The 56,885-nt window shown below is 66.1% G+C and carries 51 protein-coding genes and 2 tRNA genes (2 of these 53 running past the window's edge); 30 read left to right on the top strand and 23 right to left on the bottom strand.

Features of this window, described 5'->3' with window-relative positions:
* From LQF09_RS06500 to LQF09_RS06465, 8 genes are all read left to right on the top strand, one after another.
* A protein-coding gene (locus LQF09_RS06500) for a phage major capsid protein (protein WP_270069490.1) crosses the window boundary here: on the top strand, positions 1-1,060 show its 3' portion. It extends 176 nt beyond the left edge of the window; only the last 1,060 of its 1,236 coding nucleotides appear in the window; its start codon lies off the left edge, out of view; its stop codon occupies positions 1,058-1,060.
* A gap of 2 nt (positions 1,061-1,062) precedes the next feature.
* A complete protein-coding gene (locus tag LQF09_RS06495) occupies positions 1,063-1,614 on the top strand; it encodes an HK97 family phage prohead protease (protein ID WP_270069489.1) in 552 nt (183 codons plus the stop codon).
* Positions 1,611-2,768 (top strand): phage portal protein, encoded by a 1,158-nt coding sequence (locus LQF09_RS06490; RefSeq protein WP_270069488.1) that lies wholly within the window; start codon positions 1,611-1,613, stop codon positions 2,766-2,768. Before LQF09_RS06495 ends, LQF09_RS06490 begins: the two co-directional genes overlap by 4 nt.
* Positions 2,765-3,058: a head-tail connector protein gene (locus tag LQF09_RS06485; RefSeq protein ID WP_270069487.1), complete on the top strand. Its 294-nt coding sequence runs from the start codon at positions 2,765-2,767 to the stop codon at positions 3,056-3,058. The genes LQF09_RS06490 and LQF09_RS06485 overlap by 4 nt, the downstream gene beginning before the upstream one ends.
* Positions 3,058-3,378 (top strand): phage head closure protein, encoded by a 321-nt coding sequence (locus tag LQF09_RS06480; RefSeq protein WP_270069486.1) that lies wholly within the window; start codon positions 3,058-3,060, stop codon positions 3,376-3,378. Before LQF09_RS06485 ends, LQF09_RS06480 begins: the two co-directional genes overlap by 1 nt.
* Entirely contained in the window at positions 3,375-3,698 is a 324-nt protein-coding gene (locus tag LQF09_RS06475; RefSeq protein WP_270069485.1) for an HNH endonuclease signature motif containing protein, read from the top strand. Before LQF09_RS06480 ends, LQF09_RS06475 begins: the two co-directional genes overlap by 4 nt.
* A gap of 259 nt (positions 3,699-3,957) precedes the next feature.
* A complete protein-coding gene (locus tag LQF09_RS06470) occupies positions 3,958-4,425 on the top strand; it encodes a hypothetical protein (protein ID WP_270069484.1) in 468 nt (155 codons plus the stop codon).
* The gene (locus tag LQF09_RS06465; protein WP_270069483.1) at positions 4,422-5,921 is read left to right on the top strand and encodes a terminase large subunit; all 1,500 of its coding nucleotides are present in this window, start codon (positions 4,422-4,424) and stop codon (positions 5,919-5,921) included. The genes LQF09_RS06470 and LQF09_RS06465 overlap by 4 nt, the downstream gene beginning before the upstream one ends.
* 245 nt (positions 5,922-6,166) lie before the next feature.
* Here LQF09_RS06465 and LQF09_RS06460 read toward each other — a convergent pair.
* From LQF09_RS06460 to LQF09_RS06450, 3 genes are all read right to left on the bottom strand, one after another.
* Positions 6,167-6,243: transfer RNA gene (locus LQF09_RS06460), tRNA-Pro, on the bottom strand.
* Between the two features lie 38 nt (positions 6,244-6,281).
* Positions 6,282-7,250 carry an octaprenyl diphosphate synthase gene (gene ispB / locus LQF09_RS06455; RefSeq protein WP_270069482.1) on the bottom strand — a complete coding sequence of 323 codons (969 nt, stop codon included), beginning with the start codon at positions 7,248-7,250 and terminating at the stop codon, positions 6,282-6,284.
* A gap of 131 nt (positions 7,251-7,381) precedes the next feature.
* A complete protein-coding gene (locus tag LQF09_RS06450) occupies positions 7,382-8,641 on the bottom strand; it encodes an extracellular solute-binding protein (RefSeq protein ID WP_270069481.1) in 1,260 nt (419 codons plus the stop codon).
* Between the two features lie 188 nt (positions 8,642-8,829).
* On the opposite strand from LQF09_RS06450, the gene LQF09_RS06445 reads away from it, so the two are divergent.
* Positions 8,830-9,246: a hypothetical protein gene (locus tag LQF09_RS06445; protein ID WP_002927549.1), complete on the top strand. Its 417-nt coding sequence runs from the start codon at positions 8,830-8,832 to the stop codon at positions 9,244-9,246.
* Between the two features lie 38 nt (positions 9,247-9,284).
* Here the strand turns inward: LQF09_RS06445 and LQF09_RS06440 are convergent, their stop codons facing one another.
* Positions 9,285-10,322 (bottom strand): aldo/keto reductase, encoded by a 1,038-nt coding sequence (locus tag LQF09_RS06440; RefSeq protein WP_002927550.1) that lies wholly within the window; start codon positions 10,320-10,322, stop codon positions 9,285-9,287.
* Positions 10,323-10,500: 178 nt separating this feature from the next.
* Between LQF09_RS06440 and rlmM the strand changes: the two genes are divergently transcribed.
* From rlmM to LQF09_RS06425, 3 genes are all read left to right on the top strand, one after another.
* Positions 10,501-11,595: a 23S rRNA (cytidine(2498)-2'-O)-methyltransferase RlmM gene (rlmM, locus tag LQF09_RS06435; protein WP_002945598.1), complete on the top strand. Its 1,095-nt coding sequence runs from the start codon at positions 10,501-10,503 to the stop codon at positions 11,593-11,595.
* A gap of 217 nt (positions 11,596-11,812) precedes the next feature.
* Positions 11,813-13,306: a DEAD/DEAH box helicase gene (locus tag LQF09_RS06430; RefSeq protein WP_270069480.1), complete on the top strand. Its 1,494-nt coding sequence runs from the start codon at positions 11,813-11,815 to the stop codon at positions 13,304-13,306.
* Between the two features lie 100 nt (positions 13,307-13,406).
* A complete protein-coding gene (locus LQF09_RS06425; protein ID WP_270069479.1) occupies positions 13,407-15,215 on the top strand; it encodes a putative bifunctional diguanylate cyclase/phosphodiesterase in 1,809 nt (602 codons plus the stop codon).
* On the opposite strand, the gene LQF09_RS06420 is transcribed toward LQF09_RS06425, so the two are convergent.
* The 9 genes from LQF09_RS06420 to LQF09_RS06380 all read right to left on the bottom strand — a co-directional run bounded on the left by LQF09_RS06420 (position 15,209) and on the right by LQF09_RS06380 (position 24,539).
* Positions 15,209-15,571 (bottom strand): hypothetical protein, encoded by a 363-nt coding sequence (locus tag LQF09_RS06420; RefSeq protein ID WP_270069478.1) that lies wholly within the window; start codon positions 15,569-15,571, stop codon positions 15,209-15,211. The genes LQF09_RS06425 and LQF09_RS06420 overlap by 7 nt on opposite strands.
* Positions 15,572-15,664: 93 nt before the next feature.
* Positions 15,665-17,044: an NAD(P)(+) transhydrogenase (Re/Si-specific) subunit beta gene (locus LQF09_RS06415; protein ID WP_270069477.1), complete on the bottom strand. Its 1,380-nt coding sequence runs from the start codon at positions 17,042-17,044 to the stop codon at positions 15,665-15,667.
* Positions 17,041-17,343, bottom strand: coding sequence for an NAD(P) transhydrogenase subunit alpha (locus LQF09_RS06410; RefSeq protein ID WP_002927570.1), 303 nt, complete (start codon positions 17,341-17,343; stop codon positions 17,041-17,043). Before LQF09_RS06410 ends, LQF09_RS06415 begins: the two co-directional genes overlap by 4 nt.
* 12 nt (positions 17,344-17,355) lie before the next feature.
* The gene (locus LQF09_RS06405) at positions 17,356-18,480 is read right to left on the bottom strand and encodes an NAD(P) transhydrogenase subunit alpha (RefSeq protein ID WP_270069476.1); all 1,125 of its coding nucleotides are present in this window, start codon (positions 18,478-18,480) and stop codon (positions 17,356-17,358) included.
* A 210-nt stretch (positions 18,481-18,690) separates the two neighbouring features.
* Entirely contained in the window at positions 18,691-19,467 is a 777-nt protein-coding gene (locus LQF09_RS06400) for a PP2C family protein-serine/threonine phosphatase (protein WP_002927575.1), read from the bottom strand.
* 122 nt (positions 19,468-19,589) lie between these two features.
* Positions 19,590-20,846, bottom strand: a complete 1,257-nt coding sequence (gene glcF / locus LQF09_RS06395) for a glycolate oxidase subunit GlcF (protein WP_002927578.1) — start codon at positions 20,844-20,846, stop codon at positions 19,590-19,592.
* A 3-nt stretch (positions 20,847-20,849) separates the two neighbouring features.
* The gene (gene glcE / locus LQF09_RS06390; protein ID WP_002927581.1) at positions 20,850-21,920 is read right to left on the bottom strand and encodes a glycolate oxidase subunit GlcE; all 1,071 of its coding nucleotides are present in this window, start codon (positions 21,918-21,920) and stop codon (positions 20,850-20,852) included.
* A 65-nt stretch (positions 21,921-21,985) separates the two neighbouring features.
* The gene (locus tag LQF09_RS06385; protein ID WP_270069859.1) at positions 21,986-23,497 is read right to left on the bottom strand and encodes an FAD-linked oxidase C-terminal domain-containing protein; all 1,512 of its coding nucleotides are present in this window, start codon (positions 23,495-23,497) and stop codon (positions 21,986-21,988) included.
* 160 nt (positions 23,498-23,657) lie between these two features.
* Positions 23,658-24,539 carry a LysR substrate-binding domain-containing protein gene (locus LQF09_RS06380; RefSeq protein WP_270069475.1) on the bottom strand — a complete coding sequence of 294 codons (882 nt, stop codon included), beginning with the start codon at positions 24,537-24,539 and terminating at the stop codon, positions 23,658-23,660.
* Positions 24,540-24,711: 172 nt separating this feature from the next.
* On the opposite strand from LQF09_RS06380, the gene LQF09_RS06375 reads away from it, so the two are divergent.
* From LQF09_RS06375 to LQF09_RS06335, 9 genes are all read left to right on the top strand, one after another.
* Complete coding sequence (locus tag LQF09_RS06375; RefSeq protein WP_270069474.1) at positions 24,712-26,403, top strand: SulP family inorganic anion transporter; 1,692 nt, start codon at positions 24,712-24,714, stop codon at positions 26,401-26,403.
* A gap of 95 nt (positions 26,404-26,498) precedes the next feature.
* Positions 26,499-26,810 carry a 50S ribosomal protein L21 gene (rplU, locus tag LQF09_RS06370; RefSeq protein WP_270069473.1) on the top strand — a complete coding sequence of 104 codons (312 nt, stop codon included), beginning with the start codon at positions 26,499-26,501 and terminating at the stop codon, positions 26,808-26,810.
* Between the two features lie 20 nt (positions 26,811-26,830).
* Positions 26,831-27,094: a 50S ribosomal protein L27 gene (gene rpmA, locus LQF09_RS06365; protein WP_002927597.1), complete on the top strand. Its 264-nt coding sequence runs from the start codon at positions 26,831-26,833 to the stop codon at positions 27,092-27,094.
* A 108-nt stretch (positions 27,095-27,202) separates the two neighbouring features.
* Positions 27,203-28,399, top strand: coding sequence for an Obg family GTPase CgtA (cgtA, locus tag LQF09_RS06360; RefSeq protein WP_270069472.1), 1,197 nt, complete (start codon positions 27,203-27,205; stop codon positions 28,397-28,399).
* Positions 28,400-28,436: 37 nt separating this feature from the next.
* Entirely contained in the window at positions 28,437-29,546 is a 1,110-nt protein-coding gene (gene proB, locus LQF09_RS06355) for a glutamate 5-kinase (RefSeq protein WP_002927602.1), read from the top strand.
* Between the two features lie 83 nt (positions 29,547-29,629).
* On the top strand, positions 29,630-30,856 hold the full coding sequence (locus LQF09_RS06350) for a glycosyltransferase (RefSeq protein WP_270069471.1): 1,227 nt from the start codon (positions 29,630-29,632) through the stop codon (positions 30,854-30,856).
* Positions 30,857-31,021: 165 nt separating this feature from the next.
* A complete protein-coding gene (gene prsT, locus LQF09_RS06345) occupies positions 31,022-33,796 on the top strand; it encodes an XrtA/PEP-CTERM system TPR-repeat protein PrsT (RefSeq protein ID WP_270069470.1) in 2,775 nt (924 codons plus the stop codon).
* A gap of 182 nt (positions 33,797-33,978) precedes the next feature.
* Positions 33,979-35,109: a sulfotransferase family protein gene (locus tag LQF09_RS06340; protein WP_270069469.1), complete on the top strand. Its 1,131-nt coding sequence runs from the start codon at positions 33,979-33,981 to the stop codon at positions 35,107-35,109.
* Between the two features lie 11 nt (positions 35,110-35,120).
* Complete coding sequence (locus LQF09_RS06335) at positions 35,121-35,714, top strand: hypothetical protein (protein ID WP_270069468.1); 594 nt, start codon at positions 35,121-35,123, stop codon at positions 35,712-35,714.
* A gap of 156 nt (positions 35,715-35,870) precedes the next feature.
* Here LQF09_RS06335 and LQF09_RS06330 read toward each other — a convergent pair whose 3' ends face one another.
* From LQF09_RS06330 to LQF09_RS06320, 3 genes are all read right to left on the bottom strand, one after another.
* On the bottom strand, positions 35,871-36,875 hold the full coding sequence (locus LQF09_RS06330) for an EDSAP-1 family PEP-CTERM protein (protein WP_270069467.1): 1,005 nt from the start codon (positions 36,873-36,875) through the stop codon (positions 35,871-35,873).
* 231 nt (positions 36,876-37,106) lie between these two features.
* The gene (locus LQF09_RS06325) at positions 37,107-38,198 is read right to left on the bottom strand and encodes a nitroreductase family protein (protein WP_002927625.1); all 1,092 of its coding nucleotides are present in this window, start codon (positions 38,196-38,198) and stop codon (positions 37,107-37,109) included.
* Positions 38,185-39,078 carry a ThiF family adenylyltransferase gene (locus LQF09_RS06320; protein ID WP_002943685.1) on the bottom strand — a complete coding sequence of 298 codons (894 nt, stop codon included), beginning with the start codon at positions 39,076-39,078 and terminating at the stop codon, positions 38,185-38,187. The genes LQF09_RS06325 and LQF09_RS06320 overlap by 14 nt, the downstream gene beginning before the upstream one ends.
* A gap of 68 nt (positions 39,079-39,146) precedes the next feature.
* Here LQF09_RS06320 and LQF09_RS06315 point away from each other — a divergent pair, with 68 nt between their 5' ends.
* Genes LQF09_RS06315 through LQF09_RS06305 form a run of 3 tightly spaced genes read left to right on the top strand, consistent with a single transcriptional unit; the run spans position 39,147 to position 42,385 of the window.
* Positions 39,147-40,388 (top strand): ABC transporter permease, encoded by a 1,242-nt coding sequence (locus tag LQF09_RS06315; protein WP_270069466.1) that lies wholly within the window; start codon positions 39,147-39,149, stop codon positions 40,386-40,388.
* Positions 40,389-40,394: 6 nt separating this feature from the next.
* The gene (locus tag LQF09_RS06310; protein WP_002927630.1) at positions 40,395-41,609 is read left to right on the top strand and encodes an ABC transporter permease; all 1,215 of its coding nucleotides are present in this window, start codon (positions 40,395-40,397) and stop codon (positions 41,607-41,609) included.
* Between the two features lie 2 nt (positions 41,610-41,611).
* Positions 41,612-42,385, top strand: a complete 774-nt coding sequence (locus tag LQF09_RS06305) for a PEP-CTERM/exosortase system-associated acyltransferase (RefSeq protein WP_002943692.1) — start codon at positions 41,612-41,614, stop codon at positions 42,383-42,385.
* A 62-nt stretch (positions 42,386-42,447) separates the two neighbouring features.
* Here LQF09_RS06305 and LQF09_RS06300 read toward each other — a convergent pair whose 3' ends face one another.
* The 3 genes from LQF09_RS06300 to LQF09_RS06290 all read right to left on the bottom strand — a co-directional run bounded on the left by LQF09_RS06300 (position 42,448) and on the right by LQF09_RS06290 (position 46,659).
* The gene (locus tag LQF09_RS06300) at positions 42,448-44,340 is read right to left on the bottom strand and encodes a propionate--CoA ligase (protein WP_270069465.1); all 1,893 of its coding nucleotides are present in this window, start codon (positions 44,338-44,340) and stop codon (positions 42,448-42,450) included.
* A 97-nt stretch (positions 44,341-44,437) separates the two neighbouring features.
* Positions 44,438-45,637 carry a GGDEF domain-containing response regulator gene (locus tag LQF09_RS06295; RefSeq protein WP_270069464.1) on the bottom strand — a complete coding sequence of 400 codons (1,200 nt, stop codon included), beginning with the start codon at positions 45,635-45,637 and terminating at the stop codon, positions 44,438-44,440.
* Between the two features lie 26 nt (positions 45,638-45,663).
* Positions 45,664-46,659 carry an oxidoreductase gene (locus tag LQF09_RS06290; protein WP_270069463.1) on the bottom strand — a complete coding sequence of 332 codons (996 nt, stop codon included), beginning with the start codon at positions 46,657-46,659 and terminating at the stop codon, positions 45,664-45,666.
* A gap of 173 nt (positions 46,660-46,832) precedes the next feature.
* Between LQF09_RS06290 and LQF09_RS06285 the strand changes: the two genes are divergently transcribed.
* The 3 genes from LQF09_RS06285 (at position 46,833) to LQF09_RS06275 (ending at position 49,351) form a co-directional block, all read left to right on the top strand.
* Positions 46,833-47,702 carry an HDOD domain-containing protein gene (locus LQF09_RS06285; protein WP_270069462.1) on the top strand — a complete coding sequence of 290 codons (870 nt, stop codon included), beginning with the start codon at positions 46,833-46,835 and terminating at the stop codon, positions 47,700-47,702.
* Between the two features lie 106 nt (positions 47,703-47,808).
* Positions 47,809-48,384, top strand: a complete 576-nt coding sequence (locus tag LQF09_RS06280; protein ID WP_002927652.1) for a LemA family protein — start codon at positions 47,809-47,811, stop codon at positions 48,382-48,384.
* Between the two features lie 64 nt (positions 48,385-48,448).
* Positions 48,449-49,351, top strand: coding sequence for a hypothetical protein (locus LQF09_RS06275; protein WP_002927655.1), 903 nt, complete (start codon positions 48,449-48,451; stop codon positions 49,349-49,351).
* 42 nt (positions 49,352-49,393) lie between these two features.
* Here LQF09_RS06275 and LQF09_RS06270 read toward each other — a convergent pair whose 3' ends face one another.
* Positions 49,394-51,319, bottom strand: coding sequence for an ATP-binding cassette domain-containing protein (locus LQF09_RS06270; protein WP_270069461.1), 1,926 nt, complete (start codon positions 51,317-51,319; stop codon positions 49,394-49,396).
* Between the two features lie 187 nt (positions 51,320-51,506).
* On the opposite strand from LQF09_RS06270, the gene LQF09_RS06265 reads away from it, so the two are divergent.
* The 3 genes from LQF09_RS06265 to LQF09_RS06255 all read left to right on the top strand — a co-directional run bounded on the left by LQF09_RS06265 (position 51,507) and on the right by LQF09_RS06255 (position 54,358).
* Positions 51,507-53,534 carry a site-specific recombinase gene (locus tag LQF09_RS06265; protein WP_270069460.1) on the top strand — a complete coding sequence of 676 codons (2,028 nt, stop codon included), beginning with the start codon at positions 51,507-51,509 and terminating at the stop codon, positions 53,532-53,534.
* A 17-nt stretch (positions 53,535-53,551) separates the two neighbouring features.
* Positions 53,552-53,626 (top strand) — tRNA-Arg (locus LQF09_RS06260).
* 72 nt (positions 53,627-53,698) lie between these two features.
* Positions 53,699-54,358 (top strand): HAD family hydrolase, encoded by a 660-nt coding sequence (locus LQF09_RS06255; protein ID WP_002927664.1) that lies wholly within the window; start codon positions 53,699-53,701, stop codon positions 54,356-54,358.
* A gap of 16 nt (positions 54,359-54,374) precedes the next feature.
* Here LQF09_RS06255 and LQF09_RS06250 read toward each other — a convergent pair whose 3' ends face one another.
* The 3 genes from LQF09_RS06250 to prsT (LQF09_RS06240) all read right to left on the bottom strand — a co-directional run.
* Complete coding sequence (locus tag LQF09_RS06250) at positions 54,375-55,184, bottom strand: S1 family peptidase (protein WP_270069459.1); 810 nt, start codon at positions 55,182-55,184, stop codon at positions 54,375-54,377.
* A complete protein-coding gene (locus LQF09_RS06245) occupies positions 55,181-56,083 on the bottom strand; it encodes a transglycosylase SLT domain-containing protein (protein WP_270069458.1) in 903 nt (300 codons plus the stop codon). Before LQF09_RS06245 ends, LQF09_RS06250 begins: the two co-directional genes overlap by 4 nt.
* A gap of 176 nt (positions 56,084-56,259) precedes the next feature.
* Positions 56,260-56,885, bottom strand: partial view of an XrtA/PEP-CTERM system TPR-repeat protein PrsT gene (gene prsT, locus LQF09_RS06240; protein WP_270069457.1) — the 3' portion only. It continues 2,179 nt past the right edge of the window; only the last 626 of its 2,805 coding nucleotides appear in the window; its start codon lies beyond the right edge, outside the window — the gene reads right to left on this strand; its stop codon occupies positions 56,260-56,262.

Raw genomic sequence — 56,885 nt, 5'->3', positions numbered from 1 at the left:
GGAAGAACAGGAACGTCGCAGCGTGGGCGCATCGCACAGCGCAGAGCACCGCAGCGCCGCCGACCTGGAAGGCCGCGTGTCGATCCTGAACATTCTGCAAGCCGGCCTCGAAGGTCGCGCGCTCTCCGGCGCTGAAGCCGAATACGCAGCCGAGACCGAGCGCCGCACCGGCCGCAAGGCACAAGGCATCTTCGTGCCCATGTCCGCATTCGAGCGCCGGGTGAACACCACCACCACCGGCAATGACCTCGTGCCGACCGATCACCGCGGCGACCAGTACATCAACCCCTTGCGCAACGCACTGATGGCGCGTCGCCTGGGTGTGCGCGTGCTCTCGGGCCTGCGCGGCAACGTCACCATGCCCAAGCACGGTACCGGCCTGTCGGTGGGCTGGGTAGCCGAGAACGGCAACCTGGGCGACTCCGACATGGGCTTCGATCCTGTGACCCTCGCGCCGAAGCACGCCGGCGGCATCACCGAGATGTCCCGCCAACTGATTCAGCAGAGTTCCCCGGACATCGAGCAACTGATTCGTGATGACCTCGCCTTCGCGCTGGCCAAGGCAATCGACTCGGCGCTGATCCTGGGCGGTGGCGCGAATGAGCCGGTCGGCGTGCTCTCGACGGTCGGCATCCAGACCGCGAACCTCGCAACGCTCTCGTGGGCGAACATCAACGTGATGTTGCAGAAGGCCGAACTGGAAAACGCGCCTGTGGCCTCGTGGCTGACGCACCCGAAGGCCAAGACCAAGTTGGCCACCACCCTGAAATCGGCCGGCATCGCGGGCTATCTGCTGGAAGGTGGCCGGATGGCTGACCTCCCGCTCTACAGCACGAACCAAGTTCCCGAGAAAGCCGGCGCACCGGCAACGGGCCGCGTGATCCTGGGCGACTGGTCGCAGGTGATGCTGGGTATCTGGTCGGAAGTCGACATCCTCGTGAATCCGTTCGATTCGACGGCCTACGCACGCGGGGGCGTCAAGGTCCGCGCGATGGCCACGGTGGACACGGCGGTGCGGCATCCGAAAGCCTTCGTCGTCGCTGACGATCTGGCGCTGTAACCATGAAGGCCGGTATCGAAGTTCGAGCCGGCCTGAGCCTGCGAGCCGCTGCTAGTGGGCGGCTCGTGGGGCTTGCGGCCGTGTTCGACAAACCGAGTCAAGACCTGGGCGGCTTCGTGGAAGTCATCAAGCCTGGGGCTTTCCGTCATGCGCTGCAAAACGCCGAACACGTCCGCGCGCTCTACAACCACAACGACGACCACGTTCTAGGCCGCGTCGGTAGCGGCACCCTGCGATTGCAGGAAACCAGCGAAGGACTTTCATTCGAGCTGGATCTCCCGCCGACCTCCTACGCGCAAGACCTCGCAGCCCTCGTGCAACGTGGTGATGTATCGGGCTGTTCCTTCGCCTTCCGCGTGCGCGACGGTGGCGAGAAATGGACGGTGGGCAATCCGACGATTCGAGAGCTTACCGACCTGGATATGACCGAAATCACGATCACGGCCAACCCTGCCTATCGTGATACGTCGGTGGCACTTCGGAGCATGGAAGAGGCGACGAAGCGCAGTTTCTGGGATGACCCGCAATTCCTTTTCCTGGAGACATGCCGATGAAGCTGATCGAACGCGCCATGTCGGCGCTCGGCTATGAACGCCGCGCCGACACCTATGACCAGTATTGGGCGAACTTTGAAGCCCTGCGCACTGGCACCGTGAGCCCTGCGACCGCAGAGGGCATCAGTGCCGTGTATGCGTGCGTATCGGCCATTTCCGAGACGATTGGAAGCCTACCCCTTGCCGTCTATCGCAAGACGGACACAGGCCGGGAAAAAGCCCCTGACCACGCGCTCTATCGTGTTCTCCACGACCAGCCCAACGAACGGCAATCCGCTCTCGAATTCCGGGAGCAGATGACGGCACACATGCTGCTGCGCGGCAACGCTTACGCGCGGATCGTGCGCGGTGGCGACGGCCAAGTTCGACAACTGATCCCGCTGCATCCTGATCGTGTCCGCGTGCTCGAACTGGAGAACGGGCGCATCGGCTTTGAAGTGACGGACAGCGCCGGCAAGGTGCAACGCCTGACGATGGACGAAATGTTCCATTTACGGCACCGCGCTGATGATGGCGTGGTCGGCGTGTCTCCGATTGCCAGGGCAAAGGGCGTGCTCGAACTCGCAGATGCAGAAGCACGGCATGGCGTACAGACGTTCGAGAACGGCTCTCGATTGCTGGGCGTGCTGCAAAGTCCGGGCCGGCTGAACTCAGCACAGCGCCAAGCTGTTGCAGAGGCATGGCGAGCGCATAAGGCCGGCGGCACTGCGGTGCTCGATGACGGCATGAGCTTCTCGCCACTCTCGATGACCCTCGAAGATGCCGAATGGATCGAAGCGCGCAAGTTCTCCGTAATCGAAGTCGCGCGGCTGTTCCGAGTCCCGCCCGTCATCATTCAAAGCATGGAGAGCGCGAACTACAGCAACAGCGTAGAGCTGGCGCGGCAATTCGTGACCCTGTGCCTGCGTCGTCACCTCGTGGCCTGGGAGCAAGCGATTCATCGGCAGCTACTCACTGAGGCCGGACGCCGCACCTACTTCGTTGAGCATGGCGTGGAAGGTTTGTTGCGTGGCGACTCGACCACCCGCGCGAGCTTCTACCAGTCCGCAATTCAGAACGGATGGATGGAAGTCAATGAAGTCCGCCGCCTGGAGAACCTGCCGCCGCTGGAGCGCAAGTACCAGCCGATGCAAGCACCGAAGGGGGCCGCATGACGACGCCGACACTTACCGATCTGAAAGCCTTCCTGCGCCTGACGCACGACGACGACGACGCGCTGCTGACTCGCCTTCTCGGTTCCGCCACCCGCGAAGCCCTCGCATGGATGGATGACGAACGGCTCCCCGATGTGCCAGGGCCTGCGGTGGAAATGGACATTCCCGAGGACGCATTGCAAGGCATCTTCCTGCTGGTGCAAGCGGACTATGACGGCGATCCCGTCAAGCGCGAGAGCTACCGCAAGGCCGCTACCGCACTGCTGCGCCCTTACTCGCGGGTGATGTGATGTACGCGGCTCAACTGGATACGCGGATCACGATCCAACGCCCCGAGACCACCCGCGATGCCTGGGGCGGTGTGGTTGAAGGCTGGGGCCTCGTGACCTCGACCTGGGCCAGCGTGGAGCCGCTACAAGGCCGGGAGTTCATCGCTGCCATGTCGGTACAGGCCGAGGCAACCATTCGCGTGCGTGTGCGCTACCTCGCTGGTGTGGATGTGTCCTGCCGTGTCCTGCTCGACGACGGGCGCGTGCTCAACATCGTTGCGGTGATTGATGAGCGCAACCAGCACAGGTTCATGCAACTGATGTGCAAGGCCGCAGCATGAAGACGTTGAAGCAGCGCCAAGCCGAGACTGGCCGAACCCTGAGCCTGAACGGTGCTGCGTGGCGTCGTCTCCGTGCTGCTGTCCTGGAACGCGAGCCGCTATGCCGAGACTGCTGGAAGCGTGGCCGCCTGACGGTGGCGACGGACCTCGACCACCACGACAACGACCCGCGCAACAACGACCCGGACAACTTGGTTCCCCTGTGTCACGAATGCCACTCGCGCAAGACTCAGGCGGACATGGGCAAGAAGGTGAGCGCCGGCTGTGACGCCAACGGCCAGCCCCTAGACCCGGACCACCCTTGGAACCGAGCGCGGTGAAGGAGTAACTTATGTGCGCTGCAACATGCCGAGTGGAAGCACAAGCAAGAATCGTGGCCTTGCCTATGCCGCGTAGTGTTCAAGTGAGTGGCACGCGTCCTGCTTGTGCGCTACTTGCGCCGCAGCGCAGCACGAAGACGCCGGCATTCGAGTGGCATTCGACGCTCGAAGCGTGGATGAACGCTTGCGAAAAATCACGAGGAACCGAGCGCCACGAACCGCCCGGTAAGTCGTCTGTTTCTGCTAACCGAGAGAAACCATGAAGCTGAACCCGAAGCGACACCGCACCGACACCGTGAAAGGTGCTGTCACGGCCTTCCAGAACGCCGCACAAGGGCCGATTGAGCCGCCTGCCCATATCACCCTGCGCGAGCAGGATCGCGCCTTCTGGGTGGCGATTGTGCAAGCCCGAGCGCGTGACACCTGGACTGACTCCGATCTGGTGATGGCGGCGCAACTTGCTCGTGCGCAAGCGGACATCGAACGATTGCAGGCCGAGGTGGACAGCGAAGGTGATGTGATCGGTGACAAGCTGAACCCAAAGCATCGCCTGATCGAAACCCTGTCCCGGCGTGCCGTGTCGCTGGCCAGGGTGATCCATGTCCATGCCGAAGCGACGGTCGGCAAGTCCGAAGACGCAGCGAAGGCGCTGGCCGCTGAGAAGTCCGCACGCACCGACGCCGCCGCCGACGATGATTTGATTCCGGGCCTGACGCTAATCAAATGACGCGCGCCGAGCGGATCATCAGGTTCATCGAAACCTACCTGCGCACGCCTGAAGGCGCGCATGTGGGCGAGCCTATCCGCTTGGCACCGTTTCAGCAGGACTTCATCCGGGCTGTGTATGACAACCCAGCCGGCACCCGCCGCGCCATCCTCAGCATGGGCCGCAAGGGGGGCAAGACATCGCTTATCGCCTGCCTGCTGCTGGCGCACCTCGTGGGGCCTGAAGCGCGCCTGAATGCGCAACTGGTGAGCGGTGCCATGTCCCGCGATCAAAGCGCCCTCGTGTTCCGGCTCGCCTGCCAGATGATCCAGCAAAGCCCGAGGCTATCCGGGCTGGTGCGGATCGTGCCGAGCGGCAAGCGGCTCGTGGGCTTGCCATTGAGCACCGAATACCGCGCCCTCGCTGCCGACGGCAAGACCGCTATGGGCATTTCGCCCGTCCTGATTATCGGTGATGAGTGGGGGCAGGTACGCGGGCCGCAGTCGGACTTCATTGATTCGCTGACGACCGCACAGGGCGCACATGCTGACCCGCTGCAAATCATCATCAGCACGCAAGCTGCAACCGATGCCGATTGGCTGAGTGTGCAGATTGACGACGCCATGCGCTCGAACGATCCCCGGATCGTCTGCCACGTCTTCACCGCGCCTGAAGGATGCGACCTACTCGACGTGGAAGCCTGGAAGGCGGCAAACCCCGCTCTCGGGCTGTTCCGCTCTGAAGACGACTTGCGCGAGCAGATGGTCCAAGCCAAGCGGATGCCGAGCATGGAAAACTCAGCGCGTAATCTGCTGCTGAACCAGCGGGTGAGCACTGACGCGCCCTTCGTATCGCCTGACGTGTGGAAGTCCTGCGCCGGGCCTGTGCTGCCGTTTGACGGGCCTGTGTTCGGTGGCCTCGACCTGTCCATGCGGACGGACCTAACCGCCTTCGTGCTGATCGGCCGCGTCAATGGCGTGTGGCACGTACAGCCGACGTTCTGGACGCCTGAGAAGGGCCTTCTCGACCGCGAACGCAAGGACCGCAGCCCCTACACCCTATGGGAGCGCCAGGGCTTCCTGAAGACGACACCGGGCCGAACGGTCGATTACGCCTTCGTCGCGGCCGACATCGCCAGGATATGCGCCGGCCTGGAGGTGCAAGGCATCGCCTATGACCGATGGCGGATTGATCTGCTGCGGCAGGAGTTCGAGAAGATCGGCGCCGACCTTCCCCTGGTCGAATGGGGCCAGGGCTTCAAGGACATGGCACCGGCTCTAGACGCCCTGGAAGCCGAGCTGCTGAACGGGCGCATTGCCCACGGTGGACATCCTGTCCTGAGTATGTGCGCGGCGAACGCGACCACCGTGAAAGACCCGACAGGCGCGAGGAAGCTGGACAAGTCGCGCGCTACCGGCCGCATCGACGGATTGCAGGCGATGGCGCAAGCCTTCGGACTCGCTGCCAGGATAGGCGAAGTGACCGAGCGCGAGGACAGCGCCGTGTTCTTCGTGTGAATCCTCCCCGAGCCGGACGGGCCGCGTTAGCGGAAACGCCGGACAGGATCAGTCGTGAGTGCCTGTTAAGAAAAACCGCGACCGCCGACGGCGCCCCGACTCCTTTAGATGCACCTGGGGCGCGTGGTCGGTACGAAGCCCTCGCCTGCGTGATGCTTGCGGGGGCTTCGTTTTGCTGTTTCCGTACGGATTCCGTACATAGCAAAAAGGCCACCCGCTGAGGTGGCCTAAGTGCTTGATTCTATTGGTCGGGGAAAGAGGATTCGAACCTCCGGCCCCTGCGTCCCGAACGCAGTGCTCTACCAGGCTGAGCTATTCCCCGACACTTTCACTCGCTGCCTTGCGAAGCCCACTAATATATCAGTGATTTCGCCTAACTGCAAAGTCCGATAATTGTAGCAGCGCATCCTTGAAAATGGAAGGGGGAAGTGTCGATATTGCGTCTATGGCCAATTGCGCCTCTGCCGCAGCGTAACGGCGCGTCTCTTCCAGCGCACAGGTGTCCTGGATTGCCGCCAGCACGGCAGCAAAGTCATCGCGACCGCCATTCTCGATCGCGCTGCGGACCAGCGCGGCCTGCTCGGGACTGCCCTTCTGCATGACGTGAATGAGCGGCAGGGTCGGCTTGCCCTCGGCGAGATCGTCGCCCAGATGCTTGCCGGTGTCGACTTCGTCGGCCGAGTAGTCGAGCACATCGTCGATGAGCTGGAAAGCCGTTCCCAGATGCATGCCAAAGGCGGCAAGACGTTCCTCGAGGGCGCTGTCGGCGCCCCCCAGGATGCCGCCGAGGCGCGCAGCCGCTTCGAACAGCTTGGCGGTCTTGTAGCGGATCACGCGCAGATAATCGTCGATGACGACATCTGCGTTGTTACAGTTCAGGAGTTGCAACACCTCGCCTTCGGCAATCACGTTGGTCGCATCGGCCAGCACGCGCATCACGCGCATGTTGTCCACCCCAACCATCATCTGAAAGGCGCGCGAGTAGAGGAAGTCGCCCACAAGCACCGAGGCCGCATTGCCGAACATCGCATTGGCCGTCTTGTTGCCACGCCGCAGGTCGGACTCGTCGACCACGTCATCGTGCAGTAAGGTCGCGGTATGAATGAACTCAACCACCGCAGCAAGCTCATGGTGCTGCGTGCCCTTGTAACCCATGGCGCCCGCGGTGAACAGGACCAGTGCCGGACGCAAGCGCTTGCCGCCGCTGTGGATGATGTACTCCGCCACCTGACGGATCAGGACGACATCGGAGTAGAGACGATCGCGAATGACGGCGTCGACTGCCTGCATGTCGGCGGCGATCGGCGCGAATAGCTGCTTGACGGACAAGGCGGACACGCTCGCGAAAAAAGCGGGATGTTAGGCGCCGCGCGCGCGCGGCGTCAAGCCGACCAGCCGGGAGCGAAACCTGCTTCCGGCTGGTCGCAAGTGCCCGTACCCGCAGGCAATATCCACAAGCGCTACTGGCCGCCCTGCGCCCGCATGACGGCGTTATCGAGCGCCTCCTTGGCGGCCTTCTCATCCGCCCATACACCGGCCAGTTCCTCGTCGAGGATACGACGCACCTTACTGCGCTCGACCGCAGGCTGAGCGGAAGACTGCGGCGTTGCCGGCTTGTTGGTGAGCTGCTCGACCGCAACGCGGACGTTGTCGAGGTCATCACCGAGCAGTTCGCTCGTCGACGCCAGCAAGCCGGCACGATTGAGCGGCAGATAGCCCGTCTCGCGCTGCCACGCGACCTGGTTCTCAGGCTGCAGCCAGAAGGCTACGAACCGTGCGACCGCCTTGTATTCGGTCGGCTTCTTGCCCGCCGAGACCCACAGTGCAGGGCCGTCGGCAACGGTGTTCTGCGGCGCACCGGGGAAGTCGTCGTAATACGGCAGACGGACGACACCGACATCGACCTGACCACTGCGCCGGAAGTCCACCCAGCTTGCCGAGGGGGCTGCAATCACCGCGCAGTCGCCACTGGCAAAGCGGCGCTCGGACTCTGCCTGCTGATCGAACACATGCAGATAGCGGGCACGCGTCCAGCTCGCCATCATCGCCACATGCTTGACCTGGAACATGCCGTTGAAACTGGGCACGACGCGCTTGTCACGCATTGCGGCCACGGGCTCGTTGTGCCACGCACTGAGATTCTCCACCATCACCCGGCCCGGCTCCGACACGGTGTAGGGGCAGGTATGGCCGGCATCGGCCAGGCGCCCCAGTGTCTCCTGAAGGTCGAACCAGGTGGAGATGGCCGTCGTCTCGGGGTTCATGCCGGCGCGCCGCAAGGCATCGCGGTTGAGGAAGAGCACCGGCGTGGACAGTCCGATCGGCAAGGCCAGCAGACGCCCCTGGGCATCGACAGGCGTACGCGTCATCATCGCCGGCGGGCGCACGGCCTGCAGCGCCACGCCGCTCTCGCGCATGAGCGCATGCAAGGGCTTGAAGCGCGGCTTGCCGGAGACGAACTCCTCCTCGTCATCGCCTTCGAGAATCATCATGTGCGGATTGCCGGCACGCCAATCGACGTCGCTGAGCACGACCCGCACGTCCTTGGACTGGGCATTGAAGCGCTCGACCAGGTCGGCCAGCGCGCCGACCCGGCTCTCGGGCAGGCGATGATGAAGCTCCACTTGCAGAGGGGCCGCGGCCTGCGCCGGAAGCGCGCACGCGAAGGTGACGAAAAGGCTGGCGGCCAGAGGGCCGAATGAACCACGAAAACGCTTCATATACATATACTTGACACACAGGACGAGAAGCCCGGACCGACGGCCCGCAAGCACGCGGATTATAGTGTTGCCAGCGCGTCAAGCGGGCACCCCCGGATGTAACATGCGGGGCCGGCATCAAGTTTCCGACGCGCCTGCCGATAAGCACTCAACGCCCTACCCTGCAGCCCACTCCGATCGCCCCGACCATGCACCGTCGCACCCTGCCCAAGCTCCTGCCCACCCTTGCGCTGCTCGCGTTGCTGCCGCTTGCGACGGGATGCGATCAGATCGCCGAACTGCTCGAACTGCCCAACCCCGAGCGCGATGCGGCACGGATGGAAGCGGAAGGACGCGCCATTGGCAGTGGCTGCCGACATTCCGGCCGCTCACTGGAGGACTGCTACACACTCAACCCGTCGGCCGACAAGGCCGCGGTGTTTGCCGGCTGGCGCGACATGAACGACTACATGCTGGAACGCAAGCTCGAGGTCGTGCCGGCCCAACTCACCCAGCTCCCGACCCTGCCAGGCACGCCCGCGGCAACCGATCCGTCCGCAGCCACGGCATCCCCGGCGGCAGGCAGCCCCGCTCAGCCCCCCGCACAGGCACCGGCCACGCGCTGAGGCCGCTGGACGCAGGCACGCGTCACGCGGCTCGGCACTCAGGGCGCAGGACTGCCATGCACCGCATGCAGTGTCTCGACCTTGGCCAGCACCTCCGGCGGCAGGGCGAGATCCCAGGCGGCGACGTTCTCCTGCAGCTGTGACAGGGTAGTGGCGCCGATGATGGTGCTGGTGACGCACCAGCGCGTGTAGACGAAGGCGAGAGCAAGCTGGGTCAGGCTCAAGCCGTATTCGCCCGCCAGGCGGGCATAGGCCTGCACGGCGCCGCCCACGCCGGGCTTTGCATAACGTGCGCCGAAGCTCTCGAACAGGGTCAAGCGTCCGCGTGCCGCCGGATCCTGGAGGTACTTGCCGGACAAGTGACCGAACGCCAGCGGCGAGTATGCGAGCAAGCCCACCCGTTCCCGGAAGCCAATCTCGCTGAGCCCGAACTCATACGTGCGATTGAGCAGACTGTAGGCGTTCTGCAAGCTCACCACGCGCGGCAGATCGAACTCACGCGCATGGCGCAGGAACTCCATTACCCCCCACGGCGACTCGTTCGACAGGCCAACCTGGCGCACCTTGCCCTCCGCGACCAGCTCGGCGAGCACCTCGAGCTGGCTGCGGATGGGCGTGCTCTCACGCTCGCGCGCCGGATCGAACAAGCCCTGCCCGAACAGAGGCTGATTGCGCGCTGGCCAATGCAGCTGATAGAGGTCGATATAGTCCGTGCGCAGGCGACGCAGACTCCCCTCCACCGCTGCGCGGATGTTCGCGCGATCAAGTGCGAGCGGGCCGCCGCGGATCCAGTCCACGCTGCGCGCCGGCCCAGCCACCTTGGTCGCGATCACCAGCTTTTCGCGCGCCTGGCGTGCCAGCCAGCTGCCGACGATCGATTCGCTCGCACCGCTGGTTTCGGCGCGCGCCGGCACCGGATACATCTCGGCCACATCGATGAAGTTGATCCCGTGCGCCACGGCATAGTCGAGCTGCTCATGCGCCTCGGCCTCGCTGTTCTGCTCGCCGAAGGTCATCGTACCCAGGCAGATCGCCGACACCCGCGTTCCATTGTCGCCCAAGGGCCGGTAAACCATCTCGCGCATCTTCATGTTCTCCTGTCGTTTCCAAACCCGTTGCTACACGACCAAAGGCGGCGGGCTCGCCACCGAGGCCGCGGCGGCTTATCATCGGGATCTCGGCCCATGCTGCGCCCCGCCCCGGCATGCAAGCTTCGGGCCCCATCATACTTCAGCGCCTGCGCGCCCTCGCCCAATGAACCAGCACACCCCCGCCGCCGGCCTGCTCTGCGCCGGCCTCATCGGCTATTGCCGCGCCGGCTTCGAAAAGGAGCTGGCAGCCGAGCTCGACGACCTCGCCGCCGAGGCCGGACTCATCGGCTACGTGCGCGCCGAGCCCAATTCCGGTTTCGTCGTATACGAAACCTTCGAGCCAACGCCGCTCGGCAACTTCGGTAACGCTACCGACTGGCAACGCGCCACCTTCGCCCGTCAGCTGCTGCCCTGGTTTGCACGCGTCGAAGGCCTGCCCGAGCGCGACCGCGCCACCCCGATCGTCGATGCGGTCAAGGCCTCGGGCCAGCGTTTCTCCGGCGTCATGCTGGAAACCCCGGACACCGACGAGGCCAAGCAGCGCTCCGGCTTCTGCAAGCGCTTTACCGAACCGCTCGCCAAGGCCCTCGAGAAAGCCGGCTGCCTGCGCACCAGCCGCGCCGGCCTGCCGGTGCTCCATGTGCTGTTTTCGGACGCCACCACCGCCTGGCTCGGTGCCGGCCAGCCCGGCCAGTGCTCGACCTGGCCGATGGGCATCCCGCGCCTGCGCATGCCCTCGAGCGCCCCCAGCCGCTCGACCATGAAGCTGGCCGAAGCATTCATGGTGCTGCTCGACGACCACGAGCGCGACAACATGCTGCGCGCCGGCCAGCGCGCGGTAGACCTGGGCGCCGCCCCTGGGGGCTGGACCTGGCAGCTCGTACAGCGCGGGCTGCGCGTCACCGCCATCGACAACGGGCCGCTGCGCGACACCGTGATGGCAACCGAGATGGTCGAGCACCTGCGCGCCGACGGCTTTACCTGGCGCCCGCACCGACCTGTGGACTGGCTGGTGTGCGACATGGTCGAGCAGCCCAGCCGCATCGCCTCACTGATGGCGGAGTGGGTCGCCACCGGCCGCTGCCGCTACGCCGTCTTCAACCTCAAGCTGCCGATGAAGCGCCGCGTCGAGGCCGTCGAACAGTGCCGCGAGCTCATCCGCAAGCGGCTCAACAGCGTCGGCCCGTTCGATCTGCGCATCAAGCACCTCTACCACGACCGCGAGGAAGTCACCGCCTTCCTGATGCTGAAGAAATAGGCGGCGGCAGGCCCGGGATGAAGCAAGGCTCAGGGCTTGCGCCGCGCCTGCTGCGGGGGATGCGCGCAGCGGGTCGTCGCTGGCGATCATTCAATAACCCTCGGCGCGAAGCCCCTGTGCGGTAAACGATTTTTCGCGCCGTGTATAATCCGGCCTTTACCAATCCGGCAGTCGCGCGCACCTTTGCAGCGGGGCTGCACTCTCCGCAAAGGCGCCCATGAGTTTCGCCGATCTCGGCCTCATTCCCGAACTGCTGCAAGCCGTCACCGACGCCGGCTACAACGAACCCACGCCCATCCAGCGCCAGGCCATCCCGATCGTGATCGCTGGCCACGACGTCATGGGCGGCGCCCAGACGGGAACCGGCAAGACGGCCGGCTTCACCCTGCCGCTGCTGCACCGCATCGCCCGCCACGCCAACACCAGCACATCGCCTGCCCGCCACCAGACGCGCGCGCTCATCCTCGCCCCGACCCGCGAGCTGGCGATGCAGGTCTACGAATCGGTCAAGACCTACAGCAAGCATCTGCCGCTGCGCTCGGTGTGCGTCTATGGCGGCGTCGACATCCGCCCTCAGCAGGCCGAGCTGCGCCGTGGCATCGAGGTCGTCATCGCCACCCCGGGGCGACTCCTCGACCATATCGAACAGAAGTCGATCAACCTCTCGCAGGTCGAGGTGCTGGTGCTCGACGAAGCCGACCGCATGCTGGACATGGGCTTCATCCCCGACATCAAGCGCATCCTCTCCCTGCTGCCCGCGCAACGGCAGAGCCTGCTGTTCTCGGCCACCTTCTCGGACGAGATCAAGAAGCTCGCCGACCAGATGCTGAAGAACCCGCAGCTGATCGAGGTCGCGCGCCGCAACATGGTTTCCGAGACCATCACCCACGTGGTGCACCCGGTGTCCTCGGGCATGAAGCGCAACCTGCTCGCCCACCTTCTGCGCCACAAGCCCGACACCCAGGCGTTGGTCTTCGTCGACACCAAGCTGGTGTGCGGCCGCCTGGCCCACTATCTCGAGCGCGCCGGCATCTCGGCCGACGCCATCCACGGCGACAAGGGCCAGCAGCAGCGTACCGAGACCCTGGAAGCCTTCAAGTCGGGCAAGCTGCGCGTGCTGGTCGCCACCGACGTCGCCGCACGTGGCATCGACATCGACGAGTTGCCCTTCGTCATCAACTTCGAGCTCCCGCATACCGCCGAGGACTACGTGCACCGCATCGGCCGCACCGGCCGCGCTGGCCACCACGGCTATGCAATCTCTCTGGTGAGCTCGGAAGAGAAGCACTGGCTGGCCGAGATCGAGAAGCTGATCAAGTTCCAGATCCCGCAGGAGATCGTACCCGGCTTCGATCCCGACCCGGACTTCCATGAGGCGGGCTCACGCGGCCAACGCGGCCGACGCAGCGCGGCGGGCATGCGCCCCGACGACGAAGCTGCGCGCACACCTGCCAGCTCGCGCACGCCGGACAAGCGCCGGGATGGCGACCGCGAACGCGGGCGCGACGACACGCGCCAACAGGCTCGACGCGGACGCTCGACGGTCGACGCCGACGGCTTCGACTTCAGCAAGCCTTACGAACCCGCCAGCGGCGTCAACACCGCCGTCAGCGACGCGGCGCCCGCACTCACGCCGTCGCCCCAAACCGACCCGCTGCGTCGGCCGAAACGGCCGATCGCGGTGCTCCTGGGCGGCTTGGGCAAAAAATAGCCCCCACAGCGCGGCCTTTTCCGGTCACGGCTCGGACACAGCATCAAGTATCCTGCAGGTCGTGCCGTAAAGGCAGGAAACCTCAACGCTGAAGCCGCCCGTGAATCCATCTGGACGCCCCCCGGGCACGCCCCCCAAACCGGGCCTGCCCACTACGACTGAAGCTTTCGTTCCCGACCTCTCGGAGGGCGCCGAGACCGGCGTCTACCTTGCCCTGCTCGAGTTGCTCGACGAAGGCCTCGTCATTACCGGCGATGAGGTCGTGCTCGATGCCAACAGCGCCGCCTGCACCCTGCTGGGGCGAGACTATCGCCAGGTTGCAGGCCGCCCGCTCGCCGAACTTTTTCCCAGTGAAGAGGCCTTCCTGGCCGCACGCGCACGCGTGCTCATCCAGGGCGAAAAGCGCGGCACACTCGCCTTCGCGCTGCCCGGCGGTGGCGAGCGCGTTCTCGAGTTCATCGCGGCCCCCCGGCTGCGACCGGGCATCCACGCCATCATCCTGAGCGCGCCCGCGCAGCCCGGCGCAGCCGTGGAATCCAGGAGCCGCAAGGCGATACAGCCAACACGCAGTGCCTCTGCGGCAAGCGAAGGCAGCGCCGACTTCCGGGCCATGTACCTGGCCTGCCACGACCTGCTCACCGGCCTGCCCAATCGACGCCTGCTCGAAGCGCGCTTCGACGACAGCGCCGCCCGCGTGCGGGCCCAGCACGGCACCATGGCGCTGGTGCGCATCGACATCGATGGCTTCAAGGCCGTCAACCGTGCACACGGCGACCATATCGGCGATGCCGCCCTGCAGCATCTCGCACATCGCCTGAAGGAAGCGGCAGGACAGACGGCGATCGTCGCACGCGAGCGCAGCGACAGCTTCCTGGTACTGCTCCCCGAGATCGACCTGCCGAGCCAGGCAGCGCGCGCTGCCAGCGCACTGGTCGCCAGCGTCGCACAGCCCCTGCTCGTTGGCGTCTGCAGTCTCGCGCTCACCGCCAGCGCCGGGGTCGCGCTCTTCCCGCAGGACGGGCGCGACCTCGACACCCTGCTCCGCCACTCCAGGCTTGCCCTGCAGCAAGCACGCCGACTGGGCGGCAACAACCATCAGCATTACGACGTCCTCGCCGACGACCCAGGATTCGATGACGCCTACCTGGAGAGCGGACTGCGCGACGCGCTCGAGCAGCATCAGTTGCTGCTGCACTTCCAGCCCCTGGTTGATGCACGTACCGGCATCGTCCAGGCAGGCGAAGCCCTGCTGCGCTGGCAGCACCCCGAACTCGGCCTGCTGCCCTTCCGACGCTTCATCGGCGCGATCGGCGACCCGGTCCTGCTCGCTCGCCTGGGCGACTGGGTCCTGCGTACGGCTTGCCGACTGGCCCATGACTGGCCAGCGGTCGCGGGGGGCAGGCCGCCGCGCCTCACGGTGAACGTCGGTCTCGAGCAATTGATCCACGGCGACTTCGCCGAACGCGTTGCGGTGACCTTGCGCGCAACCGGCCTGTCCGCCGATCGGCTCGAACTCGATCTCGACGAAAAGATCCTGGAAGAACAGGGCTCCGAACTGAGCGCAACCCTGGACCGCCTGAGCGAGATCGGTATCCGCCTTGCAGTTGATGACTTCGGGCGCGGCCTGTCTTCGATACCCCGTTTGCGCCGCTACCCGGTGAAGGCCCTGAAACTGGACCCCGCCCTCGTCCGCGGCGTAGGCAAGGACGAAGATAGCGAGGCCGTCGTCGAGGCCGTGGGCAGCCTGGCGACCACGCTCGGGCTCGAGATCTACGCCCGCGGCGTCGAAGACCCTGGGCAGCAAGCCTTCCTCTGCGCCCTCGGCTGCCAACTGCAGCAGGGCCCGCTGTTCGGCCGCCCGCTCCGCGCAGAAGAGTTCGCCGCTTTCCTGGCCAGCGCCGCTCAGTAGTCGAGCAGCGTGGTGCAGGTTTCCTCGCGCCCGGTGAGCTGACTGAAGCGCTGCAAGCGAGCACGCACGAATTCGTCTGGCACGCGGCGATCGGCGCAGTAATCCCGCAGCCGCATGGCGTGCGCCACGTTCTGCATGCGCGCCACCGTGTCGGCCAGCGCCGGGAATGGGTAGCCCGCGGTGCTGCGCCACTCGGGCGGCTCGCGCCCGTCGGCGCCTTGATTCGCTGTTTCTGCCCCCTCCGGAGTCCCATCGACGGCAGCGTCATCGATGCCGGCAGCACCGTCGGCCTGGGCATGTACCTGCCCAGCGGCAAGCATCAGAATCATCGACATCAACAGAGGCAAGAAACGCATCGGGCCGCTCCCGGGAACACATGGTTCCGGTAACGGCCCGATGCCAGTCAGACTTGAGCACCCCGCCGCAAACTGGCGGCGGGGCAGAACGCGTCAGACCTCCAGCGCCTTCACGTGCTGGATCACTTCACCGATGGCTTCCTGCGCGCTGCCGTAGAGCATGCGGCAGTTGTCCTTGTAGAACAGCGCATTCTCGATACCCGAGTAGCCGGCACCCTTGCCGCGCTTGACCACGATGACGTTCTGCGCCATGTCGGCATTCAGGATCGGCATGCCGTAGATCGGGCTCGACTTGTCGGTGCGCGCCACCGGGTTCACCACGTCGTTGGCGCCGATCACCAGCGCCACGTCCGCCTGCGCGAAGTCGGCGTTGATCTCGTCGAGGTCGAAGATCTTGTCGTAGGGCACGCCGGCCTCGGCCAGCAGCACGTTCATGTGGCCCGGCATGCGGCCCGCGACCGGATGGATCGCGAACACCACCTCGACGCCGCCCTCCTCGAGCAGTTGCGCCATCTCCCACACCTTGTGCTGGGCGCCGGCCACCGCCATGCCGTAGCCCGGCACGATGATGACCTTCTGGCCGTAGCGCATCAGTGCTGCCGCGTCCATCGACGACAGTTCGCGCATTGTGCCCTCGACCGCCTCGCCGCCTTCGGCCGCCGCACCGGTGAGCGGGGTGAAGATGATGTTCTTGATCGGGCGGTTCATCGCCTTGGCCATGAGCTGGGTGAGCAGCATGCCCGAGGCGCCGACCACGATACCGGCCACGATCAGCGCCGGGTTGCCGATCACGAAGCCCTTGAAGCCCACCGCCAGGCCGGTGAAGGCGTTCAGCAGCGAAATCACCACCGGCATGTCGGCGCCGCCGATCGGCATCACCAGCACCACGCCGAGCGCCAGCGCGAGCACGAAGAACAGGAAGATCTCGAAACCGCCGGGCGAATCGGAGTAGGCCACGGTCAGGCCCACGCCGAAGGTCAGCAAGGTCAGGAAGAAGTTCACGTTGTTCTGCTGCGGCAGGCGGATCGCCTTGTTCATCAGGCCCTGCAGCTTGGCAAAGGCCACGCACGAGCCGGAGAAGGCGACCGCACCGATGATCGCGCCCAGGGCGAGCAGCGTCGAGGTGATGGCGTCATGCTGCACGCCACGCACCAGCTCGATCGCGGCGATGCCCGCCGCCGCGCCGCCGCCCATGCCGTTGTAGATGGCGACCATCTGCGGCATGTCGGTCATCTTGACGATCTTGCCGCTGTACCAGGCGGCACCGCCGCCAAGCACGATCGCCAGCACCATCAGGCCGACGTTGTGGAGGCCGGGCATGAAGAAGGTCACCACGGTCGCGCCGACCATGGCGAAGCCCGCCCACACGATGCCCTTGCGCGCCGTCACCGGCGAGGCCATGGCCTTGAGGCCGAGGATGAAGACCACGGCGACGATGAAGTACGCCATGCTCACGAACCAGTTCGACGTCATTGCTCACCCCCCTTGCGGCCGCCGGCCTTGAACATGCCCAGCATGCGTTCGGTGACGATGTAGCCACCGGCGGCATTGGCCGCACCGAGGAACACGGCGAAGAAGCCGATCACTAGTTGCACCGGGTCTTCCGGGTCGGCGTGACCGAGCGCGACCATGGCGCCGATCAGCACGACACCGTGCACGAAGTTGGACCCCGACATCAGCGGGGTATGCAGGATCACCGGCACGCGCGAAATCACCTCGTATCCGGTGAACGCGGCCAGCGCGAAGATGTACAGCGCGGTAAAGCCATCCATGGCGTGTCCTCCTTACAGGCCGAGCGCGGCCTTGACGCCGGCGTGGCGAAGCTCGCCCGCATGCGTCAGGCAGCTGCCTGAGAGCACCTCGTCCTGCCAGTCGAGCGCGAGTGCGCCGTCCTTGACGAAGGGCGAAATGAAATTGAACAGATTCTTGGCGATCATCTCGGACGCATGCACCGGCATGCGGCTGGCGATGTTGGTCGGACCGATCACGAGCACGTCGTTGATCCACACCTTCTCGCCGGCGACCGTGCCCTCAACGTTGCCGCCGGTCTCGGCCGCCATGTCGACGACCACGGCGCCCGGCTTCATGCGCGCGATCATGTCGGCGGTGATGATCTTGGGTGCTTTCTTGCCCGGGATCGCCGCGGTGGTGATGAGTGCGTCGCACTGCGCCACGGCCTTGGCCAGGCGTTCGGCCTGCTTGGCCTTTTCCTCGTCGGTGAGCTCGCGGGCATAACCGCCCGTACCCGCAGCCGACACGCCGGTGTCGACGAACTTGGCGCCGAGCGACTCGATCTGTTCGCGCGTCTCGGGACGCACGTCATAGGCCTCGACCATGGCGCCGATGCGGCGCGCAGTGGCGATCGCCTGCAGACCGGCCACGCCAGCGCCGATCACCAGTACCTTGGCCGGGCGGATGGAGCCGGCGGCGTAGGTCAGCATGGGGAAGAACTTGGGCGAGTGGTCAGCGGCGATCAGCGCACACTCGTAGCCGGCGACCGCCCCCTGGCTCGACAGGATGTCCATGCTCTGCGCGCGCGAGATGCGCGGCAGCAGCTCGAGCGCGAACGCGCTGATCTGGCCGTCGATGAGCTGTTGCACACGCTCGGCGCTCGCCCACGGCTGCAGCATGCCGCACAGCACGCTGCCCGGCTTCATGGCGCCGATGATGGCGGCCGGCGGGGCCTGCACGCACAGCACCACGTCGGCCGCGGCAGCAACCGCTTCTGCGCTATCGACGAAGCTCACATCGGCAAAATCGGTATCGCGGAAGTGCGCGGCCTTGCCCGCCTCCTTCTGCATCACCACCTGGGCGCCAAGGCCCTGATACTTCTTGACCACATCCGGCACGACGGACAGGCGTCGCTCGCCGGGATGGGTCTCCGCTAGCACTCCGATGACCAGAGGCATGGGCGTAGTCCTCCCTGTAGAACAGTATGAAATTGCAATCGAAAGACGCGTCGGCCGCCCTATTGTTGATCTCTCCCTGCCCCGCGCTCAAGGCGCATGGGGCCGACACGAAAGCCATATTAACGGCATTCGCGGCCTATGCAATCATCCAAATGCACCAGAAGGGGGAGCGGGCCCCGCGCTCGCAGCGCGGCATGGCCCTGCAATGGGTCAGCGCAGCGGCGGCAGCGCGCTCTTGGGCGCGGCAGGAACGAGCTTGATGATGGCAAGCGAGATGTTGTCGCCGCTGCCGCAGGCGCGCTGGCGCGCAAGCGCGATCAGGCGCTCCGCCGCCGCCCGCGGCGCCAGCTCCTGCAGTGTCGAAGCGAGCTCGGTATCGCTGAAGTAGGCCCACAGACCATCGGAGCACAACAGGAAACAGTCGCCGGCAACGGGTGCCTCTTCGCTGCCGTACTCAATGCGCGGTTCGCGCTCGCTGCCAAGGCAGGCGAGCAGCACGTTGCGCTGAGGATGGTTGAGGGCGCCGGCTTCGTCCAGGCGCCCCTTGCGCTGCAGCTCGCCCACCAGCGAGTGGTCTGCGCTGCGCGACACCGTGCGTACGCCGCGGAAATGGTAGATGCGCGAGTCACCGCAGTGCGCCCAGTACGCCTTGCCTTGCTGGAGCATGAAGACAACGGCTGTGCTGTGCGGATCCTGCTCGCTGGTGAAGCGGGTGAGCTTGATGACCGTGTGCGCCTCGTCGATCACGCTGCCGAGCAGGTGCTGGGGGGTTTCGTGCAGGGGTGCGTAGGCCTCGAAGTTCTGCCGTGCGCGCAACAGCACCTGCTCGGCGGCCATGGCACCACCGCTGTGCCCCCCCATGCCGTCGGCGAGCACGGCCATCATCATGCCGGGCCTGGTCGGATGCCCGAAAAGGCCCACGCGGTCCTGTTGTTCCTTGCGGTCGCCCGTGTGCATGGCGACGCAGGTCTCGGCGGTGAATGACATCGAAGAAGAAGCAGCCCAAGGCTTGGTGACGAAGCATCATAGCAAGGGCGCCGGCAGGGCGGCAGAGGCGGCACGCGGTGAACCAGACCGGGCGACCTGCGGCGGCGTGATTTATTTCACGCTCAGCCGCCAACGCCTGGCTCACGCCCGGCCAGGCAATCGTCGACAAGCTCGACCCAGTGCCGCACCGGCGTCCCGGTCCCGCCCTGAAGGTGGGATATGCAGCCGATGTTGGCCGAAGCGATCAGCCCCGCACCGCCTGCCTGCAGGGCATCGAGCTTGTCGTCGCGCAAACGCGTCGACAGCTCGGGCTGAAGCAGGGAATAGGTGCCCGCCGAACCGCAGCACAGGTGAGCGTCACGCACGGGAGTCAGCTCGAAACCGGCCGACGCCAGCAAGCGCTCCACGGTGCCACGGATGCGCTGCCCATGCTGCAGCGTGCAGGGCGCATGCCAGGCCAAGCGACGCCGCGGCAGCGCGCGCGCGCCGAGCGCAGCAACAAGCGCATCGGCCTCGGCGGCCACGACCTCGGCGATGTCGCGCGTCAGCTCGCTCACCCGCGCGGCCTTGTCGGCATATGCGGGATCGTGCTGCAGCAGATGCCCATAGTCGCGCACCTGGACCCCGCAGCCGGAAGCGGTCATCACGATGGCTTCGATCGCGCCGGACTCGATGGCAGGCCACCAGGCGTCGATGTTGCGTCGCGCATCGTCGCGCGCGCCCTCCTGGTCATGGAGGTGGAAGCGCACCGCGCCGCAGCAGCCGGCGCCTGGCGCCTCGGACATCGATACCCCCACGGCGTCGAGCACGCGCGCCGCCGCCGCGTTGATGGAAGGCGCCATCGAGGGCTGCGCACACCCCGCCAGCGCGAGCACCCGCCGAGCGTGGCGGGCCGCCGGCCATGCCCCCGCCGGGCGCGGCACCATGACCTTGGCCTTGAGCGTGGCCGGCAGCAGTCCGCGCATCGCCTGGCCAAGCTTCATCGCCGCGCCGAACAGACGCGGACGCGGCACGAACTCGCGCAGCACCCAGCGCGTCATCGCCGCGCCGCCGCGCTGCGGCACGCGCTCGTTGACCATGTGGCGGCCGATGTCGAGCAAGCGGCTGTAATGCACGCCCGACGGACAGGTGGACTCACAGGATCGGCAGGTGAGGCAGCGGTCGAGGTGCAGGCGGGTCTTCTCCGTGACCTCAGCCCCTTCGAGCATCTGCTTGATCAGGTAGATGCGCCCGCGCGGTCCGTCGAGCTCGTCGCCGAGCAATTGATAGGTCGGACAGGTCGCGGTGCAGAAACCGCAATGCACACACTTGCGCAGGATCTCCTCGGCCTCGGCACCCTCGGGGGTGCCGCGCACGAAATCGGCGAGTTGGGTCTGCATGCTTCAGAACTCCGCGTAAAGACGGCCGGGGTTGAGGATGCCGGCAGGATCGAAGGCCTTCTTGAGGCGATGGTGCAAGGTCGCGACGGACGCGGCGAGCGGATGAAACACCGCGCCGCGGCGATCGCCACCGCGGAAACAGGTGGCATGGCCACCCACGGCCGCAGCACGGGCGCGCACGACTGCGGCATCGGCCGGCCCTGCCAGCCAGCGCAGACCGCCACCCCACTCCATCACCTGACGCCCGGGCAGGCCGAGCGCGGGCGCCGTGGTCGGCACGGCCAGGCGCCACAAGGACTCGCCCGGCGCCAACGCGAACGCTTCGTGGGCGTGCTCGCGCACCGACTGCCACAGCACGGCGGCCGTTGCATCGTCGATGCGCTCGCCACCCAGGCGCGCACAGGCAGCGCGCACGGCGGCATCCGCCCCCGACAGGCGCAGGTGCAGCACACCGGCCTGCCAGAGCGTGGCCGACACCGGCAGGGGCTGTCCGCCCCACGCATTCATGCGCTCGATCGCCCCAGCCTCGTCCATCTCGAAACGCAGCGTCGCCTCGGCTACCGGCCGCGGCAGCACCTTCAGCGAGACTTCGAGCACGATGCCGAGGGTGCCGAGGCTGCCGGCAACGAGCCGCGACACGTCATAGCCGGCGACGTTCTTCATGACCTGGCCGCCAAAGGAAAGCAGTTCGCCACGACCATCGAGCATCTTCACGCCGAGGACGAAATCGCGCACTGCGCCCTGGCTCATGCGCCGCGGCCCCGCCAGCCCCGCCGCCACACAGCCGGCGACCGTCGCGGCTGGACCGAAGTGGGGCGGCTCGAAGGCGAGGAACTGGTTCTGCGCCGCGAGCAGCGCCTCGAGCTCGGCCAGCGGCGTACCGCCGCGCACGGTCACCACCAGTTCGGTCGGCTCGTAGGCCACCACGCCGGTGTTGGCGCGCAGCTCGAATACGTCGCCGCCTGCCTCGCGTCCGTAGAAATCCTTGCTGCCGCCGCCACGCAGGCACAGCGGCGTGCCCGCCGCAGCCGCCGCCCGCACGCGCTCGCGCCACAGCGCTTCGATTGCCGTCATTGCCATCTTGTCCTGCCGCCCCCTCGTTGATTGTCGCCCTGCGTCCACCACACCCCTGCTCCGGCTCAGAACCGCGGCAGATCCGGGTAGGGCACGTGATCACGGCTCACCCGCATGCGGCCGTACTCGGCACAGCGGTTGAGGGTCGGGATCGCCTTGCCGGGGTTGAGCAGGCCGGGTGGGTCGAACGCGGCCTTGACGCGAAAGAACTGGCGCACCTCGGCGGTGGTGAACTGCGAGCACATCTGGTTGATCTTCTCCAGCCCGACGCCATGCTCGCCGGTGATGGTGCCGCCCAGCGCCACCGACAGCTCGAGGATCTCGGCGCCGAAGGCTTCCGCGCGCTCGAATTCGTCCGCCTGGTTGGCATCGAACAGAATCAGCGGGTGGAGGTTGCCGTCGCCGGCATGGAACACGTTCATGCAGCGCAGGCCATAGCGCCCCTCCATCGCCTGGATCGCGGTCAGCATCTCGCCCAGGCGCTTTCTCGGAATGGTGCCGTCCATGCAGTAGTAGTCGGGCGAGAGTCGCCCCGCCGCCGGAAAAGCCGCCTTGCGCCCGGCCCAGAAGCGCAGGCGCTCGGCCTCGTCACGCGACACGCGGATCTCGGTGGCACCACTGCCCTCGAGCACCGCGCGCACGCGCTCGATCTCTTCTGCGACTTCCTCAGGCGTGCCGTCGGCCTCGCACAGCAGGATCGCCTTGGCTTCGAGCGGATAACCCGCACGCACGAATTCCTCGACCGCGGCGGTCGCGGGCTGGTCCATCATCTCGAGGCCTGCCGGGATGATGCCGGCAGCGATGATGCGCGCGACCGCCTCGCCCGCGCGCACGACATCGTCGAAGGCCGCGAGCACGCACTGGGCAAGCTGAGGCTTGGGCACCAGCTTGACGGTGACCTCGGTCACCACCACCAGCATGCCCTCGGAGCCCGTCGCCAGGGCGAGCAGGTCGTAACCCGCAGAATCCGGCGCATGGCTGCCGATCTCGACGATCTCGCCCTCGATGGTCACGCCGCGCACACGCAGCAGGTTATGCACCGTGAGGCCATACTTGAGGCAGTGCACTCCGCCCGCATTCTCGGCGACATTGCCGCCGATGGTGCACGCGATCTGCGACGACGGGTCGGGCGCGTAATACAGCCCGTACGGCGCAGCCGCCTCGGAGATGGCAAGGTTGCGCACCCCCGGCTGAACGACGGCAGTGCGTGCCAGCGGGTCGAGAGCGAGGATACGGTTGAAGCGCGCCAGCGACAGCAGCACGCCCCGGGTATGCGGCAGCGCACCGCCCGACAGTCCGGTGCCTGCGCCACGCGCTACCACCGGCACGTCCAGTTCATGGCAGATGCGCAGCACCTCGACCACCTGCGCTTCGGTCGTCGGCAGCGCGACCACCAGCGGCAGCGCGCGATACGCGGCCAGGCCGTCGCATTCGTAAGGACGCAAGTCCTCGGTCTCGTACATCAGCGTGTTCGGAGGCAATACGCGGCTCAGCGCTTCCACGACGCGTGCCTTGTCGACGCTTGAGAAATCGCGTTCGGCTTCTCCGAACGGCAGCACATCGGCTTCTGGGTTCATCATCGAGAGTCCTCGCGACAAGCGTCCGCCAGGGCCCGCCCCTGCCGCCGCAGGCTCGAAGTATAGGCGGCGCTCGGCGCAACCGGCTTGAAGCAATTTCGCCACACCCTTGAAAAAACTTCACGCCGGCAAGCCGGGCTTGCACCCTGCCCCCCTCCGCTCAGGGCAGCACGCTTTGCAGCCAGTCTGCAAACGCAGCGCACTCCCAGCGCTCGAGCGCGCCTGGCGTCCAGCAGATGTAATGCCCGAAGGGCGAGTTCATCGGTCGCGCCGACAGGCTGAGCAGGCGGCCGCTGTCGAACCACGCGGCACCGAGCTTGTGGCGCACCAGCGCCACGCCGAACCCGCTCGCCGCTGCATCGTAGACCAAGCCGAGGTCGTTGAACTGCGCGCCGCTGGCCGGTTCTGCGAGCGTGAGTCCGCAATGCGCGTACCAATGCGCCCAGGGCTCGAGCGGGCTGCGAACCAGGCGCACGCGCGTACATTCGGCCTCGTGCTCAAAACCATCGAAGGGGCCGAACTCGTCCAGGAAGGCCGGGCTGCACGCCGGCGTCACCACGTCACTCAGGATCAGCCTGTGCTCGACATCGGCGTAGCCGCCCAGGCCGTAGCGCACCTCCAGGTCGGCCGCCTCGGCGGTCACGTCGCGCAGCGGGATCGATACCTGCAGCGTGAGCTCAATGTCGGGATAGCTGCGCCGGAACAGCTCGAGCTTGGGCATCACGAACTGGCGGCAAAAGGATGGCGTCACCGCGACACGCAGGCGGCGCGGCCCCACCGCGGCGCGCTCGCCGGGCATCTGCTGCAGCGCGGCGAGCGCGGTAGCGACGTGCTGCAGGTAGGCCGCACCCTCGGCAGTGAGGGCAAAGTCGCCACGGCAGAACAATCGCACGCCCATGTGTGTCTCGAGCTGGCGCAGCCGATGGCTGACCGCACTCACCGTCACGCACAGCTCTTCCGCAGCACGGCTCGCACTACGCAGGCGCGCCACCGCCTCGAAGGTGAGCAGGCACTGGATCGGGGGAATGCGGCTGATCGCCATCTGCACGGGGCTCCGGACACGTCGGGGAGGCCTGCATTATGCCCTCGCGGCCCGCGCCGCTCCCACTGGAGAGCGCCAGCGCGGGGGTTTGTCCTTAAAATGTGAGCTCCCGCACCGCTTCGCACTCACGACACGCCTGCCCGCTCGCAGTCACCGCTGCCGCACAGCCCCCATGCCGCCTTCCGTGCGTTTTCTCCCCTTTCTGTCCTGGCCAGCGCAATGGCGGGCGCACGGCGTGCGCGGCGATCTTGTGGCCGGGATCACGGTGGCGCTGGTATTGATCCCGCAAGCGCTGGCCTATGCGAAGCTCGCCGGCCTGCCGCCACAGGTCGGACTTTACGCAGCCCTCCTCCCTGCCGTGGTGGCGGCACTGTTCGGCTCCTGCGGGCAGCTGTCCACCGGACCGGTGGCACTCACCAGCCTGCTCGTCGCGGCCAGCATCGTGCCCCTGGCCGGGCTTGCCGGCGGCGACCTGCTCGGACTCGCCCTCCTGCTCGCGCTGCTGTCCGGGCTCATTCAGCTCGGGCTCGGGCTGATGCGGCTGGGCTGGTTGCTGAACCTGCTCTCGGTGCCAGTGCTGATGGGTTTCGTGAATGCGGCTGCGCTGATCATCTGCCTTACCCAGGTTCCGCCCCTGCTTGGGTTGGCGATGCCCCATTCGCAGCACCTGGTGCTGGACTTCACCCAGGCCCTTGGCGGCCTGACTGCCCCTCACTGGCCGTCGATGGGCTTCGGCCTGGGTAGCCTGGCCGCACTGGTCGCGCTCAAGCGCCTGTGGCCGCGCCTGCCCGGCGTCCCCCTGGTCGTCGCCACCGCCACCGCACTGTCGGCGTGGTCCGGCTTTGCCACCAGCGGCGGCGAGGTGGTCGGCGACATCCCGCGTGGCCTGCCCCTGCCCAGCCTGCCACCGCCGAGCCCGGACCTGGTTGCGGCAATCCTGCCGGCCGCCTTCGTGGTGGCGATGGTCAGCTTCATGGAAGCCGCCTCCAGTGCCAAGCTCATCTGCGGCCGTACCCGGCAGCCTTGGCGACAGGACCAGGAACTCATCGGACAAGGGCTGGCAAAGATATCCGCCGCCTTTACGTCCGGCATGCCCGTGAGCGCATCGTTCTCGCGCTCGGCGCTCAATTATGCAAACGGAGCCCGCACCGGCCTGTCCTCGCTCGTCACTGCCGCTCTGCTGGTACTTACGCTGCTCTACCTGACCCCGCTGCTGTGGCACCTGCCCAAGCCGGTGCTGGCCGCGGTGATCCTGCAGGCCGTGGCCGGCCTGATCGACACCGGGGTGCTGCGACGCGCCTGGCGCGCGAGCAAGGACGACGGTGCGGCAGCCGCCGTCACCTTCCTCGGCACGCTTGCGTTCGCCCCCAACATACAGAACGGCATCTTCACCGGCCTCATCCTGTCGCTCGGGCTGATGGTGTATCGCGGCATGCGCCCGCGCGCAGCCCTGCTCGGCCTGCATGAGGACGGCACCTACCGCGACCGCGAGCGCTTCGGCCTGCCTCACCCCCACCCACAGCTCGTCATCCTGCGCTTTGACAGCCCACTCACCTTCGTCACTGCAGCCACCTTCGAGGACGCCATGCTTGCAGCCGCACGTGCGCAGGACAAGGTACGCATGGTGCTCGTGTCGGCGACCGGCATGAACGACATCGACGCCACCGGCCTGCACACCCTGGCCGGTCTCATCGAGCGCTTCCATGCCCAGGGCCAGGCCATCGCCTTCTGCGGACTGAAGAAGCAGGTCATCGATGCCATGGAGCGCGATGGTCTATGGCCGCGCATCGCCGCCCAGGCCAGCTACCGCACCGAACACCAGGCGCTCGCCGCCTTGCTGCCCGGACTGGCGGCAAGTGACTGAGCAAGCACGCATTGCAGCGCAATGTGCATTGACTTCACGCGCCAGCTCAGTTATCGTGCGCGATTCTTTGCAGACCCATCAACTGGAGTAACACCATGTACGCGGTGATAAAAACCGGTGGCAAGCAGTATCGCGTTGCCGCTGGCGAAAAGATCAAGGTAGAACAGATACCGGCCGACGTGGGTTCCGAAATCACCATCGACCAGGTCTTCATGGTCGGTGAAGGCGAGGCCGTCAAGATCGGCACGCCGGTGGTTACCGGAGCTACCGTCAAGGCGACCGTGGTTTCCCACGGCCGTCACGACAAGGTCAAGATTTTCAAGATGCGCCGCCGCAAGCACTACCAGAAGCACCAGGGGCATCGTCAGAACTACACCGAGCTTCGCATCGAAGCGATCTCGGCCTAAGGCGCAGGGGGTAATCCGACATGGCACACAAAAAAGCTGGCGGTAGTTCGCGTAACGGCCGCGACTCGGAATCGAAACGCCTCGGCGTGAAGCGTTATGGCGGTCAGTTCGTGCTCGCCGGCAACATCATCGTTCGCCAGCGCGGTACCGAGTACCACCCGGGCGACAACGTCGGCATCGGCAAGGACCACACCCTGTTTGCACTCAAGGACGGTGTCGTCAAGTTCGCTGTCAAGGGCGCCCTGCGTCGCCGCACCGTGATCATCGTGCCGGAAGCGGCCTGATCGCACGCGTTCGATCGCATCGCAGTCCAAAAGCCCTATCCACGTGGTAGGGCTTTTTTGTTTCCAGGGCGCGCACTGCTGCGTGTTCCGCTAAGAGGTTGATCAGGCATGAAGTTTTTTGACGAAGCCCGCATCGAGGTCTACGCCGGCGACGGCGGCAACGGCGCGGCCACCTTCCGCCGCGAGAAGTTCATTCCCAAGGGCGGCCCCAGCGGCGGTGACGGCGGGCGCGGCGGCAGCGTTTACGCAGTGGCCGACCGCAACCTCAACACCCTGATCGACTATCGCTACACGCGCAGCTTCCGCGCAGAGCGCGGCGAGAACGGCGGCAGCCGCGATTGCTACGGCAAGGGCGGCGACGACATCACGCTGCGCTTCCCGGTCGGGACGGTGATCAAGGACCTCGAGAGCGGGGACCTCGTCGCCGATCTCGATGAGGACGGCAAGACCGTGCTGATCGCCCGCGGCGGCCGCGGCGGTCTCGGCAACATCCACTTCAAGTCGAGCACCAACCGTGCACCGCGCAAGAAGACGATGGGTCAGGAAGGCGAGTACCGCAACCTGCACCTGGAACTGAAGGTGCTGGCCGACGTCGGCCTGCTCGGCATGCCCAACGCCGGCAAGTCCACCTTCATCCGCAGCGTCTCGGCCGCCAAGCCCAAGGTCGCCGACTACCCCTTCACCACCCTCGCCCCCAACCTCGGTGTGGTACGCACCACCGAGGCGCGCAGCTTCGTGATCGCCGACATTCCCGGCCTGATCGAAGGCGCAGCCGAGGGTGCAGGCCTCGGCCATCAGTTCCTGCGCCACCTGCAGCGCACCCATGTGCTGCTGCACCTGGTCGACCTCGCACCATTCGACCCCGAGGCAGACCCGGTCGCGGACGCCAAGGCGATCGTCGAAGAGTTGCGCAAGTACGACGAGGATCTTTACAACAAGCCACGCTGGCTGGCGCTCAACAAGCTCGACCTCATCCCCGAGGATGAGCGCGAAGCGCGCGTCAAAGCCTTCCTCGACGCCTACGGCCCGGTCGAGCGCCACTTCGAGATTTCCGCCATCAAGGGCGAAGGCACCCAGGGGCTGATCTTCGCCATCCAGGACTTCCTCGACGCCGAGCGCGCCCGCATCGAGGCCGAGCGCGCAGAGCGCCAGGCTGCCGAAGTCGCACGGCTGGCGGCACTGGAAGCGGCACGCGCGGCAGCCGACGCGGCTTTCGAGGAAGAGGCGCTGGGCGAAGACGAGGACGCCCTGCCCGAAGACGATGGCAAGCCCGACGCCGGGAGCGACGCGCCGAGCCAACCCTGACCGACAGAAGCCCATTCAACCGCGCACACGCATCGAAATGAGAACCAAGATCCGCAACGCCCGCCGCCTCGTGGTCAAGGTCGGCAGCGCACTCGTCACCAACAACGGCGCCGGCCTCGACAAGGACGCACTCGACGCCTGGGCGCGCCAGATCGCCGCATTGCGCGCCGAAGGCCGCGAGGTAGCGCTGGTGTCCTCGGGTGCCATCGCCGCCGGCATGCAGCGCCTGGGTTGGGCGAAGCGCCCGCATGAGATGCACAAGCTGCAAGCCGCAGCCGCCGTCGGCCAGATGGGCCTGGTCGAGGCCTACGAGAAAGCCTTCTCGCGCCATGGCCTGCACACCGCGCAGATCCTGCTCACGCACGAGGATCTCTCCGACCGCACACGCTACCTCAACGCCCGCAGCACGCTGACCACCCTGCTCGAGCTCGGTGTGGTGCCGATCATCAACGAGAACGACACCGTGGTCACCGACGAGATCAAGTTCGGCGACAACGACACCCTGGGTGCGCTGGTCGCCAACCTGATCGAGGCGGAGGCGCTGATCATCCTCACCGACCAGCAAGGCCTGTATACCGCAGACCCGCGCCGCGACCCCACTGCGACACTGATCAGCGAAGGCCGCGCCGAAGACCGCCAGTACGAGACCATGGCCGGCGGCGCCGGCACCGGCATCAGCCGTGGCGGCATGATCACCAAGATCCGCGCCGCCCAGCGCGCTGCCCGCAGCGGCGCCCACACCTGCATCGCCAGCGGGCGCGAAGCCGACCCGCTGCTGCGCCTTGCCGCAGGCGATGCGCTCGGCACCCTGCTCTACGCCACCAGCACGCCGCTGCAGGCACGCAAGCAGTGGATCGCAGACCACCTCCAGCTCGCCGGCGACCTCGTCATCGATGACGGCGCCGTCGCTGCCCTCAAGGGTGGCAAGAGCCTGCTGCCGGTGGGCGTGATCGAGGTGCGCGGCGACTTCAAGCGCGGCGCAGCCGTGGCCTGCCGCACATCCGCTGGCGAGGAGGTGGCACGCGGACTGGTCAACTACTCGGCATCGGAATGCAGGCGGATCGCGCGCAAGCCGACGGCAGAGATCGAGAAGCTGCTCGGCTACATCGACGAACCCGAGCTCATCCACCGCGACAACATGGTGTGACGCTAGGCGCGGTACCGGCAACGCGGGGATAATGAGGCCAGCCGCAGCGCGCGGCATCCTTATTCCCGCAACCGGATGCGCCCATGCCCGACCATACGCTGCAATCCGTCCTGCTGCTCGCGGAAGGCTCGACGCTGGCGCACGTTGGCCGCCCCCTGCTCGTCGCGCGCCTGCTCCACAACCACGGCATCCGGGTCACGCTCGCGCGCCCACCTGCCTATTCGTGGATGACCCGGGACGAGCCCTTCACCGTCGTCGACCTGCACACCCAGCCCCCCGCCGAGTTCGCCCGCCGTCTGGATGCGGGCCAGCCGCTGTACGACCTCGACACCCTTGAAGCCTATGTCACGGCCGACCGCGCATTGTTGAGCGGCCTCCGCCCCGATGTCGTGGTCGGTGACTTCCGCCTTTCGCTTTCGGTGAGTGCACGCCTTGAGGGCATCCCCTACGCCACGTTGTGCGATGCCTACTGGAGTCCGGAAGCACCGCTCAAGCTAGCACTTCCGGTCTTTCCGTGGACGCGCTTCGCCCCCATCCAGCTGGCACAGGCCGTGTTTCAACGCGTCGCACCGCTCGCCTTCCGCGTCCACGCCCGTCCGATGGAGCGCCTGCGCCGTCGCCATGGCCTGGGCAGTCTCGGCCACGACCTGCGCCTGTGCTACACCGACGCCGACCTGCGCCTGTTCGCCAACCCGCGCGCCTTGTTTCCAAAGGTGCACGAACATGCGGGCGCCGCCTTCATCGGCCCCCTGGCGTGGTCCCCTGCAGGTGAGGGCGAACTGACCGCACTTAAGCAGGACGGCCACCCTCTTGTGTACGTGACCATGGGCAGTTCGGGCTCCCCGGCGGTACTCGCCGCCCTGCTGCCCGTGCTCGAGCGCTTCGATTGCGACATCGTGCTCACCACCGCAGGCAAGCCACTGCCGATGGGCCTCGACACCGGCCGTGCACGCATCTTCGACTACCTGCCCGGCGACCGTGTGTGCGCCCAGGCCAGCCTGGTGATCTGCAACGGCGGCAGCCCCACCACCAACCAGGCCCTGAGTCACGGCGTACCAGTGCTGGGTATCGCACGCAATATGGATCAGTTCCTGAACATGCGGGCGATTGAAGACTTCGGCGCCGGACTGCTGATGCGCGCGGACCGCGTATCGCCTGTGCTGGCGGCCACTACACTCAGGGCATTGCTGACACATCCGGGCTTCACGCAACGTGCACGCGACCTCCGCTACACGGAACAGGGCATCACAGCAGGTACCGCCGACAGCCTCGTCGGCCACCTCACGAGCCTCACCGGCGCTACCGGCTAGACCACACCGTCTGACGAGTTCACGACGAACGGACACCGTCACCGCGGCATTGCGTCACCCTATGGCGTGCGCCCGCTTTGCTACAATGCTTTTTGACTGTGACCGCCGGGCGCAACCTCGACACGCGCCCACCCCGACACACCCCAAGCCCACCGAGGATGCCGTATGCCGCACCGCCGCCCAAGCACGTCGCTCCGGATCATTGCCCTTGCAAGCCTGCTCGCCCTCGGCGGCTGCGGCAAGGACCTCTCCCCGGACGACTACATCCGCAAGGCTGCGGGCCATATCGACCAGAAAGCCTTCAACGCGGCCTCGATCGAGCTCAACAACGCCTTGCAGCAGGCGCCCCAGAATCTGGAGGCACGCTGGCTGATGGCGCAAGTCGCACTCGAGCTCGGCGACGGCGACAAGGCTGAGCGCGACGCCCGACGTGCCATCGAACTCGGCATTGCGCGCACGGAAGTACTTCCGGTTCTTGCGCGCGCCCTCCTGTTGCAGCAGGACCCCGCGCGCCTGCTCACGGAGACCTCGATCCTGCCGCAGGACGCCTCGCCGGAGGTCCAGGCAACGCTGCTCGCCCTGCGCGGCAAGGCGCTGCTGCTTCAAGGGGAAACCGAAAAGGCGGACGAGCAGTTCGCGCGCGCGCAGGAGATCGACATCGGCAACGTGGATGCGAGCATCGGCGCCGCCTTCGTACTCGCCACACGCGGGCGGCTGGACGACGCCAAGGCGAGCTTGCGTGCGGCTGTCGAACGCCACCCCGACAGTGCAGACGCGTGGGCCTTGCTCGGCGATCTCGAGCTCGAACAGGGCAATTACGAGGCCGCGGAAGCCGCTTACGACAAGGCTGTCGCCAACCGCGCCTATCTCACGCTCGACCGCGCCAAGCGAGCCCATGCAAAACTGTTGCAGAACAAGGTCGAAGAGGCGTTCGCCGACCTCGCGCCGCTGTCAAAGGTTGCGCGCACGTCCTATGTCGCCTACGTGCGGGGCCTGGCCCATTTCCAGCAACAGAAGCTTGTGGAGGCGGCCAACGAGTTCGAGGTCAGCCTCAATGACGACCCCAACTTCATCCCCAACCGCTACTTCCTGGCCACGACGCGCCTGCTGTTGAACCAGCCTGAGCAAGCGCTCGTCCACGCCGACTTCATCCGCTCCCGTGCGCCGCAGTCGCGATCGGCGAACATCCTCGTCGGCGCGGCCCAGGCGGGTCGCTCGGACTTCGCCCTTGCAAAGGCACCGCTCGAAGCGGCACTCAAGGCCAATCCCGACGACACCCTGGCGTTGCAGATGGTCGCATGGACGGCACTTCAGGAAGGCGACGCCCCTCGTGCCCTGCTGCATGCGGAGCGGCTTGCCCGGCTTGCCCCTGATTCTCGCGAATCGCTCAACCTGCTGATGCTGGCTCAACTGATGGCCGGACAGCAGCTTCCCGAACTCGGCGCCGACAGCGAGGACGCCTACAGGACCTCCTTCCTGCTCGCTCTGCAATCCTTCAGGGATCAGCGCTATGACGAGGCGCGCACGCGCATCGCGGCCCTGCGTGCCAGCCACTCCGACCAGCTGGGACCACTCGGCCTCTCTGCCGCCATCGACCTTGCGACCGGTCAATGGGAAAGCGCCCGCGGCATCCTCGAGCAGGTTCTGCAACGTGACCCCGCCAATGCGAGTGCGCGTATCAACCTGGCCAGACTCGCCCTCAACGACCGCGACTTCTCGCGCATCGACACGCTCATCCGCCCCTTGGCCGACCAGCGCCCGAACGACGAAGTGGTCGCACTTCTGCTGGTCGCGGCCGCACACGGCCAGGACAAGCAAGCGGAGGCGAACCGGATCCTCGAGCGCCTGCTGCAACAGAACCCGCGCGCGATCACCGCTCGCAGCCTGCTGGCGCGCCGCCACCTGAATGCTGGCACGCCGGACAAGGCCCTCGCGGTGCTGGGCGAACTCAGCCCCAAGCAGATCGAGACCACCCCAATCTTCCTGGAACTACAGGGCACTGCCTACCTGGCCAAGGGCGATGCCGAAGCGGCACGCACCGCCTTCATGCACCTCAGCCGGATCGCCCCGGATGCGGCTTATGCACGCGTTCTGCTCGCCGAAGCACTCCTGCAGCAGCGGGATTTCCGTGGCGCCCAACGCGAGCTGGCCGAGGCACTCCGCCTCAATCCGCGCCACCTTCCGGCGCGCATCGCCGAGTTGCGCTTCCTGACCCAGTCCACCCAACTCGAGAAAGCGGCCGGCGCCGCCTCGAAACTTGCGGCGGATTTCGGTGAGCTGCCCGAGGTTCTCGCGGCCACCGGTTGGCACGCCTTGGTGACCAGCGACTTCGCAAAGGCCGAGGACCTTCTTGGCAAGGCACTCGAACATTCGCCCCGCTCAGAACTTGCCCAACAGTTCGCCCGCAGCCTTTGGGGGCAGAAGAAGCATGACGACGCCTTCCAGTTCATGAAGCGCTGGCTCACCGACCATCCGGACGATACCGGCATGCTGCTCCATCTTGCCGGCGCCCACCTGGAACTGGACCAGACGACGGAGGCCATCAGCGCCTACCGGAAGGTACTCGAACGGCATCCCGACCATGTCCCGTCGCTGAACAACGTCGCCTGGCTAAGCCGCAAGAGCGCACCCGACGATGCCTTGCGATCGGCGCGCCGAGCCAACGAGCTTGCTCCCGAAGACCCGCACGTCCTCGATACCCTGGCCATGATCCACTTCGAGCGCGGCGACCTGACCCAAGCACGCTGGTTGCTGGACCAGGCACTCAAGTTCAACCCGGAGAGCGGCCAGGTTCGACTGCATGTCGCCCAGGTGCAGGCCGCCCAGGGTGATGCGGCGGGCGCGCGGGCAACACTCGAGAAGCTCATCGTAGACGGCGTCGGCACCCGCTTCGAGGCCGAGGCGCGGGCGCAGCTTGCGGAGATTGGATCACAGCGCTGAGCGCTACGGCTTTCCAAGCGCAGCATCCAGTGGCCTGAGGGCAAGAGCAAGGAGAACCGACCGTGCCATCGAACACACCCCCTCAGCAAAGCTTGCTGGTCAGGACCTGGAACCTGCTGTCGAGCGCCCTCGGGCGATCGGCAAGCCAACCGCTGTCTTCCGCAGCACTCATTGCCTCGGCGATGGAGAAGAGCGGCAGCAAAGTGTCCTTGCCCGCGGATGCCGCAACAGGGCTGGAGCATCTGGTGGGCGCATTGAACGAGTCAGCGGACCTCCATCCGTTCGGTCGCTACTACGTCTCTGAGCTACTCGTCGGCTTGCTGAGCAACCACCTCAAGCTGTTGACCTACCAGGCCGCACACCCGGAGGTCATCAACGCTCCGGTAAGCCGCCCGCTCATCATCCTGGGCCTGCCGCGGTCGGGAACCTCTTTCCTCTTCAACCTGCTCGCATGCGACCCTGAGCACCGCTATCTCAGCAACTGGGAGACAACCGTTTCCCAGATGCCGCCCAGGCAAGCAACAGCCAGGGAGCACGACCCTCGGCGTCGAACCGGACGCTTTCTGATGGCGTTCCAGCGCTATCTCGCACCACAGCTGGAACACATCCACGAGTTCTACCTCGACGGCCCCGAGGAATGCACCCCGATCCTGATGCAGCGCTTCGCAACGCAGGCACTTGCGGGCATGTTCAACGTACCCGGATACTCCACATGGCTCGACCATGTGGACCACCGGCCAACCTACGTGCATCACAGAGGCGCGCTGCAGGTACTGCAAGCCACGTACCCCGCCAAGCGCTGGTTGCTGAAGTCGCCCGACCATCTGGCCGCCCTCGACTGTCTGCTTGACACCTATCCGGACGCCTGCCTGGTTCATCTGCACCGTGACCCGGTGCAGTCGGTTGCCTCCTGGGCCAGCCTCAATGCCGCATTCCGCGGCATATGCGCGTCACGCATCGACAATGCGGAGCTCGGCCAGCAGGTGCTGCAGCGCCTTGCGACGGACATGGACGCATATTTGGCTGCACGCCGACGCCGGCCAGAACACGGCGTTCTCGATATCCCCTACAAGCGCCTCATCGCAGACCCGATGGGCACGGTGTCCGCCATCTACGGTCACTTCGGGCTCGAATTCGGAGGCAGCGCAGGTTCGCAGCTCAGCGATTTTCTCGCCAAGGACCGCGAAAAACCGCGCAGTCATCGCTACACGCCCGAGGACTTCGGCTTGTCGGGCGAGTCGATTCGGGAGCGGTTTGCGGACTACATGAGCACCTTCGACCTAGGGCCGGGCAAGCCAGCCAGCTCTGGTTGAGGCTTCGTCGCATGAGACGCTGGACTCGCAAGGCCCTGCCCCCAAAAGCTCTCGACCGGCTGGCGGTACTCACACCCTGCACCATACTGCTGAGCACCGGGCTGGCACTGGCTGCAGCCCCCCTCGAAAGCGCCGTCCTGCCGACGGCGGGTCTGGCCAGCCTGTGCATCTGCACGCTGCTGGCGCACGCCTGGCGACGCGCCCCGGAGCTGGCTTGCCAGCACACCGGATCAGACGTCCGCTGGATCAAAGCCCACATCATCACTCACGTCGTCCCAGTGGGATTCGCGTTTGCGCACTTGAGCACGGGAACAACCCCGGCACCGGACCCAGCATGGATCGTCGGATTCGCGCTGTTCTTCTACTCGGGGCGGCGCACCTGGCTTGCACTGGAACTGGCGTTCAAGCGCCCGCTCTACGTCATCTTTAGACGCGGCAACAGCGCCATGCTGATCACCACCACCACGCTCGCAGTCGTTGCGCAGCTCGTCGACGCCAACGCGATCAGCAGCTTCGTCGCGCGTGTCCTGTCGATCTACCTGATCATTCACCTCGCCCTTACCGGCCTGGCCGTTGCCCGTATCGATCGCGATCTGGGGCGATGAACGAAACAGGGGGGCCGGTCCGAACGGGGCACAAGGACGTACGAACAACTGCGCACGCACCGCGAACGCAAAGAAGCCGCGGCTCCCTGAGGAACTCGCGGCTTCTTCCACTTGGCGGCCTTGCTTCAGGCTGCCAAGCCAGCACCGATCACAGGATCAGGCGGCCACTTTCTCTTCGCGACGACGACGCAGGCCACCCACACCCAGCGCAGCGAGCGCGCCGCCGAGCAGCACCAGCGTACCGGGTTCCGGCACCTGGGTAACGTTGACACTGGTCAGCGCCGCCAGCGTCAGCGAGTAGCGACCTTCGGTCAGCCCCTGTGCGATCAGCGAGAAGTTGGTGCCAGCCGTGCCCAGGCTGTGCTGAGCGCTTTCGCTCTCAGGACCAACGCCAAGGGTGATGTTCAGCGACTCGCCCTCAGCAGCGTTGCAAGTCAGGCCAAAGCCGCACAGCAGGCCGGTACCGGCGCCATTCGGGCTCCAGACGATGAGCGGGACACCTTCACGCGACAGCGTGAAGTTCGTCGTCAGGTTGGCTTGGGCCAGACCCGAAGTGTAAGGCGGGATGAGCGTGACATCGGCCTTCATTTCCGGATTGGCGACGAAGCTCAAGCTCATCAGCGCCGTGTTGGTGTCGATCACGAAATCGAACGTCCAGGTGGTGTTCGACTGGATGTTCGACGATGCCTGACCTGCACCCGAAACCAGAAGCTCGGCCTCGGCAACCTGCTGGCTTTCCGACGGGAAGCCATTCACCAGCTGGGCGGTGGTGATCTCGGCGTTCGAGTTGGCGTAGGTGCCGTTACCCTGACCGAGCAGCGTGTAGTCGTTGTTGGCGCGCGTGAGGCTGCTGCCCGGCGCGTTGGCGGCATTGACTGCCAGCACCGGCGGCACGGCGCTGCAGTTGCCCAGCAGGCTGCTGCAGGATGCGGCAAAGGCCTGGGTCGAACCGTTCAGCGTGGCGGAATCTTCCACGTTGAAGGTGAAGTTCGGGCTCAGGTTGGTGATGACAGCGCCAGTATTCTGGTTCACAAAACCGATCACCAGGTTGCTGACATCCAGCGACGAACCAGCGTAGACACTCGCCGAGGCCTGGCCAGCCGCACCCATTGCCAGGGCTGCCACCAACGCCGTCGCGAGCGATGTTTTCTTAAGTTTCATAATGTCCTCCGTTATTCAAGTAGTACCGCAGGTATCGAGCGCTCGCGATCAAAGCTACCTTGCCAGCACTGCCGAACCGCTCGGACAACATAAAGCAATCAGCATGCCAGATTTACAAACCCCTTTTCTTTCATCCACTTGAGAAAGCGGCATTACTCAAGCAAACCCTCCAGGCATGATGAGTGTAAAAATTCCCGACACTCACTCGACCAGCCTGAAGGCATGGTGGACCTAGCCCGGAGCCTCCGGGCGCTCGCCAAGCAAGCGTGCCAAGGGCAAGCGCAGCGAGCGCGCATGCGGCGTTGCCGAGCGGCCCACGCGGCAGAAGAACATGAAGGCATCGTCGGACGCAGCCGGGACCAGTTGCTCGAACCGCTCGGCGAGTCGTGCAGCCGCAGCATCGATGCCAGGGTGGGCGGAAAACGAACGTCCGGCACGCGCGTACCAGCGAAAGATGACCGGCGTCATCTCCGGCTGCAGGTGCAGCCCCTGCGCCTCCGCCGCCAGCCACAGCCGCTGCATCGCCACGCCGGCGGCGAGGTAGTCCTCGATACCTTGGGGCGAGCGCGGCGGCAGCAAGAGGATATGGGCGGCGCAGCCGAGCGCAGGCAGCAGGTCAAGCTGGATGCGCGGCGCCACGGTGCCAAACAGATAGCGGTTGAAGAAATCCACCCGTTGCCAGCTCTGCATCACCCAGCGCATCAGCTTGGCGGTGGCGGGATCAACGCCGACTGCCTGATCGGGGATGCGATCGTCGCTGTACCGGGCGTTCCATTCAATGATGCTGCGATGAACCTCGAAGGCCTCGGGCGTGGTCAGCCTGATATGAGCGTTGGCCCACAGCAACCTGCCGACGGCCAGACGCTCGGCGAAGCGCTCGAACAGGCGCAGCCTGAAGGCCGGGCCAACGGCATCGACCAAGGCAGCACGCTGAGCGTCGGTGAGCGGCGTGGTGCGCATCGGCCGGCGCTGAACGACTCGGGTTTCGATGTAGCGCGCGAGCGGATCGGGCTCCACGCTGGCATCGGCGAAGAAGCGCACATCGTAAACGGGGGCATCGTCCGCGCAACCGGGCCGGACGGACCATTCGGTGCGCAACCCTTCGCAGCTGGCCGCCAGGCGCAGGGTCTCGAGCAGCGCGCCATGGGCAATCTGGCTGGCACGACCATCGAAATCATAGAGGACGTGGTCGCGGGTATCGAACCCACGCACCACCACATGGCCCTCGGCCGGGATCTCGAAGCGCCACGGTTGGGTGTTGTCGCCACTGGGCGCCCAGCGCGCGCGTTCGAGGATGCGGTGCAGCTGTTCACGACTTGCCATGCTTGAGCGCCTCCTGCTTCATGCGTTGTAGCTGCATGCGACCAAGCCAGAGGCCGATGCGCTGCAGCGGATTGCGATGCCCACCCGGGCGCCAGGTGCGCTTGAGACGGTTCTGGTAGGCATCGAACTGATACCCCCAGGGCGCCTTGAAGACCTTGCCGCGGCCGAGCAACAGTTTCAAAGCCTCGACTGCGGTGATACCGGCGCACAGCTGGCATGCGGCGATGGTCGAAGGCCCCTTGCGCGCAGCCAGGTCAACCCGCGACGGATCGGCCAGGTAGGCGCGCTGGAGCATGCCCGGCGACAGGCCAAGCAGGAATCGCAGCGCCATCTCATCCTCATCGCAGCCCTCGAGACCAAAATAGTCCTCGAACGACATGCTGTCGGGCGCAAACACGAGCACGGCAGCCCCCATGCCGAGCGGGGCTGCCGTCACCGCTGGAATGCCGCGACGATGACAGGCGGCGAAAACGGCTCGCCGAGCGGCAAAGGCAAAGAAATCCAGACCGTCGACGTAGAGGTCGACGTCCTCCAGAAAGGCATCGAGGCTATCCTCGCCGACTCCCTCGGGAAAGCAGCGCAGATCGACAAGGGGATTGATGTCGCGCGCCATGCGCGCCAGGGCCTCGACCTTGGGCTCGCCCAGCGTGCTCATCATCGCGCCGGCCTGGCGATTGAAGTTGACGATGTCGAAACGGTCAAAGTCGGCGATGCTGAATGCACCGATGCCAAAGCGCGCGAGGGTGAGCAGATGAACGCCACCAACCCCCCCCATGCCAGCAATGGCGATGCGCCGCGAGCGCAAGGTCTGCTGCTCGGCCTCGGTCACCCAGCCGATGTTGCGCGAGAATGCCGCGCTGTAGTCGAATTCTGGCCGCATCTCGGCCCCCTCGTTCCAAGTCCGCCGAGAGGCTATCATAGACTTACTTTTCGACCACACGAACGAGCATGCTCAACGAAGCCGCAAATCGCGCCGCGCGTGCGACGCTGGTCGCAGCGCGCAACCTGTTCCGGCAGCGGCGGCGGGCATTGCTCGCAATGCTCATCATCTGCGGTGGGGTGGTCACCTTCGTGCTGGCGGGCGGATTCATCCACTGGCTGCTCGACAACATGCGCGAGTCGACCATCCATTCGCAGCTCGGCCACATCCAGGTCATCCGTCCGGGCTATTTCAAGAAGGGGCTGGGCGACCCCTACAGCTACCTGCTGCCGTCGGGCACGGAAGCGGTGAGCGCGCAGCCGCCGCAGGGCATGGTCACGATCACGCCACGCTTGTCCTTCAACGGTTTGCTCAGCAGCGGCGACAACACCATTTCATTCATGGGGGAGGGCATCGACCCCGAGCGCGAGGCATTGGTGGGGCGCTCCATCCGCATCGTCGCCGGCAACAACCTGGACGGCACGAATGACAACACCGTGCTCGTGGGGCGCGGGCTGGCTGCCAACGTCGGCGTCCAGCCCGGCGACACCGTGGTGCTGCTGGCGACCACAGCCGAGGGCGGACTCAACGCCGTCGAACTGACGGTGGCGGGCCTGTTCGGCACCACCGTCAAGGCCTACGACGACGCAGCGCTGCGCGTGCCGATCGAGACTGCACGCAAGCTCATGCGAGTCGAGGGAGCGACGAGCTGGGTCGTGCTGCTCGAACGCACGGCCGACACGGACGCTGCACTCGCGTCATTGAAGGCGCGACTCCCCGCCAACGAGTTCGAACCGATTCCCTGGTACGACCTGGCTGACTTCTACAACAAGACCGCGGAGCTGTTCACCCGCCAGGTCGGTGTGGTGCGCATCCTGATCGCGCTGATCGTGGTGCTGAGCATTTCCAACACCTTGTCGATGGCGGTTGTCGAGCGCACGGGAGAAATCGGCACGGCAATGGCGCTGGGCGTGCGCCGTGCGGGCATCCTGCGCATGTTCCTGACCGAGGGGGCGCTGCTCGGAGTGATCGGCGGCGCAGTCGGGGTCGGTCTCGGCTTTCTGCTCGCCACCGCGATTTCGGCAGTGGGCATCCCGATGCCCCCCCCGCCGGGCATGGAGACCGGTTTCACCGGTCGTATCTCAGTTCCCCCGACGCTGGCATGGGAGGCCTTCCAGCTCGCCTTTGCGACCACCCTGCTCGCGAGCATCCTGCCAGCCTGGAAGGCATCGCGGATGAACATCGTCGACGCACTCCGCCACCAGAGGTAAGGCCGCATGCTGATCCGGCTCGCCATCCGCAACCTGCTGCGCCAGAAGATCCGTACCGCGATGACGCTGGCCGCGATCATCTTCGGCGTATCCGGCCTGATCGTGTCCGGCGGCTTCGTGCAGGACATCTTCGTGCAGCTGGGCGAATCGATCATCCACTCGCAGACCGGGCACGTACAGGTGTTCCGCAAGGACTTCCGCGAGAAGGGTACCCGCCAGCCGGAAAACTACCTCATCCCGGACCCCGAGGCCCTGGCCGCACGCATCACTGCGTTGCCCGAAGTCAAGGAGGTCTCGATGCGGCTGAGTTTTGCCGGTGTGCTCAACAATGGCCGGCGAGACCTGGGCATCGTTGGCGAAGGCATCGAACCCGACAAGGAAGCACGCCTGGGTACCGCGCTGGAGATCCTCGCCGGCCGCCAGCTGCGGGATGACGACCTGTTCGGCGCAGTCATCGGCCAGGGGGTGGCGCACGCCATGAGCCTGGAGGTAGGCGACTCCATCGTGCTCGTGCTCAACACGGCCGAAGGCGCGGTCAACACGCTCGACTTCGAGGTGGTCGGCATCTTCCAGAGCTTCTCGAAGGAGTTCGATTCGCGCGCCGTGCGCGTTCCGCTCGCCGCCGCACGCGAGCTGCTCTACACCGACGGCGCCAACATGCTGGTGACGACCCTGCACCGCACCGAGGACACCGCGCGCGCCTATGCGGCAGTAGCCGCGCTGGTCGACCCAGCTCAGTTCGAAGTCTTCGACTGGAAGATGCTGTCGGACTTCTACGAGAAGACGCTCGGGCTCTACGAGCGCCAGTTCGGTGTCCTGCAGGGCATCATCCTGGTAATGGTGCTGCTGTCGGTCGCCAACAGCGTCAATATGGCCGCATTCGAGCGCCAGGCCGAGTTCGGCACCATGCAGGCGCTCGGCAACCGCAGGCGCGACATCTTCCGCCTGCTGGTCGTGGAGAACACGGTTCTGGGGCTGGCCGGCGCCGTGCTCGGCGCGCTGATCGGCATCTTCCTGGCGGTGACCATCTCGGCAATCGGCATCCCGATGCCGCCGCCGCCGAACGCCAATGTCGGCTACACCGCCATGATCCGCGTCGTGCCCTCCGTCGTGCTGGGCGCATGCCTCGTCGGCCTGGTCGCCACCACTCTCGCCGCACTCTTCCCGGCACGACGCGTCGGCGCCACGCCGATCGTCGACCTCCTCAGACAAGGAAACTGAACATGTCTCTCCTTGACCGCTTCAACCTGGGTCACGGCTTCAAGAAGTACTTCGAGCTGATCCCGGCGACCGACCAGGCGACGCGCGATCTCGTGTTCGGCATCCGGCACGAGGTCTACTGCTCCGACCTGCACTTCGAGCCCGAGCGCCCGGACAAGCGGGAGATCGACACCTACGACGCGCACAGCCTTCACTGCCTGCTGCGCACCAGGGACGAACCGCACGAACCCGTGGGCTGCGTACGCATCGTGCTCACCGACCCGGACGATCCCGCCAAGCCCCTGCCATTCGAGCACACCTGCGCTGAGGTGCTCGATCGCCGCATCATCGACCCTGCCGCCCTGCCCCGCGGCCGCATTGCCGAGGTTTCCCGTCTCGCCGTGCGCTCGCGGTATCGCCGCCGGCGCGGCGAAGACCGCGAGGCAGCGCCGATCAACGACGACGACTTCGGTTCGCGCGAACAGCCGCGCTTCCCCTACATCCCGATCAGCCTGTACATGAGCGCCATCGCACTGGCGCACCGTCACGACATCGACACCTTGTTCGTACTCACCGAACCGCGCCTGGCCAGCCACTTCGCCAAGCTGGGCGTGGACATCCGCCGCATTGGCGACGCGGTCGAACATCGTGGTGCACGCGTCCCCTCGGTACTCGACGTCAATAGCGTGATCAAGAACATGCGTTTCATCCTGCGCCCGATCTGGCGTGTCGTGCAGCAGGAAGTCGATGCCGGTCTCGAGCGCGCTCGATCAGGCGAGCACCAAGCCCGGGCCTGAACCCCCCGCACGAAGACAAATGGGGCGCCGAAGCGCCCCATTCAACGCTGACTGAAACGAACTCAGCCCTTCAGCGCCACCTTGATCTGCTCGAGCGTGCTCGGGTCGTCGATGGTGGTCAGGTCGCCCGCGTCGCGACCTTCGGCCAGCGCCTGAATGGAGCGGCGCAGCATCTTGCCCGAGCGCGTCTTGGGCAGGCCGTTGATGAAGTGCACGCGGGCCGGACGGGCGATGGCACCGAGGCTCTCGTCCACCTTCTTCATGACCTCCTTCTCGAGCGCAGCGCGCTTCTCGGCGGTATCGACCGTGCTGGCGTCCTTCACCACCGCGAAAGCCATCGGCATCTGGCCCTTGAGCTCGTCGTGCACACCGACCACGGCAACCTCGGCGATCGCCGGGTGGGTCTGCACCGCCTCCTCGATCTCGCGGGTGCCGAGGCGATGGCCGGCGACGTTGATGACGTCGTCCATGCGGCCGAGGATGGTGTAGTAGCCCTTGTCGTCACGAATACCCCAGTCGGAAGAGGAGTAGACGACCGGGTCCTGGAAGGTGGAGAAGTAGGTCGACACAAAACGTTCGTCCTGGCCCCACACGGTGGACAGGCAGCCCGGCGGCAGCGGCGGCACGATGCCGACGATGCCCTTCTCGTTGGCGCCGCACTCGCTGCCATCCTCGCGGAAGATGCGCAGATCGTAGCCATACACCGGGAAGGCGGGCGAGCCGAGCTTGATCGGGCTGTCTTCCACACCGCGGCAGATGGCGAGCATCGGCCAGCCGGTCTCGGTCTGCCAGTAGTTGTCGATGACCGGGATACCGAGCTCGCGCATGATCCACTCGTGCGAGGTCTCGTCGAGCGGCTCGCCGGCCAGGAACAGGTGCTTGAGCGAGGACAGGTCGTACTTCTTGAGGAAGGCCGGGTCCTGCTTCTTGAGCACGCGCACCGCGGTGGGCGCCGAGAACATGACGCTGACCTTGTACTTCTCGACGATCTGCCACCAGATGCCCGCGTCCGGACGCAGCGGCGTACCTTCGTACATGATCGTGGCCATGCCGCCGATGAGCGGGCCATAGATGATGTAGCTGTGACCGACCACCCAGCCGATGTCGGAGGTCGCGAACATGGTCTCGCCGGCTTCGCCGGTGAAGATGTGCGGCATGGTCGAGGCGAGCGCGACCAGGTAACCGCCGGTGTCGCGCTGCACACCCTTGGGCTTGCCAGTGGTGCCGGAGGTGTACAGGATGTAGCTCGGCTCGGAGGACTCCAGCCACACGACCGGCACCTGGGCATCCATGTGCCGGGCGCGCAGTTCGGCGTAATCGACGTCACGGCCCTCGACGCGCGGGAAGCCCTTGTCCAGGCCGCGGTCGACGATCAGCACCTTGGCCGGCGGGAATTCGGCCAGCTTGCAGGCCTCGTCCACGAGGTGCTTGTAAGGCACCGGCTTGCCGTTGCGCATGCCGGCGTCCGAGCTGACCATCAGCACCGGCTTGGCGTCATCGATACGAGTGGCGAGCGAGCCGGCGGCGAAACCGCCGAACACCACCGAGTGGATGGCACCGATGCGTGCGCAGGCGAGCATCGCGAAGGCCGCCTCGGCGATCATCGGCATGTAGATCAGCACGCGGTCGCCGCGCTTGACCCCGAGGTCCTGGTAGATGGCCGCCATGCGCTCGACCTCGCGCTGCAGCTCGGCGAAGGAATACACCTTCTCTTCGTTGGTCTCGGTCGAGATGTACACCAGCGCGCGGTCGTTGGGGCGCGTGGCGGCGTGGCGGTCCACTGCGTTGAAGCAGAGGTTGGTCTCACCGCCCTTGAACCACTTCACGAACGGCGGCTTCGAAAAGTCGCAGATCTGCTCAGCGGGCTTGTTCCAGTGCACGAGCTGGGCCTGCTCGGCCCAGAACCCGTCGCGGTCTTCGATGGAACGGCGGTGGAATTGCTGGTAATCGGTCATTGCTTCCTCTCCCTTCTATTTTCCCTGTACTGCAAATGACGTGTTGCCTGCACCGCAGCGCCGGGACAGCGCAGCGAAACCTGCGACCACTCCTGCTTCAGATGGAGGTCCGGGTGGACTCCCCGTCATCATCATCACCATCGGCTGCGCTTCTGTTCTTGAGGGCATCGAGATGCCTGAGCGGCAGTCCGCAGTGAGTCTTTGATTCTATCAATTCGAGCAGCGGCATCAGCGCCGCGATGATCTCGGGCAACTGGCGCTCGACCTCGTCGCGCGCACCCGCGCGCACCTGCCTGAGCGCGCCATCGATGCTGACGAGGCGGCCGAGCGCACGCTCGATGGAGTCGGCATCCACCTCGCCGGCATCGGCGACCACGCGATTGCCCCCCGCGGCGCGCGCGGCCGCGGTACGCTTGAGCGCCAGGCCCAATAACTCGCTGACCGCACTGCGCCCGTCCACCACGGCGTTGGCAACGCCTATGCTGAGCGTGATGCGGATGCGCTCCTCGCGGTAGCCCATCACCAGCTTCTCGACGCTGCTGCGCAGGCGCAGCGCAAAGGCACAGCTCGAAACGCGATCGATGCCGGGCGACAGCAGTGCGAACTGCGAGGCCGAGTGCTGCGACAGCGTGTCCTCGGCGCGAATGCGCCCGGTGAGCATCTTCGACAACTTGCGCACGATGAGTTGCACGACGTGCGCGCCGTAGCGATCGACAAGCTCGTCGAACTGGTCGAGCTCGATGACCAGAGCGGCAATGTCGGTCTGGCGGCGCAGCGACTCGGCCTCCACCTGACTGGCACGATGCTGCAGGTAGCCCTCGCTTGCGAGCCCGGTTTCCGGGTCAACCGGACTCTGGCGGGCGAGCGCGGCACGGCTGCGTTCGAGCTCGAGCTGGGCCTTCGACAGGCGCACCAGCGAGGTCAGGGTGGCGAGGAGCTCGACACTGCCCGCCCCTTTGGTGACAAAGCCGTTGGCACCCAGGGTGAGCGCCCGCTCACGGGCAGATTCGTCCTCGTCGCCGGAAATGATGACCACCGGCAGCTCGCGCACCCGCGCCACCTTCGATGCCCGGATGCGCTCGAGCAGGCCGTAGCCATCCAGGCGCGGCATTCCGATGTCGGTGAGCACGAGATCGATGCCCGGATCGACCAGCAATGTCTCCCATCCGGCTTCGCCGTCGGGCTCCTCGCGCACTTCGAAGCGGCCGCGAATGAGCTTGACGATCGTCGCCCGCACCATGCGCGAGTCGTCAACCACGAGGATGCGTGGCAGCTTGTCGTCTTCGCTCGTCACCACCTCGCCCCCGTTTTACCTGTGCCCGCTCAGGCGCCGATGCGGACGACAGTGCGGCCCTTGACGCGGCCCTGGATGAAATCGTCGAAAGCCGCTGGCAAGGCATCGAAGTCGATCGTGCGGGTGACTGCCGCGAGATTACGCGGCTTGAGGTCGGTTGCGAGGCGGTCCCACACGCGCTGGCGGGTCGGAAAACCCATGTAGCCCGAATCGATGCCGAGCAGGCTGACGCCGCGCAGGATGAAAGGGAACACCGTGGTGTCGAGCTTGAAGCTGGCCGCATTGCCGATGCTCGCCACCGTGCCCGCCTGCTTCATGGTCGCCAGCACCCAGTGCAGCACCGGACCGCCGACGTTGTCCACCGCCCCCGCCCACTGCGCGGCTTCGAGCGGGCGCACCTTGTCGAGATCGATCTCCGATCGCAGCTTGATCTCGGCCGCACCGAGCATCTTCAGGTAGTCGGCCTCGGCCTCCTTGCCGGTGAGTGCAACCACGTGGTACCCGAGGTTGGCCAGCATGTCGATCGCCAGCCCGCCGACGCCACCGGTGGCCCCGGTGACGATGACCGGGCCGTTGGCAGGCGCGAGGCCGTTGTCCTCCATGCGCACCACGCCGAGCGCGGCGGTGAAGCCCGCCGTACCAAGGGCCATGGCTTCGAACAGGTCCAGCCCCGCAGGCAGGGGCACGACCCAGCCCGCGGGCACGCGCGCATATTCCGCATAGCCGCCGTGATGCGCGACACCGATGTCGAAGCTGGTGGCGATGACCTTGTCACCGGCCTTGAAGCGCGCATCGGCACTGTCCACAACCTCGCCGCACAGGTCGATGCCGCCCACGCAGGGAAAGCGCCGGATGATCTTGCCCGCCCCGGTAGCCGCCAGCGCATCCTTGTAGTTGATGCTGGAGTAATGGACGCGGATGGTCACCTCGCCAGCGTCGAGCTGCTCGGGCGCAAGCGCACCCATGCGGCTGACAACCTTGCGGTTCTCGTCCTGGTCGATCACGAAGGCCTTGAAGGGGGTCATGCGGACGTCTCCTGTGTGTTCGTAGCGTGGCCGTGAGGCCATTTCGACGCCGTAATTATAGCTCCAAGCGACGGGCGGACCATTGGCCTGCCGCATGCCCCCAGGCAGCCCTTCAGTTCCGCCCGCCGGAGGCCGATAATGCAGCACAACACACGCCTTCTGCAGAGGTCCGCATGTCTTCGCTGTCACAGGCCCTGCCATCCGTGCAGGCCTATGTCGATCATTTCTCGGCCCAGCCCCTGCCGGTGCTGCGGCGGACGATGCTCGACCTTGCCGCGCTGCGTGACAGCGGGGAGTCTGTCGGTGCCAAGCAGCTCGCCAGCGTGGTGCTCTCCGACCCGCTGCTGACGATGCGACTGCTCACCCACATCGAACGCAACCGGCGCGAATCGCAGAACCACGACATCACCACCATCGAACGCGCGGTGATGATGCTCGGCATCGAGCCTTTCTTCAGCACCTTCGGCGACCTGCCGACTGTCGAGGCAACACTGGCAAGCCAGCCCAAGGCCCTGGTTGGAGTGCTCAAGGTGATCGGGCGCGCGCGCCGGGTCGCCGACTACGCACGCGATTTCGCCATTCAGCGCCGCGATCTAGACGTACAGGAAATCACCGTCGCCGCCCTGCTGCACGAAGCGACCGAGATCGTTTGCTGGATCCACGCTCCGGCTCTCGCCCTGAGGGTTCAGGAACAGCTGGTGGCATCTCGCGGTCTGCGTAGCGCAGAAGCCCAGCGCGATGTGCTGGGCGCCACCGCCGCACAGATCCAGCTCGGCTTGATCCGTGCCTGGCGCCTGCCGCAACTCCTCGTCCAGCTGCTCGACGACAGCCAGCAGGACAACCCCAGGGTACGCACGATCAAGCTCGCCGCCGACCTTGCCCGGCACCTTGCCCGTGGCTGGGACGACCCTGCCCTGCCCGACGACCTGGCCGCCATCGAAGCCCTGCTGCACCTCGGCCGCGAACCCCTGCTCCTGCGCCTCGGTGCACCTGAGGAGGCGCGCGCACGCCTGCTGCCTCCAGAGCCCGCGGAGCCTGCCTGACGCACACGCCACCGTGCCCGCGCCGTTGCGCGGCAGGCGTGTCATGTGTAACAGGATTGTTCATGCCAGCGATCTACAATGGTATGAACAACACAGGAGTCGTCCAATGAGCATTGGCAATGCGGTCTTCCTCGCCCTGATCGTCCTTGCGCTGGTCTGGAGCGTGGTGGTCTACAACGGCCTGGTACAACTCAAGCACAACATCGCCAAGGCCTGGGCGAACATCGACGTCCTCCTCAAGCAACGCCACGACGAACTGCCGAAGCTGGTGGAGGTCTGCCGCCAGTACAAGCAGTTCGAGCAGGAAACGCTGGCCCGTGTCACCGAGGCGCGCGCACGTGTCGCCAGGGCGCGCGAAGCCCACGACGTGCCCGCGCTGGGCGCTGCCGAGAACCTGCTGCGCGCGGGCCTGGGGCAGATCTTCGCGGTTGCCGAAGCCTATCCGGAGCTCAAGGCCAACGAGCACTTCATGCAGTTGCAGACACGCATCACCGCGCTGGAAAACGGCATCGCAGACCGCCGCGAGTGGTACAACGAATCGGTCAACGTGCACAACGTACGCATCGAGCAGTTTCCGGACCTGATCATTGCGCGCCTGTTCAACTATGTTGCCCAGCCGTTGCTGCAGTTCAGCACGGCGGAAAAGGCCGACGTCGACCTCAAGGCGCTCTTCAATGCCTGAGACGCGGCCGACACGCAGCGTGCGCTAGGCTTTCGCCCCCCGCCCGCAGCACCACGACCGCCTGATGCTGGTCCAGCTTCGTCATCGACCGACGGACGTCATCCTGCCCTTCGTGCAGTTTGGCGCCGTCGTGCTCGCCCTCAGCGCAGGCGAAGGGCCGGGTGCAGTGACCGGATTGGGTGTGCTGCTGGCCACCGGACTGATCGGCTGGAAGCGCGCGCTGCGCCACGCACGCCTGATCGCCGACACACCGACCTCGCGCATCGCCTCGGCGGCCCAGGGCTATACCGAGCTGCGAGGACGCGGCCAGCCGCTCGACGGTACGCCGCTGCGCTCGCCGATCAACGGCTTGCCCGTGCTCTGGTACCGCGTGCTGATCGAGCAACGCCAACGCGACGGCAAGTGGAAACGGGAGACCGTAGACGAGAGCGATGCCTCCTTCCTGCTCGAGGATGCAAGCGGGCAGTGCGTGGTCGACCCCGAGGGCGCGGACATGATGGTCAAACGCTGCGACGTCGTACGCCGTGGCGACATGCGCTATACCCAGTGGTCGCTGATCCGCCACGATCGCATCTATGTGCTGGGCGATTTCGCCACCTTGGGCAGCGTCAATACCGACTTCGATTTCTCGGCCCAGGTGCGCGAGCTGCTGGCCAGCTGGAAGGCCGACCACCCCGGCCTGCTGGCGCGCTTCGACCTCGATGGCAATGGCGAGATCGATGTACGCGAATGGGAGCTCGCGCGTTCCCAGGCTCGACGCGAGGTACGCAGGCTACACGAGGAAGTGATGGCAGCGCCCGAGGTCCACGTGATGCGTCGGCCGACAGGCCGGCGCCTTTACCTCATCTCCGATCACGACCCCGCCCGGATCGCGCGCAGGTATCGCGCGCTGGCGATCTTCCATGCCGCAGTGGTCATTGCTGCAGCGGCGGCCACGGCCTGGTTCGCCCAGATCGGGGTGTTCTGAGCTCGCATCGCCAGCTGGCCGCCGACGGCAGGCCAGGCATGCTCAACCTGCGGCGCGCGACTCCAGCGCCTCCCAGCGCAGCATCGCCGCCTCGATCTCGCCTTCGATCGCCTCGAGCCGCGCCTTGACCTGCGCAACCTCCTGCGGTGCGTCCTGATACAGCGCGGGGTCTGCCATGCGCGCATGCAGGCGCGTCTGCTCGTCCTCCAGGGAAGCGATGCGGTCGGGCAAGGCGTCGAGCTCGCGCTTCTCGTTGAAGGAGAGCTTGGTCGGGCGATTGGCGGCCGGCTTCGCTTCGGCCGCGCGCGGCTTGTCGACTGGCGCCGTGGCACGACGAGCTTGTTGCTGGGCGGCGGACTGCGCCTCGGCACGCATGGCCTGTACGCGCTGCCAGTCGCCGTAGCCGCCGGCATACTCCCCCCAGAGCCCATCGCCTTCGGCCGCAATCACCTGGGTCACCACGTTGTCCAGGAAAGCACGGTCATGGCTGACCAGGAACAGCGTGCCGTCGTAACCGGCAAGCAGCTCCTCGAGCAGGTCGAGGGTCTCGATATCGAGGTCGTTGGTCGGCTCGTCCAGCACCAGCACGTTTGCCGGGCGTGCGAACAGACGTGCCAGCAGCAGGCGGTTGCGTTCGCCCCCCGAGAGCGACTTGACCGGCGAGCGCGCTCGCTGGGGGGCGAACAGGAAGTCGCCGAGGTAACCGATGACGTGCTTCCTGTCGCCCCCGATGTCGACATAGTCCGACCCCGGGCTGATGACCTCGGTGAGCGGCAGCTCGGGATCGAGTTGCTCGCGCAGCTGGTCGAAGTAAGCCACGCTCTGGCGGGTGCCGCGGCGTACCGAGCCCTGATCGGGCTCCACGTCGCCGAGGATGAGCTTCAGCAAGGTGGTCTTGCCCGCACCGTTGGGGCCGATGAGGCCGATACGGTCACCACGCATGATGCGGGTCGAGAAGTCGCGTACCACCAGCTTGTCGCCATAGCGCTTGGATACGTGGGTGAGTTCGGCAACCATCTGCCCGCTCTTGTCTCCCGTATCGACCGCCAGGCTGACGCTGCCCAGGCGGTCGCGGCGCGCCGCGCGCTCTCGGCGCAAGGCTTCGAGGCGGCGCACGCGGCCCTCATTGCGGGTACGGCGGGCCTCCACGCCCTTGCGAATCCACACCTCTTCCTGGGCGAGGAACTTGTCGAAGCGTGCTGCGGCCTTGTCCTCGGCGTCGAGTTCCTCCGCCTTGCGGCGCTGGTAGTCGGAAAAGCGCCCGGGGTAGCTCGCCAGACGGCCGCGGTCGAGCTCGATGATGCGGGTCGCGACGTGGTCGAGAAAGACGCGATCGTGGGTGATGACGATGACCGCACCGCGAAAGTCGCGGATCAGCTCTTCGAGCCACAGGATGCCATCGAGGTCGAGGTGGTTGGTGGGCTCATCGAGCAGCAACAGATCGGGCTCGGCCACCAGCGCACGCGCCAGCGCGACGCGCTTGACGCCGCCCCCCGACAGACTGGAAACCTTTGCCGCGGGATCGAGTCCGAGGCGGGCGACGACCTGCTCGACGCGCTGGTTCAGGCGCCAAGCGGCGGCGGCTTCGACCGCATGCTGCAGGGCATCGAGCCGTGCCAGCGCCTCGGGCGTGGCATGCTCGGCGACCGCAAGCATGGCCGCGTGATAATCGACCAGCAGCTTCGCGGCGCCACCGAGTCCGTCGGCGATGGTCTCGAAGACGTCGCGCTCGAGGCCGAAGTCGGGCTCTTGAGGCACATAGGCCGTGACCATCTCGGCCTGCCGCCAGACTGTGCCATCATCGAGCGCGGCCTGGCCGGCGAGCACCCGCAGCAAGCTGGATTTGCCCGAGCCGTTGCGTCCGATCAAGGCGACACGCTCGCCTGCATCGAGCTGGAAACCGACGCGATCGAGCAGGTCGACATGACCGAAGGCGAGACAAGCGTTATCGACTGAAAGAAGAGGCATCTGCGCGGTTGCGGCAATCGGCCGCGGGTTCGGGAGAGGGGCGTCGATTTTAGCCGGCTGCGGGCGCTCAGGGCGGATTACCGCATAATGCAGTGCACAAATCCGCCCAAGGCGGCAATTTCGCGGGCGTGGCAAGCTCATCGCGGCACGCCCGACGGCAACACGGAACAGCATCAGGAAAAGACATATGGAACGATTGCTCGAACGCTTCGGCGACCACGACGAGGATCAGGTCGCGTTGTGGGCAAGCCTGGTGGGGAAGTTGCGTCCGGCCAGGGCCGACCAGGCCGACGAAGCCATCGAGAACCTGCGCGCACTGCAACGTCTGCTGTCGCGGCGGGCGGACCTGCTCGCAAACCTGCGCGCCGCATGCCTGCGCCTTTTCAACGAGCGCAAGCAGGTCACGATGTACGTCTCGTCGGGCCTGCTGCCTTCGACGGGCTTCTTCTCCGAGACCTCTCACCGCATCGGCAACCGGTTGCTGCCGGAGGTGGTGGACACCACGCACCTGAAGGATTTCCTGTCGGCGATCTTTCACCGCGTGGATGACGAGCAGTGGGTCAATGCCATCCCGGACGACGACTGGGTGGCGTTCCTGGGTCTGCTCGTCGGCCACCAGTCGCCGATGTTCGAAGAAGATGCCAACGCCTTGCCCCAGGCCGTGCGCGAGGTACTCGAGGCGTTGCGGGTGCTGTCCTTTCATGTCTCGGCGATCGGCCTGGACCGCGAACTGGTGCGCATCGACCCCAACCTGGAGGAGCACGAGTCGCCCTTCCTTGCCCAGAACGCCGAACTGCTGAGCTACATCCAGCATTACAGCGACTGGTGGACGACGCCAGGCGCACTGATTGCCGATGACAAGCACCTGATGGTGATGCTGCATCAGTGCGACGAGATCCTGCAGCGGGTGCGCAAGCGTGCCACCCGCATCGGCACCAGCCTTACCCTCACCTTCAAGCTCGAACGCCTGCGCCAGCACCTGGAACGCATCAACGAGTTGGTAGCCCTGCTCGGTGAGCTGCGCACCCGGCGCGTGGTCGAAGACGCCGCGCCGCGCATCGTGCGCCTGTTCAAGACCCTGGTACGCGCCGAGTGCCGCAAGAACATCCTCTCCGACTACTGGGGCAAGAACGTCGAGCTGCTGTCGCTGCGCATGACCGAGAGCGCCAGCAAGACGGGCGAGAAGTACATCACCAATTCACGCGGCGAGTACTTCGGCATGCTCGCCTCGGCCGCACTCGGTGGCCTCATCATCGCCTTCATGGCGGCCAACAAGATCGTGCTCGGCAGCCAGGGCTGGGCACCACTCAACGAGTTGCTGTCGTTCTGCCTCAACTATGGCCTGGGCTTCGCCCTCATCCACATGCTGGGCGGCACGGTGGCGACCAAGCAGCCGGCAATGACGGCCAATGCCATCGCCGCCTCCATCGGCGAGGCCAAGGGCAAGGGGCGCGACCTCGAGGAGCTTGCCGACCTCATCGTACGCACCATCCGCAGCCAGGCCGCAGCGATCGCGGGCAACATCGGCGTGGCCATCCCGATCGCGCTGATGGTGGGCCTGATCATCCACTTCGCCACTGGCAGCCACTTCGTGTCGCCCGAGAAAGCCCACCACCTGCTCGACGAGATCGACCCGCGTGGCGGAGCGCTGTTCTTTGCGGCCATTGCCGGGGTATGCCTGTTCATGTCGGGGCTGATCGCCGCCTTCTACGACAACCTGTCGGCCTACAACCGAGTACCGCAACGCCTGCGCCAGTTGCGCTGGCCCAGGCGACTGCTGGGTGCAGCGCGTGCCGAACGACTGGTGAGCTATATCGAGAACAACCTTGGCGCGCTGGCCGGCAACGTCTTCTTCGGCTTTCTGCTCGGCGGTGCGACCGCCATCGGCGTGCTTTTCGGCCTGCCCATCGACATCCGCCACATCGCCTTCTCATCGGCCTATCTGGGCTATGCATCGGTCGCACTCGATTTCGCCGTGCCGCTGACCACGGTGGCCATCGCATTCTCGGGCGTACTCCTGATCGGGCTGGTGAATCTGCTGGTCAGCTTCACGCTGACGCTGAGCGTGGCGATGCGCGCGCGCCGCATCACCTTCGAGCAAGGCCGCAGCCTCGGCGGCCTGTTGCTTCGCCGCCTGCTGCGTGCGCCGCGCGCCTTCCTGCTCCCCCCGCGCCCGGGCGACGCCGCACTTGGTCAGGCGCCACCAAACGGCTAGAATGCGCGCCCTGAGTCCTCGTCATAGTTCAATGGATAGAACGGGCGCCTCCTAAGCGCCAGATCCAGGTTCGATTCCTGGTGACGGGACCAATTCGACAATTCAACCCCTCCGCGCTGCACGGCTGCGGCACGCCGTGCGCGGCACATTGGTCCCCGGCCTGCATGCTCCGTTACCCGCACGTGCTGTTCGACCTCGACGGCACCCTGATCGATTCAGCCCCTGCCATCCTCGCCAGCTACCGCGAAGCGTTTGTGGCTGCGGCTTGCGAGCCCGTGATGCCGATCGACGCCGGCATCGTCGGCCCCCCGCTGCTCGAGACCCTGCAGATGCTGACGGGCAGCAAGGACAGCGCACTGCTCGACACCCTCGCCGGGCACTTCAAGGCCAGCTACGACAACACGGGATACCGCCAGACGGCGGCCTACGGCGGGGTGACGGAAATGCTCGAGCGCCTGACGGCGGCAGGCTGTACGCTGTCGATCGCCACCAACAAGCGCCTGCACCCGACACGGCTGATTCTCGACCACCTGGGCTGGAGCCGTCATTTTGCTGCCGTTTATGCCCTGGACGCATTCGAGCCACGCCTGCCAAACAAGGCCGCCATGATCGCGCGCCTGATGCAGGACCGTGCGATTCCCCGCGACCAGGCGATCTACGTGGGCGACCGCAGCGAGGACGGCGAGTCTGCAGACGCCAATGGCCTGCCCTTCCTGGCCGCCACCTGGGGCTACGGCAGCCTGGAGGCCGGCGAGATGGCGCCGCACTGGCGCGCAGTGTCCACCCCCGCGGCGCTGGCCGAGGACATCCTCGCACCGGCCTGAACGCCAGGCTTCCAGCCTACCTCACCTCGCCGAGCAGGCGGTGCAGATGCTCGACGGGAATCGCGTAACTGATGCCCGAGGGGTCGGACAACACGCTCTCCTTCGTACCCTTGACGAACACCATGTTGAGCACGCCCAGCACAGCGCCGCTTGCCGGATCGTACAGGGGGCTGCCGCTGTTGCCTGGATAGGCGGTGGCGTCGAGCTGGTAGACACGAAAGACGTCGTTTGCCAGGCGGCGAACCAGGGCGGGATTGAGGTCGCGGGCATTGGCCTGCGGAATGCCGATCGGCGTGATCGCGGAGACGATGCCACGGTGCGTGACCGGCGTCATGCCGAGCACGTTGCCGATCGGAAAGCCGGTAAAGGCGATTTCCTGCCCTTCGCGTACGCCGCCACTGGCAGCCAGACGCAGAGCGGGTAAGGCCGGCCCTGCGCCGAGCTTGAGTACGGCAAGGTCACGACCGCGATCGGTCGCGGCGACGCTGGCCGTGCGCACGGTGCCGGTCTGCCCGTCCCCCGGCAGCACGATGACGAGGGCCTCCATGTTGGCCGTATCGAGACGCTCGGGCAGGACGTGCGCATTGGTGGCGACGAGCTGCCCATCGCCAACGACGAAACCCGTGCCGCGAAACTGGAAAGCCGGGCTGCGGGTACGCTGGTAGGTGCCCACCGCCACGATCGAGGGCTTGATACGCGGCACCGTGGCGACGAGATCGGCACGTGCGCCCGTCGGCAGGAACAGTGCCCCAGGCAGGGCTAGCGCGGCCGCCAGCAGGCGGCGACGGGTCGGATCGTGCCGCGGTGACGGGCCGCGCGCGTTCATGAATCGTGATCCTCCTGGCTCGCCAGGCGCAGGGTCTTGAGGCGCGGACTGGGCGCAACCACGCGACTGTCGTACGGATGCCGCCCCTGCCCGACATGGCGCAGGATGCGCTCGACATAGGCCTGCGTTTCCCGGTACGGCGGCACGCCGCGAAAACGGTCCACCGCGCCCTCGCCCGCGTTGTAGCCGGCCGCAGCCAGTGCAACATCGCCCTCGAAGTAGGCGAGCAACCAGCGCAGGTAGGCAAGTCCCCCGCGAATGTTCTGCTCGGGATCATAGGGCTTGGTGACCTTGAAGCGCGCTGCCGTCTCCGGGATGAGTTGCATGACCCCCATGGCGTTCTTGGGCGACAGGGCTTGCGGGTTCAGTGCCGACTCGGTGAGTGCGATCGCAAGCGCCAGTTGCGGCTGAATGCCGTAGCTGGGCGCCAGTGTGATGAGCAGGCGGGCAACCTCCTGCCGCTCCGCAGGCAGGCGCGCCACGAGCGCCTCGCCCGGCCAGCGCGGCGGCATGATCTCGGCCGGCGTATGCAGGCAGCTGGGCACATCGCCCGCCGCCTCACCGGTGAAGCGCAGCATGCGCTCGGCGTGCGCATGGCCGAGCTTGGCAGCCATTGCGAACAGGGTGCTCGCATAGGCGTCGTTGCGCTCCACGCCGCGCCCGTTGGCGTACATCCAGCCAAGGGCGTACATACCTTCTGCATCACCGAGTCGAGCCGACTCGCAGTACAGCCGCGCTGCATAGACCTGATCGCGGGGCACGCCCTCGCCATGCTCGTAACCCAGCGCCTCCTCGGCGAGGTAGCGTGCCTGCTGCGCGAACGCCGCCGCGACGACATCGCTGCTCACCGCGCCAACAGGCGCCGTACCGACACCGGCGAGGCAAACCCCCACAAGCATACGGTGCAGGCGTGCGCGCCACTCACCGTCACTGCGGCATGTGGAGGACCTGCGTGTGAGACCGAATGCGCTATCGACCATGATTCATGTATGGCAGATCTCTGACATCGACGCCAGCCGGATACGCAAGTCCGACGAAGCGCACGCTCGCCACGCCCACAACCCCGTACCTGCGCTCACAGCGACTTCCGCAGCTCGCTGGCCTCAGCGTGAATCGGCGTCCCATCCTTGAGGCGTGGCAGGAGGGCATCGAGCTGGCTGCGCGCATCATTCGCACGCCCGGCCTTGACGTAGGCGCGGGCAAGGTTGAGATGCAGCGGCAGCAGATCCGGCCCCAGCTTCACCGCGCGCTCGAGATTGGTCACCCCGGCATCGAAGTCTCCGCGCTCGACCTGGATCATGCCCACGGTGTCGATGATCGCGGGGTTGTCCGGCGCCAGGCGCAAAGCCTGCTCGGCGTACTCGAACGCCTTCGGATCCTTGACCTGGCTGGCAGTCCACGCGAGGTTGTTGAGGATGAGCGCGTTCTGCGGCGCCATCTCGTGCATGCGCGCGAAGAGGTCGTGGGCGTCACGATGCCTGCCATCGACGAGCGCCCGCTCGGCAAGGTATCCGCGCACGGCTATATCGGTGGGGTTCTTCTGCAACCAGTCTGCCGCCAGGCGGTCAGCCTCGGCCTTGCGCTCGGCAAGCAACAACACGGTATGTAGCCTGCTGACCACCTGGGCGCCGCCGTTGCGCTCCAGCGCCTTGCGGAAAGCGGCCTCCGCGGCCTTCCAGTCGCGCCCGACACCATGGATTT

This window comes from Thauera sp. WB-2 (assembly GCF_027594845.1).
Lineage (GTDB): Bacteria > Pseudomonadota > Gammaproteobacteria > Burkholderiales > Rhodocyclaceae > Thauera > Thauera mechernichensis.
The sequence above is the reverse complement of the archived record's forward strand: the minus strand, read 5'-3'. Positions and strand labels throughout refer to the sequence as shown.

Bases quoted from the DNA above. Each gene is read 5' to 3' on its own strand.
- LQF09_RS06415 (WP_270069477.1), bottom strand. From the start codon at position 17,044: ATGACGTCGAACTGGTTCGTGAGCATGGCGTACTTCATCGTCGCCGTG.
- LQF09_RS06375 (WP_270069474.1), top strand. From the start codon at position 24,712: ATGCCGCCTTCCGTGCGTTTTCTCCCCTTTCTGTCCTGGCCAGCGCAA.
- LQF09_RS06485 (WP_270069487.1), top strand. From the start codon at position 2,765: ATGACGACGCCGACACTTACCGATCTGAAAGCCTTCCTGCGCCTGACG.
- LQF09_RS06430 (WP_270069480.1), top strand. From the start codon at position 11,813: ATGAGTTTCGCCGATCTCGGCCTCATTCCCGAACTGCTGCAAGCCGTC.
- LQF09_RS06320 (WP_002943685.1), bottom strand. From the start codon at position 39,078: ATGCGGCCAGAATTCGACTACAGCGCGGCATTCTCGCGCAACATCGGC.
- LQF09_RS06325 (WP_002927625.1), bottom strand. From the start codon at position 38,198: ATGGCAAGTCGTGAACAGCTGCACCGCATCCTCGAACGCGCGCGCTGG.
- LQF09_RS06280 (WP_002927652.1), top strand. From the start codon at position 47,809: ATGAGCATTGGCAATGCGGTCTTCCTCGCCCTGATCGTCCTTGCGCTG.
- LQF09_RS06315 (WP_270069466.1), top strand. From the start codon at position 39,147: ATGCTCAACGAAGCCGCAAATCGCGCCGCGCGTGCGACGCTGGTCGCA.
- LQF09_RS06405 (WP_270069476.1), bottom strand. From the start codon at position 18,480: ATGCCTCTGGTCATCGGAGTGCTAGCGGAGACCCATCCCGGCGAGCGA.
- cgtA (WP_270069472.1), top strand. From the start codon at position 27,203: ATGAAGTTTTTTGACGAAGCCCGCATCGAGGTCTACGCCGGCGACGGC.
- LQF09_RS06330 (WP_270069467.1), bottom strand. From the start codon at position 36,875: ATGAAACTTAAGAAAACATCGCTCGCGACGGCGTTGGTGGCAGCCCTG.
- LQF09_RS06285 (WP_270069462.1), top strand. From the start codon at position 46,833: ATGTCTTCGCTGTCACAGGCCCTGCCATCCGTGCAGGCCTATGTCGAT.
- LQF09_RS06450 (WP_270069481.1), bottom strand. From the start codon at position 8,641: ATGAAGCGTTTTCGTGGTTCATTCGGCCCTCTGGCCGCCAGCCTTTTC.
- LQF09_RS06250 (WP_270069459.1), bottom strand. From the start codon at position 55,184: ATGAACGCGCGCGGCCCGTCACCGCGGCACGATCCGACCCGTCGCCGC.
- LQF09_RS06400 (WP_002927575.1), bottom strand. From the start codon at position 19,467: ATGTCATTCACCGCCGAGACCTGCGTCGCCATGCACACGGGCGACCGC.
- LQF09_RS06335 (WP_270069468.1), top strand. From the start codon at position 35,121: ATGAGACGCTGGACTCGCAAGGCCCTGCCCCCAAAAGCTCTCGACCGG.
- LQF09_RS06410 (WP_002927570.1), bottom strand. From the start codon at position 17,343: ATGGATGGCTTTACCGCGCTGTACATCTTCGCGCTGGCCGCGTTCACC.
- rplU (WP_270069473.1), top strand. From the start codon at position 26,499: ATGTACGCGGTGATAAAAACCGGTGGCAAGCAGTATCGCGTTGCCGCT.
- LQF09_RS06440 (WP_002927550.1), bottom strand. From the start codon at position 10,322: ATGGTTTACCGGCCCTTGGGCGACAATGGAACGCGGGTGTCGGCGATC.
- LQF09_RS06255 (WP_002927664.1), top strand. From the start codon at position 53,699: ATGCTCCGTTACCCGCACGTGCTGTTCGACCTCGACGGCACCCTGATC.
- LQF09_RS06340 (WP_270069469.1), top strand. From the start codon at position 33,979: ATGGAGAAGAGCGGCAGCAAAGTGTCCTTGCCCGCGGATGCCGCAACA.
- LQF09_RS06270 (WP_270069461.1), bottom strand. From the start codon at position 51,319: ATGCCTCTTCTTTCAGTCGATAACGCTTGTCTCGCCTTCGGTCATGTC.
- LQF09_RS06465 (WP_270069483.1), top strand. From the start codon at position 4,422: ATGACGCGCGCCGAGCGGATCATCAGGTTCATCGAAACCTACCTGCGC.
- prsT (WP_270069470.1), top strand. From the start codon at position 31,022: ATGCCGCACCGCCGCCCAAGCACGTCGCTCCGGATCATTGCCCTTGCA.
- LQF09_RS06310 (WP_002927630.1), top strand. From the start codon at position 40,395: ATGCTGATCCGGCTCGCCATCCGCAACCTGCTGCGCCAGAAGATCCGT.
- LQF09_RS06480 (WP_270069486.1), top strand. From the start codon at position 3,058: ATGTACGCGGCTCAACTGGATACGCGGATCACGATCCAACGCCCCGAG.
- LQF09_RS06380 (WP_270069475.1), bottom strand. From the start codon at position 24,539: ATGGCGATCAGCCGCATTCCCCCGATCCAGTGCCTGCTCACCTTCGAG.
- LQF09_RS06290 (WP_270069463.1), bottom strand. From the start codon at position 46,659: ATGACCCCCTTCAAGGCCTTCGTGATCGACCAGGACGAGAACCGCAAG.
- rlmM (WP_002945598.1), top strand. From the start codon at position 10,501: ATGAACCAGCACACCCCCGCCGCCGGCCTGCTCTGCGCCGGCCTCATC.
- proB (WP_002927602.1), top strand. From the start codon at position 28,437: ATGAGAACCAAGATCCGCAACGCCCGCCGCCTCGTGGTCAAGGTCGGC.
- LQF09_RS06305 (WP_002943692.1), top strand. From the start codon at position 41,612: ATGTCTCTCCTTGACCGCTTCAACCTGGGTCACGGCTTCAAGAAGTAC.
- LQF09_RS06420 (WP_270069478.1), bottom strand. From the start codon at position 15,571: ATGCGTTTCTTGCCTCTGTTGATGTCGATGATTCTGATGCTTGCCGCT.
- glcE (WP_002927581.1), bottom strand. From the start codon at position 21,920: ATGACGGCAATCGAAGCGCTGTGGCGCGAGCGCGTGCGGGCGGCGGCT.
- LQF09_RS06245 (WP_270069458.1), bottom strand. From the start codon at position 56,083: ATGCTTGTGGGGGTTTGCCTCGCCGGTGTCGGTACGGCGCCTGTTGGC.
- glcF (WP_002927578.1), bottom strand. From the start codon at position 20,846: ATGCAGACCCAACTCGCCGATTTCGTGCGCGGCACCCCCGAGGGTGCC.
- LQF09_RS06275 (WP_002927655.1), top strand. From the start codon at position 48,449: ATGCTGGTCCAGCTTCGTCATCGACCGACGGACGTCATCCTGCCCTTC.
- LQF09_RS06470 (WP_270069484.1), top strand. From the start codon at position 3,958: ATGAAGCTGAACCCGAAGCGACACCGCACCGACACCGTGAAAGGTGCT.
- LQF09_RS06385 (WP_270069859.1), bottom strand. From the start codon at position 23,497: ATGAACCCAGAAGCCGATGTGCTGCCGTTCGGAGAAGCCGAACGCGAT.
- LQF09_RS06490 (WP_270069488.1), top strand. From the start codon at position 1,611: ATGAAGCTGATCGAACGCGCCATGTCGGCGCTCGGCTATGAACGCCGC.
- LQF09_RS06475 (WP_270069485.1), top strand. From the start codon at position 3,375: ATGAAGACGTTGAAGCAGCGCCAAGCCGAGACTGGCCGAACCCTGAGC.
- LQF09_RS06265 (WP_270069460.1), top strand. From the start codon at position 51,507: ATGGAACGATTGCTCGAACGCTTCGGCGACCACGACGAGGATCAGGTC.
- LQF09_RS06495 (WP_270069489.1), top strand. From the start codon at position 1,063: ATGAAGGCCGGTATCGAAGTTCGAGCCGGCCTGAGCCTGCGAGCCGCT.
- LQF09_RS06445 (WP_002927549.1), top strand. From the start codon at position 8,830: ATGCACCGTCGCACCCTGCCCAAGCTCCTGCCCACCCTTGCGCTGCTC.
- LQF09_RS06300 (WP_270069465.1), bottom strand. From the start codon at position 44,340: ATGACCGATTACCAGCAATTCCACCGCCGTTCCATCGAAGACCGCGAC.
- rpmA (WP_002927597.1), top strand. From the start codon at position 26,831: ATGGCACACAAAAAAGCTGGCGGTAGTTCGCGTAACGGCCGCGACTCG.
- LQF09_RS06350 (WP_270069471.1), top strand. From the start codon at position 29,630: ATGCCCGACCATACGCTGCAATCCGTCCTGCTGCTCGCGGAAGGCTCG.